General features: G+C 45.4%; 57 protein-coding genes and 1 tRNA gene (1 of these 58 running past the window's edge). 35 read left to right on the forward strand and 23 right to left on the reverse strand.

What is annotated here, in order from left to right; all coding sequences use genetic code 11:
* Both BST85_RS00005 and BST85_RS00010 read right to left on the reverse strand, forming a co-directional pair.
* Positions 1–649: aminotransferase class V-fold PLP-dependent enzyme (locus tag BST85_RS00005; protein ID WP_146090604.1), on the reverse strand; the 649-nt coding region annotated here is incomplete at its 3' end.
* Positions 650–717: 68 nt separating this feature from the next.
* Positions 718–1,167: a hypothetical protein gene (locus BST85_RS00010; RefSeq protein WP_104811376.1), complete on the reverse strand. Its 450-nt coding sequence runs from the start codon at positions 1,165–1,167 to the stop codon at positions 718–720.
* A 180-nt stretch (positions 1,168–1,347) separates the two neighbouring features.
* Here BST85_RS00010 and BST85_RS00015 point away from each other — a divergent pair, with 180 nt between their 5' ends.
* The 3 genes from BST85_RS00015 to BST85_RS00025 all read left to right on the forward strand — a co-directional run bounded on the left by BST85_RS00015 (position 1,348) and on the right by BST85_RS00025 (position 7,094).
* A complete protein-coding gene (locus tag BST85_RS00015; RefSeq protein WP_104811377.1) occupies positions 1,348–2,886 on the forward strand; it encodes an FG-GAP repeat domain-containing protein in 1,539 nt (512 codons plus the stop codon).
* A gap of 323 nt (positions 2,887–3,209) precedes the next feature.
* The gene (locus BST85_RS00020; RefSeq protein ID WP_104811378.1) at positions 3,210–5,060 is read left to right on the forward strand and encodes an alkaline phosphatase PhoX; all 1,851 of its coding nucleotides are present in this window, start codon (positions 3,210–3,212) and stop codon (positions 5,058–5,060) included.
* A gap of 75 nt (positions 5,061–5,135) precedes the next feature.
* Positions 5,136–7,094, forward strand: a complete 1,959-nt coding sequence (locus tag BST85_RS00025) for a cytochrome-c peroxidase (RefSeq protein WP_104811379.1) — start codon at positions 5,136–5,138, stop codon at positions 7,092–7,094.
* Here the strand turns inward: BST85_RS00025 and BST85_RS00030 are convergent.
* From BST85_RS00030 to BST85_RS00045, 4 genes are read right to left on the reverse strand one after another with little or no spacing between them, the layout of a single operon-like run.
* On the reverse strand, positions 7,091–8,515 hold the full coding sequence (locus tag BST85_RS00030; RefSeq protein ID WP_104811380.1) for a TolC family protein: 1,425 nt from the start codon (positions 8,513–8,515) through the stop codon (positions 7,091–7,093). The genes BST85_RS00025 and BST85_RS00030 overlap by 4 nt on opposite strands.
* On the reverse strand, positions 8,512–9,867 hold the full coding sequence (locus BST85_RS00035) for an HlyD family secretion protein (protein WP_104811381.1): 1,356 nt from the start codon (positions 9,865–9,867) through the stop codon (positions 8,512–8,514). Before BST85_RS00035 ends, BST85_RS00030 begins: the two co-directional genes overlap by 4 nt.
* A 6-nt stretch (positions 9,868–9,873) precedes the next feature.
* Positions 9,874–11,541 carry a peptidase domain-containing ABC transporter gene (locus BST85_RS00040; RefSeq protein WP_104811382.1) on the reverse strand — a complete coding sequence of 556 codons (1,668 nt, stop codon included), beginning with the start codon at positions 11,539–11,541 and terminating at the stop codon, positions 9,874–9,876.
* Between the two features lie 2 nt (positions 11,542–11,543).
* Positions 11,544–12,218 (reverse strand): TetR/AcrR family transcriptional regulator, encoded by a 675-nt coding sequence (locus BST85_RS00045; RefSeq protein ID WP_104811383.1) that lies wholly within the window; start codon positions 12,216–12,218, stop codon positions 11,544–11,546.
* A gap of 127 nt (positions 12,219–12,345) precedes the next feature.
* Between BST85_RS00045 and BST85_RS00050 the strand changes: the two genes are divergently transcribed.
* Positions 12,346–12,900 (forward strand): nitroreductase family protein, encoded by a 555-nt coding sequence (locus tag BST85_RS00050; RefSeq protein ID WP_104811384.1) that lies wholly within the window; start codon positions 12,346–12,348, stop codon positions 12,898–12,900.
* Here the strand turns inward: BST85_RS00050 and BST85_RS00055 are convergent.
* The gene (locus tag BST85_RS00055; protein WP_342750367.1) at positions 12,897–13,403 is read right to left on the reverse strand and encodes a DUF456 domain-containing protein; all 507 of its coding nucleotides are present in this window, start codon (positions 13,401–13,403) and stop codon (positions 12,897–12,899) included. The genes BST85_RS00050 and BST85_RS00055 overlap by 4 nt on opposite strands.
* Before the next feature lie 102 nt (positions 13,404–13,505).
* On the opposite strand from BST85_RS00055, the gene BST85_RS00060 reads away from it, so the two are divergent.
* From BST85_RS00060 to BST85_RS00070, 3 genes are all read left to right on the forward strand, one after another.
* The gene (locus tag BST85_RS00060; RefSeq protein WP_104811385.1) at positions 13,506–13,871 is read left to right on the forward strand and encodes a BlaI/MecI/CopY family transcriptional regulator; all 366 of its coding nucleotides are present in this window, start codon (positions 13,506–13,508) and stop codon (positions 13,869–13,871) included.
* Entirely contained in the window at positions 13,868–15,289 is a 1,422-nt protein-coding gene (locus tag BST85_RS00065) for a M56 family metallopeptidase (RefSeq protein WP_104811386.1), read from the forward strand. Before BST85_RS00060 ends, BST85_RS00065 begins: the two co-directional genes overlap by 4 nt.
* Before the next feature lie 102 nt (positions 15,290–15,391).
* Positions 15,392–15,877: a hypothetical protein gene (locus tag BST85_RS00070; protein ID WP_104811387.1), complete on the forward strand. Its 486-nt coding sequence runs from the start codon at positions 15,392–15,394 to the stop codon at positions 15,875–15,877.
* Here BST85_RS00070 and BST85_RS00075 read toward each other — a convergent pair.
* From BST85_RS00075 to BST85_RS00085, 3 genes are read right to left on the reverse strand one after another with little or no spacing between them, the layout of a single operon-like run.
* Positions 15,872–16,747: a hypothetical protein gene (locus BST85_RS00075; protein ID WP_104811388.1), complete on the reverse strand. Its 876-nt coding sequence runs from the start codon at positions 16,745–16,747 to the stop codon at positions 15,872–15,874. The two genes, BST85_RS00070 and BST85_RS00075, sit on opposite strands and share 6 nt — an antisense overlap.
* 43 nt (positions 16,748–16,790) lie before the next feature.
* On the reverse strand, positions 16,791–17,927 hold the full coding sequence (locus BST85_RS00080; protein ID WP_104811389.1) for a glycosyltransferase: 1,137 nt from the start codon (positions 17,925–17,927) through the stop codon (positions 16,791–16,793).
* Positions 17,924–18,829, reverse strand: coding sequence for a hypothetical protein (locus BST85_RS00085; RefSeq protein ID WP_104811390.1), 906 nt, complete (start codon positions 18,827–18,829; stop codon positions 17,924–17,926). Before BST85_RS00085 ends, BST85_RS00080 begins: the two co-directional genes overlap by 4 nt.
* 45 nt (positions 18,830–18,874) lie before the next feature.
* Here BST85_RS00085 and ruvC point away from each other — a divergent pair, with 45 nt between their 5' ends.
* From ruvC to BST85_RS00115, 6 genes are read left to right on the forward strand one after another with little or no spacing between them, the layout of a single operon-like run.
* A complete protein-coding gene (gene ruvC / locus BST85_RS00090; protein ID WP_104811391.1) occupies positions 18,875–19,426 on the forward strand; it encodes a crossover junction endodeoxyribonuclease RuvC in 552 nt (183 codons plus the stop codon).
* On the forward strand, positions 19,423–20,169 hold the full coding sequence (locus tag BST85_RS00095; protein WP_104811392.1) for a DUF3667 domain-containing protein: 747 nt from the start codon (positions 19,423–19,425) through the stop codon (positions 20,167–20,169). Before ruvC ends, BST85_RS00095 begins: the two co-directional genes overlap by 4 nt.
* Positions 20,169–21,302, forward strand: coding sequence for a radical SAM family heme chaperone HemW (gene hemW, locus BST85_RS00100; protein WP_104811393.1), 1,134 nt, complete (start codon positions 20,169–20,171; stop codon positions 21,300–21,302). The genes BST85_RS00095 and hemW overlap by 1 nt, the downstream gene beginning before the upstream one ends.
* A 9-nt stretch (positions 21,303–21,311) precedes the next feature.
* Entirely contained in the window at positions 21,312–22,058 is a 747-nt protein-coding gene (locus BST85_RS00105) for a cyclase family protein (protein WP_104811394.1), read from the forward strand.
* A complete protein-coding gene (locus BST85_RS00110) occupies positions 22,058–22,999 on the forward strand; it encodes a transglutaminase domain-containing protein (RefSeq protein ID WP_104811395.1) in 942 nt (313 codons plus the stop codon). Before BST85_RS00105 ends, BST85_RS00110 begins: the two co-directional genes overlap by 1 nt.
* A complete protein-coding gene (locus BST85_RS00115; protein WP_104811396.1) occupies positions 22,996–23,355 on the forward strand; it encodes an MmcQ/YjbR family DNA-binding protein in 360 nt (119 codons plus the stop codon). The genes BST85_RS00110 and BST85_RS00115 overlap by 4 nt, the downstream gene beginning before the upstream one ends.
* Here BST85_RS00115 and BST85_RS00120 read toward each other — a convergent pair.
* Complete coding sequence (locus BST85_RS00120; RefSeq protein ID WP_104811397.1) at positions 23,337–24,200, reverse strand: AraC family transcriptional regulator; 864 nt, start codon at positions 24,198–24,200, stop codon at positions 23,337–23,339. The two genes, BST85_RS00115 and BST85_RS00120, sit on opposite strands and share 19 nt — an antisense overlap.
* Before the next feature lie 128 nt (positions 24,201–24,328).
* Here BST85_RS00120 and BST85_RS00125 point away from each other — a divergent pair, with 128 nt between their 5' ends.
* Genes BST85_RS00125 through BST85_RS00150 form a run of 6 tightly spaced genes read left to right on the forward strand, consistent with a single transcriptional unit; the run spans position 24,329 to position 31,066 of the window.
* On the forward strand, positions 24,329–25,240 hold the full coding sequence (locus BST85_RS00125) for a dihydrodipicolinate synthase family protein (RefSeq protein ID WP_104811398.1): 912 nt from the start codon (positions 24,329–24,331) through the stop codon (positions 25,238–25,240).
* 3 nt (positions 25,241–25,243) lie between these two features.
* Positions 25,244–25,510 carry a DUF1272 domain-containing protein gene (locus BST85_RS00130; RefSeq protein ID WP_104811399.1) on the forward strand — a complete coding sequence of 89 codons (267 nt, stop codon included), beginning with the start codon at positions 25,244–25,246 and terminating at the stop codon, positions 25,508–25,510.
* Positions 25,507–27,093, forward strand: a complete 1,587-nt coding sequence (locus tag BST85_RS00135; RefSeq protein ID WP_104811400.1) for an aldehyde dehydrogenase (NADP(+)) — start codon at positions 25,507–25,509, stop codon at positions 27,091–27,093. Before BST85_RS00130 ends, BST85_RS00135 begins: the two co-directional genes overlap by 4 nt.
* Positions 27,094–27,098: 5 nt before the next feature.
* A complete protein-coding gene (locus tag BST85_RS00140) occupies positions 27,099–28,814 on the forward strand; it encodes a DUF885 domain-containing protein (RefSeq protein ID WP_104811401.1) in 1,716 nt (571 codons plus the stop codon).
* The gene (locus BST85_RS00145; RefSeq protein ID WP_104811402.1) at positions 28,807–29,817 is read left to right on the forward strand and encodes a 4-hydroxyproline epimerase; all 1,011 of its coding nucleotides are present in this window, start codon (positions 28,807–28,809) and stop codon (positions 29,815–29,817) included. The genes BST85_RS00140 and BST85_RS00145 overlap by 8 nt, the downstream gene beginning before the upstream one ends.
* A gap of 1 nt (position 29,818) precedes the next feature.
* Complete coding sequence (locus tag BST85_RS00150; protein ID WP_104811403.1) at positions 29,819–31,066, forward strand: NAD(P)/FAD-dependent oxidoreductase; 1,248 nt, start codon at positions 29,819–29,821, stop codon at positions 31,064–31,066.
* Here BST85_RS00150 and BST85_RS00155 read toward each other — a convergent pair.
* From BST85_RS00155 to lhpI, 5 genes are read right to left on the reverse strand one after another with little or no spacing between them, the layout of a single operon-like run.
* Entirely contained in the window at positions 31,063–31,509 is a 447-nt protein-coding gene (locus tag BST85_RS00155; protein WP_342750368.1) for a GNAT family N-acetyltransferase, read from the reverse strand. The two genes, BST85_RS00150 and BST85_RS00155, sit on opposite strands and share 4 nt — an antisense overlap.
* A 15-nt stretch (positions 31,510–31,524) precedes the next feature.
* Positions 31,525–31,953 carry a YybH family protein gene (locus BST85_RS00160; protein ID WP_104811405.1) on the reverse strand — a complete coding sequence of 143 codons (429 nt, stop codon included), beginning with the start codon at positions 31,951–31,953 and terminating at the stop codon, positions 31,525–31,527.
* A gap of 1 nt (position 31,954) precedes the next feature.
* On the reverse strand, positions 31,955–34,981 hold the full coding sequence (locus tag BST85_RS00165; protein ID WP_104811406.1) for an aminotransferase class III-fold pyridoxal phosphate-dependent enzyme: 3,027 nt from the start codon (positions 34,979–34,981) through the stop codon (positions 31,955–31,957).
* Positions 34,981–36,042 carry a proline racemase family protein gene (locus BST85_RS00170; protein ID WP_104811407.1) on the reverse strand — a complete coding sequence of 354 codons (1,062 nt, stop codon included), beginning with the start codon at positions 36,040–36,042 and terminating at the stop codon, positions 34,981–34,983. Before BST85_RS00170 ends, BST85_RS00165 begins: the two co-directional genes overlap by 1 nt.
* Positions 36,029–36,991 carry a bifunctional Delta(1)-pyrroline-2-carboxylate/Delta(1)-piperideine-2-carboxylate reductase gene (gene lhpI / locus BST85_RS00175; protein ID WP_104813837.1) on the reverse strand — a complete coding sequence of 321 codons (963 nt, stop codon included), beginning with the start codon at positions 36,989–36,991 and terminating at the stop codon, positions 36,029–36,031. Before lhpI ends, BST85_RS00170 begins: the two co-directional genes overlap by 14 nt.
* Positions 36,992–37,146: 155 nt before the next feature.
* Between lhpI and BST85_RS00180 the strand changes: the two genes are divergently transcribed.
* From BST85_RS00180 to BST85_RS00210, 7 genes are all read left to right on the forward strand, one after another.
* Entirely contained in the window at positions 37,147–37,551 is a 405-nt protein-coding gene (locus BST85_RS00180; RefSeq protein ID WP_104811408.1) for a response regulator, read from the forward strand.
* Complete coding sequence (locus BST85_RS00185; RefSeq protein WP_104811409.1) at positions 37,552–38,091, forward strand: heme NO-binding domain-containing protein; 540 nt, start codon at positions 37,552–37,554, stop codon at positions 38,089–38,091. It begins immediately after the preceding gene.
* The gene (locus tag BST85_RS00190; RefSeq protein ID WP_104811410.1) at positions 38,088–40,196 is read left to right on the forward strand and encodes a PAS domain-containing sensor histidine kinase; all 2,109 of its coding nucleotides are present in this window, start codon (positions 38,088–38,090) and stop codon (positions 40,194–40,196) included. Before BST85_RS00185 ends, BST85_RS00190 begins: the two co-directional genes overlap by 4 nt.
* Entirely contained in the window at positions 40,193–40,510 is a 318-nt protein-coding gene (locus tag BST85_RS00195; RefSeq protein ID WP_146090605.1) for an Hpt domain-containing protein, read from the forward strand. Before BST85_RS00190 ends, BST85_RS00195 begins: the two co-directional genes overlap by 4 nt.
* Before the next feature lie 12 nt (positions 40,511–40,522).
* Positions 40,523–41,233, forward strand: a complete 711-nt coding sequence (locus BST85_RS00200) for a LytR/AlgR family response regulator transcription factor (RefSeq protein WP_104811412.1) — start codon at positions 40,523–40,525, stop codon at positions 41,231–41,233.
* A 186-nt stretch (positions 41,234–41,419) separates the two neighbouring features.
* On the forward strand, positions 41,420–41,710 hold the full coding sequence (locus tag BST85_RS00205) for a hypothetical protein (RefSeq protein ID WP_104811413.1): 291 nt from the start codon (positions 41,420–41,422) through the stop codon (positions 41,708–41,710).
* 16 nt (positions 41,711–41,726) lie between these two features.
* A complete protein-coding gene (locus BST85_RS00210; protein ID WP_146090606.1) occupies positions 41,727–42,128 on the forward strand; it encodes a cupin domain-containing protein in 402 nt (133 codons plus the stop codon).
* A gap of 8 nt (positions 42,129–42,136) precedes the next feature.
* On the opposite strand, the gene BST85_RS00215 is transcribed toward BST85_RS00210, so the two are convergent.
* The 5 genes from BST85_RS00215 to BST85_RS00235 form a co-directional block, all read right to left on the reverse strand.
* Positions 42,137–43,237, reverse strand: a complete 1,101-nt coding sequence (locus BST85_RS00215) for a DUF4407 domain-containing protein (protein ID WP_104811415.1) — start codon at positions 43,235–43,237, stop codon at positions 42,137–42,139.
* Positions 43,238–43,404: 167 nt separating this feature from the next.
* On the reverse strand, positions 43,405–45,108 hold the full coding sequence (locus BST85_RS00220) for a M56 family metallopeptidase (protein ID WP_104811416.1): 1,704 nt from the start codon (positions 45,106–45,108) through the stop codon (positions 43,405–43,407).
* Between the two features lies 1 nt (position 45,109).
* Positions 45,110–45,475, reverse strand: a complete 366-nt coding sequence (locus tag BST85_RS00225; protein ID WP_104811417.1) for a BlaI/MecI/CopY family transcriptional regulator — start codon at positions 45,473–45,475, stop codon at positions 45,110–45,112.
* Between the two features lie 375 nt (positions 45,476–45,850).
* Entirely contained in the window at positions 45,851–47,245 is a 1,395-nt protein-coding gene (locus BST85_RS00230) for a dipeptidase (RefSeq protein WP_104811418.1), read from the reverse strand.
* Between the two features lie 97 nt (positions 47,246–47,342).
* Positions 47,343–48,281 carry a UDP-glucuronic acid decarboxylase family protein gene (locus BST85_RS00235; RefSeq protein ID WP_104811419.1) on the reverse strand — a complete coding sequence of 313 codons (939 nt, stop codon included), beginning with the start codon at positions 48,279–48,281 and terminating at the stop codon, positions 47,343–47,345.
* Between the two features lie 148 nt (positions 48,282–48,429).
* On the opposite strand from BST85_RS00235, the gene BST85_RS00240 reads away from it, so the two are divergent.
* The 9 genes from BST85_RS00240 to BST85_RS00285 all read left to right on the forward strand — a co-directional run bounded on the left by BST85_RS00240 (position 48,430) and on the right by BST85_RS00285 (position 56,029).
* Positions 48,430–48,511, forward strand: a tRNA-Leu gene (locus BST85_RS00240).
* Positions 48,512–49,283: 772 nt separating this feature from the next.
* On the forward strand, positions 49,284–49,745 hold the full coding sequence (gene msrB / locus BST85_RS00250) for a peptide-methionine (R)-S-oxide reductase MsrB (RefSeq protein WP_104811421.1): 462 nt from the start codon (positions 49,284–49,286) through the stop codon (positions 49,743–49,745).
* Positions 49,636–50,127, forward strand: a complete 492-nt coding sequence (locus BST85_RS00255) for a hypothetical protein (protein ID WP_181040045.1) — start codon at positions 49,636–49,638, stop codon at positions 50,125–50,127. Before msrB ends, BST85_RS00255 begins: the two co-directional genes overlap by 110 nt.
* A gap of 426 nt (positions 50,128–50,553) precedes the next feature.
* A complete protein-coding gene (locus tag BST85_RS00260; protein WP_104811423.1) occupies positions 50,554–50,895 on the forward strand; it encodes a hypothetical protein in 342 nt (113 codons plus the stop codon).
* Positions 50,896–50,922: 27 nt separating this feature from the next.
* Positions 50,923–52,002 carry a diphosphomevalonate decarboxylase gene (locus BST85_RS00265; RefSeq protein ID WP_104811424.1) on the forward strand — a complete coding sequence of 360 codons (1,080 nt, stop codon included), beginning with the start codon at positions 50,923–50,925 and terminating at the stop codon, positions 52,000–52,002.
* Between the two features lie 27 nt (positions 52,003–52,029).
* Complete coding sequence (locus BST85_RS00270) at positions 52,030–52,968, forward strand: mevalonate kinase family protein (protein WP_104811425.1); 939 nt, start codon at positions 52,030–52,032, stop codon at positions 52,966–52,968.
* A 20-nt stretch (positions 52,969–52,988) separates the two neighbouring features.
* Positions 52,989–53,912, forward strand: a complete 924-nt coding sequence (locus BST85_RS00275) for a geranylgeranylglycerol-phosphate geranylgeranyltransferase (RefSeq protein ID WP_104811426.1) — start codon at positions 52,989–52,991, stop codon at positions 53,910–53,912.
* Positions 53,913–53,961: 49 nt separating this feature from the next.
* Complete coding sequence (locus BST85_RS00280; protein ID WP_104811427.1) at positions 53,962–54,918, forward strand: carbon-nitrogen hydrolase family protein; 957 nt, start codon at positions 53,962–53,964, stop codon at positions 54,916–54,918.
* A gap of 346 nt (positions 54,919–55,264) precedes the next feature.
* A complete protein-coding gene (locus tag BST85_RS00285; RefSeq protein ID WP_104811428.1) occupies positions 55,265–56,029 on the forward strand; it encodes a pseudouridine synthase in 765 nt (254 codons plus the stop codon).
* A gap of 7 nt (positions 56,030–56,036) precedes the next feature.
* Here BST85_RS00285 and BST85_RS00290 read toward each other — a convergent pair whose 3' ends face one another.
* Positions 56,037–57,182 carry a hypothetical protein gene (locus tag BST85_RS00290; protein WP_146090608.1) on the reverse strand — a complete coding sequence of 382 codons (1,146 nt, stop codon included), beginning with the start codon at positions 57,180–57,182 and terminating at the stop codon, positions 56,037–56,039.
* Positions 57,183–57,348: 166 nt separating this feature from the next.
* A protein-coding gene (mptB, locus tag BST85_RS00295; RefSeq protein ID WP_342750369.1) for a polyprenol phosphomannose-dependent alpha 1,6 mannosyltransferase MptB crosses the window boundary here: on the reverse strand, positions 57,349–57,671 show its final stretch. The gene runs 1,006 nt beyond the window's last position; only the last 323 of its 1,329 coding nucleotides appear in the window; its start codon lies beyond the right edge, outside the window; its stop codon occupies positions 57,349–57,351.

Below are 57,671 nucleotides of genomic sequence, written 5' to 3' on the forward strand. Positions count from 1 at the left end.
AGATCTTTTTCACAGGCAGAATGTGCCCGGTTATATTGATCATATGGCAGATCATCAGCAGACGGGTTTTCTCGGTGATCGCTTTTTCGTAAAGTCCCACGATGTCTTCATCAGATTTCGGATGGTTAGGAACCGAGACTGTATTGAGTTTTACCGAGTAGCGCTTGGAGACTTGGGCGAACATATCTTTCATAGCCCCGTAATCCTGTAAGGCGAATACAGCCTCATCACCTTCCCTCCAAGGGAAACCTTTGATGATCATATCCAGGGATTCGGTGGTATTGCGGGTAATGACCAGGTTCTTGGAATTACAACCTGTGACCTCAGCCAGTTTGCTGGCCATCCTGGCCTTGTTCTCCCACTGAACAGTCCGCATATAATAGGAGCCTTCATAATTGACCATTTCAATGTGCTCCTGCAATTTCTTTAAGGTAGGTTGAGGGATGATGTTGTAATATCCACTTTCCAGATTGATGTAATCCGGTTTCAATTTGTAATCGGAACGGATCTTGGCCCAGAAGTCCTCATCGGCGTAAAGCAACTTGTCATTAGCTGGTATCTCTGCTGTCCAGTTGGGGAGATCCAGGGAAAGCAAAGGCAGGCCCGTTCCTGCCAGGGCCAGGGATCTTAAGAATTCACGCTTCTTCATGGTCGGATTGTTTGTTTTAAATATAACAAAAGCAACCCGAAGGTTGCTTTCTATTTATGAATTCCGACTTAGTCGATCTTTTTATAATTTTCCGAGAAATAACGATTTCCGTCATTGTCCATGGCGATCTGCCGGAATCGGCCTTCTTCGAATTCCAGTTCAAACCGAAAGACCGTAATGGTGTCAATAGCCTGCATCATGGGATTGGACCCGTACTCTATCCTTTCTTCCAACCAATCATCTGCTATGGAATAGGAACCGTACCCAAACCATTCCAAGGTATCTTTGGGGTTGTACCGGGTCCACATGACCTTGCTGTGGCTGTAGACTTTAACCTGCCTATAGCCGTGCATATTGGCAGCGGTGTCCACCACCTCGTTGTTCTCATAGAAATATTGGTCTTCTAATTCCCAGACACCCTGTAAACGGGGATCATGAGTGGGTGTTTCATGGGTTGCCGCAGCCAGTAGAATTGCCGATACCACAACAACAAACAGAATGATGCTTAGCTTTTTCATGGTCAGGTGGTGTTTAGAATTGTACCAGTTAAGTTAGTGAAAATAAACGTAGGTTCCTCGTTATTAGGGAGTAGGACGCGTATTATCTTACAGTAGGAGTGTATAGTAACGTTTTAATAACTCCTAAATCTTGCCCTCAGAGATAGAAAGGTTTTGATTCGTAAGTTAAATTTTGACTGAATGAGACCAGCATATACCATGATGATCGCAATAACTCTTGTCTTTACCGCTTGTAAGGATGAGGGCCGATCAAGATCAGAGGATAAGCAAATCGTTTCCGAGAAGGTGACCGGTGAATCACTCTCACGGATATACTGCGCCTCCTGCCATCAATACCCTCCACCATCGACACTGGACAAGGAGACCTGGGAAGAATTCATGCTTCCCAGAATGGGCTATATGTTTGGGATCTATAACTCGCAGGAGGAGAGAGAGGCCCTTTTCGAGAAGAACGAAGGTGGAGAAATTGTGCGAAGAAGCAACTTGTTTCCTGCCCAACGAACCATCGACAGCCTCGATTGGGAAATGATAGTCGATTACTATCTGAAGAATGCACCTCTGGAACTTGCGGAACCTGACAAACTGCCGATCGCCATGGACCTTGATCGATTCGAGCTGATCGTTCCAAGCCAGAAGGTACGGGTGCCCAGTTCCACTATGGCCAATTTTGCACCCGATGGTTCAATTTATCTCGGGGATGCCATGACCGGGAGCTTCTCGGTGTTTAGTTCCGATCTTCAATTACGTTCTACCGGTAACGTACAGGAAGGTGCAGTAAGCCTCTTCGACGATGGCGAAAGATTTTGGTTAACGGTTATGGGTAGCTTTTCGCCCACAGATGCTCCAAGAGGTCTTATCGCGACGCTGCCTAAGACGACAGGGGAGAATGCATCTGTCCCGATCACAGAGCTCCAGCGTCCCGTCCACAGTAGTTTCGGGGACATGGATGGTGATGGTGACCAAGATGTTGTAGTAGCTGAGTTTGGCAAATGGACCGGTGCCCTTTCCTTACATCTCATGGAAGACGGGGAATACCGAAAGGTCGTTCTCCACAACACACCAGGTGCAATAAAGAGTTACATAAAGGATATGAATGGGGATGGCAAACTAGATATAGTCGCACTTTTTGCGCAAGGATCGGAGGGAATAGACATCTTTTACAACGATGGCCGGGCAAATTTTCGAAGGGAGCGTGTATTGGAATTCAGTCCCTCCATGGGAAGCAGCTTTATGAACCTGATCGACTACAACAAGGACGGTTACCCTGATATAGTCTTCACAGCGGGGGACAATGCAGATTACAAACCATTGATGAAACCCTGGCATGGGGTCTATATTTTCATCAATGATGGCCAGAACAATTTTCGGCAGGAGGTTTTCCTGCATCTCAACGGGGCTTACAATGCAGTTGTAGAGGATTTTGACCTGGACGGGGACACGGATATTGCGGCCATCTCCTTCTTTCCGGATTGGGTGAACACTCCGGAGGAGGGTTTTGTGTACTTCGAGAACGAGAAAGGTGAATTCAGTGCCTCCACCTTTGAACAGGTGAATGCAGGACGATGGGTGGTCATGGACGCTGCAGACTATGACCAAGATGGAGACTTAGATCTTGTACTTGGCTCCTTGGCATTTGAGGTAGTGCCTAAACTGGGTTATGTTGAAAAATGGGTAGAAAAAGGCATTCCTTTCATCGTTTTAAAGAACAGATCCCGTTAAATGCTGTTTAGAAGGCTTCTAAATAAATTGATCGATGATCTGTCGTTACAGCTTTTGAATTCTTTGGCACACCCCTTTTTAGAAATGCCGATTCAGCAGTGGCAGGCATTTATGGAATATGACTGTCGGATTTACCCTTCGTAGACTACAATACGCTGTATTACAGAATTGTAAATTAACGTTGAACGTATATCGATATCAGTTAACGTTGTCCTAAACTTCCTAACATTCAGCTTACTTTTTTTTTAAAGTCAAAATAGTTTTCGCTAACAAGGCGCGATTAGTTTTACGATGGTTTATAATCAAACACTAAAACTAAACGCATGAAAATTAAAGTACTATCATTAATGTTATTTGCCTTTACCCTGACATTGGTTGGGCAAAACGAATTTCCATCCCGAGTGGTTGAAATCGACTGGGAGGCCACCGAAGTAGTGGTTCCCCCTTCTCCATTTCAATATCAAGTCCTATTTATAGGAGGGGAGGATCTTGTTCAAACGGGAGAAAATGAAGCTGTTCCTGCCAAACAGTGGCACGATTTCATTGGATTTACTCCTCTTACCGCAGAGGATTGTGTGGACGATCCTAACGCCCTCGGATGGGTATCCATTAACCACGAACGCATCACTGCCGACGACAAGATTGGTGACGGTGGGGGAATGACTGCCTTCCTTTTGGGCCGCGATCCTGGTAACGACGAACTATACGTTATTCCCCAGACTTTGTCTGATGGTCGTTCTGGAGATTTCTTCAATGTTGATTTCAGCAATGTTGGAGAAACCGGGATGAACTGTGGGGGGATCAACTCCATAGTGGATGGTCGTATCTGGACCGCCGAAGAGTGGTTCCGAAACAGCAATGATGACATTTACGACGATGGCAACGGAGTACGGGACACCACAGACTACGTCATCAAATATACTGAGTTCGATGCCGCCAATTTCCAAACCATTCCTAAGTACCAGAACTTCAACTGGATGGTAGAGATCGATCCTCGTGAGGCTAAAGCCGTTCGCAAGCAGTACAACTGGGGACGTCAGCCTTTTGAAGGAGGAACTATTGCTGCAGACAATCAAACGGCTTACCTAGGCGCAGATGCGACACCAGGTTTCTTTACAAAATTCGTAGCTGATGAGCCAGGCGATTTCACCAAAGGTGATACCTATGTATACAAACACGACAATCCGGGAGAGCCATGGGTTCTGATCAACAATGCTGATTTTGACAAAATGTTGAACTTTAAGGACGAAGCTGTTTCTTCTGGTGCGACCATGTTTAACCGTTTGGAATGGGTAACCATCGACAAGAATACAGGTAAGATCTATATGACAGAAACCGGTCGTGATAATCCTGCCTCTCGATGGGTAGACGAAGAGGCCGAAGGAGCCGTGTACGCTCCTCACCACATCCAGCGTGCAGCAGACCAAGGAGCTACAGGTCCTGGAGATGATGCCTACTGGGATTACTATGGACGTGTATTGGAATTTGATCCAGCTACCGGAGAGGTTTCTATATTCCTGGAAGCGGGTCCTTATTTTGCGGAAAGTCCGGATTTGGCTGATTATCCTGCGAAGCATCTGTCAAACCCTGACGGGCTGAACATGCTTTACGTAAACGTGGCTGGACAAGACAAGACCTACATGCTTGTTCAGGAAGACCTCAACGGAACATCTTTTGGACGAACTCCATCAGAGTATCCTGACGACAGGATGTGCGAGTTGTACTTACTGGATATGGAAGTTGAGAACCCAACTGTAGACGATCTGATCCGTCTGACCCAGACGCCACGTGGAGCTGAGATCACCGGAGCTTGTGCCACACTAGATGGCAAATCAATCCTTGTTAACTCTCAGCACCCTGATGGTGCCAATCCATTCCCATACAACAACTCCCTGACCTTTGCCATAACCGGGTTTGATGATTCGGGTGCAATCGAAACGCTATCCGCTCCGGATTTTGGAGATGTGAGTGACGATAGTTTTATAGCTTATCCTAATCCTACAGAGCGAATAGTCTACTTTAACAAAGTGGTCGATGTTGCTTTGTATGACATAACCGGAAAACGGATTGCTGTTTATCGCGATGTGAAGTCGATCGATATAGGTGGACTGCAAACGGGGATGTACTTGCTGAAGACTGCTGACGGCGATAGCAAGAAACTACTAGTGAAGTAATTTTCTCATATATGTTTTAAGTAAGAACTGGACGTTCCTTGTGAACGTCCGGTTTTTTAGCAAAAATTTCGGAACATGCGAACGGACTCCTTATTATTGGTTGGTAGTTTATTTATTTCATCATTGCTTATTCTTGTGAGCCGACCGGTCATTAAACAGCAACCAGCCACCTACACCCAAAAAGCAATCGGACAGATCAATCAGCAATTCAAATTGGATCTAAAACGATTTGAACGTGAATTGGTAAGATTTGAGAATGCGGTTAAGGACTTCAGCACAGAAGAAATCCTTGAAAAGGACCTGCGAAATTCCTACCAATCGCTGCGAACTAGCTTCAAAAAAGTAGAGTTCGTCTTGGAATATCTGGATAAGGAGGCCTATGATAAGGTGCTTAATGGAGCTCCACTTCCCAAATTAGAACCGAAAGTAGCCGACTTCAACATACTCCAACCAAAAGGACTACAGGTGATCGACGAGCTGATGGCGGAAGAGGATTTATCTGCAGTATTAGATGACCTGGTTTCTCAGTCAAAAAAATTATCCACTGGGGCAACTAGCGTAATAGCCTTCTCTAAGGATAGGAGACTCACTGATCGTCAGTTCTTTGAGGCTTGCCGTCAGGCTATAATCCGTATGGTCACCTTAGGGATTACCGGATTTGACACTCCAGGAACAACCATGGGCATTTCGGATACATATACAGTATTAAACTCATTGCAACAGTCCTTTCAATATTACGAATATGAACTGGAGAACGTGAAACAGCAACAAATGTTCAAAAAAGTCAATAATCTTTTTGATCAGGCTGGACGTCAGACCAGGAAAAAAGGATTTGAAAACTTTGATCGGTTAAAATTCATCAAAGAATATGCTCAACCTTTATATGCCAGCTTGCTCGAAGTTCATCTCGCCTTGGACTATGAAACCATTGAAGAGGTCTCCCGCTTTCCATTAGCCGTTAATTATACAGAGGACAATATCTTTTCTGAAAATTTCCTCAATCCATTTTACTATGTGAGCCTGGAAGACAGCGATCAGGTTGACGACCTGGAGGAGTTGGGGAAGTTGTTATTCTTTGACCCTATACTTTCAAGTGACAATCGGATGTCTTGTGCGAGTTGCCACTTACCGGAAAAAGCCTTTACAGACGGGATGAGAACTAGTATTTCCAATACAGGTCATCCTTTAAAGCGCAACTCCATGACACTTAATTATGCCGTTTATGCTTCTGGCTATTTCCATGATATGCGCGTAAAACGCTTGGAGGACCAATTTGAACACGTCGTTTTTTCCGAGGACGAATTTGACAGCAATTATGCCAGCATAATTGATAAATTAAATAAAAGTCCGAAATACGCAGACCGCTTCCAAGCCATTTTCCAAGACCCAAGGTCAAAGATTAGGAATCACCATATTGATTATGCGTTGACGGCCTATGTTATGAGCCTCAATTCGTTTGACAGTCCGGTGGACCAGTATTTTCAGGGAAAAAGAGAAGATTTGCCGGCTGAAATTAAACGAGGATTTAACCTTTTCACAGGGAAAGCTGCATGTGCAACCTGCCACTTCGCTCCCTTGTTTTCCGGGACAGTTCCTCCACTTTATGTAGAATCTGAAAGTGAAGTTTTGGGTGTTCCAAATGACAAAAACACCCCTCTTGTTTTAGACGACGATAGGGGACGAATCTCCAATGGTAATATGCGGGAAGTTGCAGAGTTCTTCGTGAGTTCTTTTAAAACTCCAACGGTTAGAAATATTGACAAGACAGGGCCATATATGCACAACGGTGTGTTTGCGAGTTTAGAGGAGGTTATGGACTTCTACAATGAAGGTGGAGGGGCTGGTCGTGGCATATCACTGGAGCATCAGACGCTCGCTCCCGACCCACTTGGTCTAACGAAGCAGGAGATATCGGATATCATTGCATTCATGAAGGCTCTTTCGGACACTACCGTTTACGACAACCACGTTCAATTGCCACAGGATTTTAGTCAGCAGCGTCTCAATGGACGACGTGTCGTTGGCTTCGATTAGATATTCTGACCAGGTAAAGCCATGGTATTGAAAAGCTTGGCCTTAGTCATGAACAGTTTATTCTCCAGATCGATCTCCTTCAACTGGGCGTCGATCAGTTTGGTCTCCCGGGCGTTGATCAGGAAGAGGGAACTGTCTCCTACGCCAAATTTGCGCTCTTCTGCCCTGAGCATCCTCTCGTAATTGACAACAATATCCGAGATCAACCCTCGCTGAACCACATAAGAGTCTAAAGCGGTGTAAACCTGGGCGATCTTGTTTCTCAACCGGAACTGCTCACTAATCAGGTCCAGGCTGGCGTCCTGTAGCTTGATCTTAGCCAGTTTCAGATCTCCTCTTTCTTTCCTCAGGAACAGGGGGAAGGCAAATTCGATCCTGCCTTTGTAGTTAGCCGCCTGGAAGGAATTTCCAACGTCTGGGGTTTCGGTCAGGAAATTGTACTCCAGGTTAATGACAGGCAACAATCGGCTGGCCTTAAATTTTTGGTCCACCTCCAGTTGCTCTACCTTAAAGCGCATGGATCGAAGTTTAGGATGCTCATCCAGGGGAATATCACTGAGCGGCCTTTCTTCTATACTAAGGGTCAGATCGATCTCCCCATTGAGTTCTAAAACTGGTTTGACGGTCTCTTGCAGAATCACTGGAACCTGGTCTTCCAGCCACAGATAGTTGGACAGGTTTAGTTCTGCTTTGCGCAAATTGATCCCTGCTTGCTCCAGGCTCAAAGTCCTGTTCTGAACCGGGATATATGCCTCTACGGTATCTATGGCTGCTTGGGCCCCTAATTCAACGGCACGGCTCACAGCTCTGTGTCGAAGTTCCGCGTTTTGGAGAAACTCCTCATAGGTCAGGGCTTCCTTATAAGCTTTGACCCAATCAAAATAGGCTAGGGATGCATCAAAAAGCAGTTGGTTGATCAACAGTTGCTGATCTGCAGCAGTTTGCTCCTGGAACAGTTTGGCTCTCCTTAGGGTCGCCATGCGATCATTTATAAACAGGTCCCGACCCACAGAGACGGAAATTCCGGCATTAAATAATCCATCATCCGGCACCGTTCTCTCCGGGTTCAGGAATTCACCGTCATTCTGTTCGAAGCCAGCCTTTAACTCTATCCCATACCAGGTAGGGATCTTAAAGGTTGCATTCAAAAGATCGTAATATTCACTACCCTTGAACTCTTTGGCATCGTAATCGACCTCCAACTTAGGATCGAACCCACCTCGTGCCTTCATCAGATTAGCCTGGGCGGCATCGATGGTGAGGTTGGCCTGCTTGGCTATGGGGTGATATTTCTTGACATAGCCCAGGTACTCCCTAAAACCGAGAACAATGGAATCCTCCTCGGCAGCTGCACTAGCTTGAAGCTGGCCAATGCACAGTTGAGGAGTGTATAGGATCAATATGAGAATTAATAGCCTCATTTTTTTACACTTTTATCGGCTAGAGCTGTCGTTGGCTGATAGTAGTTAGGAGGGAAGCCATTGAGTTGACGCCAGGCCTCAAACCAGATCGGTACATCGTCCAGTAGCGCAATGGTCTTGGCACCAGATCCTACTCGTAGCTCCTTTGGCCAAGGGTGATCGTCCGGATCTGGCGCGATAAGCACTCTGTATTTGCCGTTATCACTGATAAAGGTCTCTATAGCCACTACTTTACCACCATAGGTTCCATAGCTCACATTAGGCCATCCGGAAAATACTATGGCAGGCCAACCGTCAAATTGGATCCTGATCTTTTCCTCCAGGTGCACTAACGGAATATCAATGGGATCAACAAAGGTCTCGATAGCCAGCTCGGCATTGGCAGGCATGATCCCAACTAGTTGCTCCCCCTCTTTAATGGTCTCTCCAATCCCGGCCTTAAGTGCCTTGTTGATAAAACCATTTTGAGGTGCCCGGATATAATAGAGATCCGTCCTCATGGAATAGTTGGCATACTGATTTTCCAATTTGGTCACTTCCACCTCCGCATTAAACTGACTAGATTGAGCGGTGAACTTATCGCTCTCCGCTTTAGAGATCTTATCGATATAAGAGGCGTTGGTGCGGTCGATCTCTACCTGGGCATTGATCACCTCATTTTGGGTGGCCAGGTATTTGTTCTCCTGGGAGATCAACTTGGCCTGGGTCTCCTGAAGTTTCAGCTTCTTCTGCTCCACATCCACCACAGATTTCAACCCTTCTTCCTGCAACACCTGCGTCCGCTCATATTGCTTTTCTGCAATACTCAGGTTGGTCTTGGCTGCTTCCAGATCAATGCTGTCACTCTCCACCTTCAGCTCCGCCTGTAGCAGTTTGTTTCTTGCTTGCTGCAGTTTGAGTGTTCGCTCCCGCTTTAGGGCGTCGATCTGATTATCCAGGGACTTGACCTTCTCTTCATAAGAGGTCACCGCCATTTCCTTGGCATCAATCTGTAAACCGGTTCGCTCGACCAATCGAGGGTCGAAATACTCGTTCTTCACCTCAGATATATGCAAGATGGTGTCACCTTTCTGCACATAATCACCTTCTTGAACATACCACATCTCGATCCGTCCTGGTATGGGAGACTGAATGGTCTGTGGTCGCTGATTTGGCTTCAGTGTGGTTAGGAAACCACTTCCTGTAATATTCTGGGTCCAGGGGAGGAACAGGACCACGATCATGATCCCCGCAAACACTCTCAGAAAGCGATTAAAATAGCGAAAGTGCTGCTTGCTGAAAATATGCTGTCCTGCCTTGTACTTGGTCAGATCTACCCGACTGTAAACAGGGTTTTTAGAAATATTCAACATAGCAACTTATTTTTTTCGAATTAGTTTACCGTTTTCCAACATCAGGACCTGGGAACAACCCTTGGTCCAACCCGGAATTCTACTGGCCACCACTAAGCCCCATGGACGGTTTGGATGTGTGAGGAAATCCATAATGCGCTTAGCCTCTTCCGGATCAAATTGATCCAAAGGCTCTCTGAGTATCAATAGTTTAGGTTTGGTAACAATACCGCGGGCCAAGAGTAACTTCTTAGAAATCGTATAAGGAATTTGCTTGCCCTCAGGATAGATCATGGATTTTAACCCTTGCGGCTGGGCCTTAACAAATTCGATTAGGCCAGTCTCCTTAACCGCCCAGCGAACATCCTCCATACTTACGGCCTCATTGCCAAAGGTGATGTTCTCCAAGATGGTCCCTTCAAATGGAGACTCTTCGGTAAAGGACTGCCCTACATAGGATCGATAGTAGTTTCGGTGAATACCCTTCAGGCTGACATCGTTCACATAGATATCGCCGGCTGTGGGCTCGATGATCCCAGCCATCAATCGTAGCAGGGTAGACTTACCCGAACCATTTCCTCCCTGAATCAGGATTCGACAATGCGGACTCACCGTCATCCCAACATCCGATAGTATGATCTTTTGCTCCTCAGGTATAGCATATTCTACATCCTTTAGTTCGATGGTGAAATCCTGATCTTTTTGGAAGGGGTACTCTCCCTCTTGTGGCTCCAGTTCCTTATCCACCACCTGGCCGATCTTCTCCAGTGAGGTAAGCACGTCATAGATCGACTCCAACCCAAGAATCAGTTTTTCTACAGAGCTGATGACCAATAGGATAATGATCTCGGCTGCAACGAACTGTCCGATGTTCATTTCCTGTTGTAGGACCAGTATCCCTCCAATGGCCAGGAGTCCTGCAGTAACCAATACTTTAAATCCGATCATTTGAATGAACTGAATCACCAGCACTTTAAAGTGACTTTCTCGGGCATCCAGGTATTCAGCGACCAGGTTATCGTTCTTGTTCATGGCCAGGTTGGTCTTACCGGAAAGCTTGAAGCTAACAATAGACCGAGCCACTTCCTGTATCCAGTGAGCTACCTTGTATTTGTTCTTAGATTCTACCAAGCTGGTATCCATTCCTCGAACAGCGGTATACTTAAAGACCACATAAATGAGGAATAACAAGAGTATTCCATAGATAATGAAGAAGGGGTGATAAAAGGACAGCAGTAAGAGTCCGAAGATGATCTGCAGCAAGGCCGCGGGAAAATCCACCAGCAGTTTGGACAGTCCCTTTTGGACAGTTAACGTATCAAAGAACCGATTGGCCAACTCTGGGGGATAGTAGTTTCTCAATTCACTCATTTTGATCTTGGGGAATCGATACGCAAACTCAAAAGAAGACCGGGTGAAGATCTTTTGTTGAATATCTTCAATGATCCGGAATTGCATCAGTTGTAACGTCCCGCCGAAGGCCACCCCCAGTGTAACGAGAATCACAAGAACGATCCAAGAGGTGCTCACCTGAGCTCCTTGAATCAGGTTGATGATGGCCTGGATACCCAAGGGTAAGGAGAGGTTGACCAAACCGGCGAAAATCGCGTAGTAGAATACTTGAAGTACGTCTTTACGATCTAAAGCCAGCAAGTTAACCAGTCGTTGCCAGGCCGTTAGTAAGTTTTTTGCCATGATTACTTTCTTAAGGTGTTTAGAGCTAAGTGGGTAAAGAAATCGACGGCGGTTGTTAGTTTGTCGCAATTAGTAATGGAAGTAAAATGATCCTTCAGGAATTGCTGATAAAGCCCTCCTTCAATGATGGTACTCGCCAGACTAGCGGCGAAGGGATATTCGGGATTTACCCCTTGTATCATTTCTTCCAATCGGTGAACCAGGCGCTTATAAATGGAAAAATAACCTTCCTTGTTCTCTTCATCTACCTCTTTGGTGAGATAAGATTTGGAGAACTCGTTGATAATCACTCGGTTAAGCACGATCTCGTTGATATGGGTAAAAGCCTGATCCTGGGTTGTAGTTCTACAGAGAATGCCAATGGCTTTCACCAGTTTCTCCTGAGGATCAGTAATGCTGTTGGTTGCGAAGACCAATTGATACTCTATCCATCCCCAATACCTGGAAGTCAAATACAAAAGTAATTTGTGTTTGTTCTCAAAGTACCGATAGATTGAACTTTCATTAGATTCGATCCTGAGACCCAACTTTTTAAAGGTGAAGGCATCAAAACCGATCTCATCAAACAGCAGTATGCTGTGCTCAAGTATCCGACGTCCCAACTCGGAACTTTCAGGGTCCTTGAGATACAGTTTCTCGTGTATCGCGAAGCGTAAACTTGACAGTAATCGATCCATGACTAATATTTTGCCATGCAATAATAATAGTATTACTATTAATTAAGAGAGTAATTAACTTATTGTTAATAGAATTACTTGAATTTCAAGAGTTACAATTCGTAGTTTTGAACCAAAATCTGTTCCTATGCTTGATCTTATTCGCAATCGAAGAGCCATTTACCCGGCCCAGTATAATGATGAAATTATCACCAGGGAGGAATTAAAAGTCATTTTGGAGGCTGCCAATTGGGCACCTACGCATCGTCGGACCGAACCCTGGCGCTTTCACATCTTTCACTCAGAAGATAGCCGACGTCGATTAGCGGATTTTTTAGTCTCCACCTACGATCGGATCACGGATCAGCCCAAAGAGATCAAAAGAAAGAAGATAGGGGAGAAACCATTACAGGCCGGTGCAATCTTGGCCATTTGTTTCCAAAGGGATGCGGAAGAACGAGTTCCGGAATGGGAAGAGATCGCCGCTACAGCCATGAGTGTTCAGAATATCTGGTTACAGGCCCATAGTATGGGTATTGGTGGATACTGGAGTAGCCCGGCGCTAAAAGATCATATAGGAGATCATATCGTTCTTTCTTCTGGCGAAAACTGCTTAGGGTTCTTTTATTTGGGTCATTATGACGGCGAACTGCCAGAAGGTGCACGGCACTCTGGAATAGAGGGAAAGCTGAACTGGTACTAGAAGAAAAGTGACCAATTGTCCACAACCTGGTAAATAAAGAGTCCCAGGTAAATAAACGTAGCCACCAACTTCATGAAGGTCGATCCGAGGAAACCGATAAAGGAACCGAAGGCGGCTTTGAAAGCCCGTGTTCCACCGGTCTTGTTAAAGGCCATTTCCCCAACAAGTGCTCCCAGGAATGGGCCTACAAGTACACCAAATGGGATGGGTGCAAAAATCCCGACTATTAGCCCGACAAAGGTGCCGATTGCCCCGGCACGGCTTCCTCCAAATTTCCGAGTACCGATAGAGGGTATTATATAATCCAATATATAGATAGCAATTGCTACAACTCCTGTCACTGTAATGAACAGCCAGTCCATGGGCAGGGAGGGAGACAAAAAAAGTATGATCAAACCCAACCAGCTCAAGGGGGTTCCGGGGATCACAGGTAAGACGCTACCAATTATTCCAGCTATCATTAAAATGAAACCCAGGGTTAGGCAGAGGATGTCGATCATCATGCCTCATTAGACCATTTTACTCGAAATTTGTTACATTTTAACTAAATGTTTAGTTTAAACTAAGATTTTAGTTATATATTGCTCTCAGAAAATGAGAATTTGATGAAATCATTAACCAAGGCAGAAGAGGAGATCATGCAGATCCTCTGGGAGATACAAGAAGGGAATGTGGCTACCATGATAGAACATTATCCCGAACCCAGACCGGCATACAACACAGTGAGTACCATAGTCCGTATCCTGGAGAGTAAAGGTTTTGTTGGATATCGAAAGGAAGGTCGCGGGCATATATATCACCCACTGATCGGGAAACAAGAATACAGCAACCAAAGCATTAGTAAACTGGTGGATGGCTACTTTCAGGGCTCCTTTAATAGCATGGTGTCCTTCTTTGTAAAGAAGAACGATATCAGCACAAAAGAACTGGAGGCCATTCTTAAGGAGATCAACAAAACAGAAGAGTCATGATACATTATATACTACAGATTGTCATCTTCCAGGTGTTGTTCCTGGTTTGCTATGATCTTTTCCTAAGAAAGGAGACCTTCTTCAAATGGAATCGGGTTTATCTTCTTGCAACCTTGGGTCTTAGTTTTCTACTTCCATTTATCCAAGTGGCTGCCATACGAGAGAGCATTCCCGCTACCTATGTCGTCCAACTGCCAGCTGTTATTATCGAATCCGGAGCTTCAGAGGCCGCGGTTGCTAACTCATTCAACTGGACCAATGGCTTGGTCTACCTCTGGGTAGCCGGTTTGTTCGTTGCTTTGGCCGTGCTGGTGGCCAAAATATTCAGAATTCTGAAACTGAGAAGAAAGGGTGAATTGGTCAGTGGTAGGGAATTCAACCTGATCCGGCTTACCGGAACGGATAAGGCATTCACTTTTTTCAAGAACATATTTATAGGAGATCAGCTAAGTCCCTCTCAGTCTGAAGCCATATTGATGCACGAACGCGTGCACGTATCGCAGGGTCACAGTTGGGACCTGATGGTGATGGAATTGATGCGGGTTGTGCTTTGGTTTGACCCGCTGATCTATCTGTACCAGAAGCGGATGGTCGAATTACAGGAGTTCACAGCCGATCACCTGGTGGCCAGTCAGAACGACAAGAAACAATATTACCAACAACTGCTAAGTGCCGTTTTTGGAACGGAGAAAATATCATTCATCAATACATTTTTCAATCATTCATTAATCAAAAAACGAATAGTTATGTTACAACGCTCTCAATCAAAAAAGGTATTCATGCTCAAGTATTTATTGCTTATTCCACTCTTGGCTGCCATAGTGGTTTACACCTCTTGTACCCAGGAGACCGAGGTTCAGGAAGATCCTCCGGTATCAGATATGGTTTCTCAATTGATCACAGCCATAGAGGAGAAGGGAGACCTAAGCCCGGAAGACCGTAAAAGGCTTTTCGGAGTGCTGAACGAAGGAGGAGAAGCAGTCCACTTCACCGACGAAAATGGCAATGTGGTAGAAGGGAAACTTCGAACCAAGATGCACAATGAGTTCAAGTATAAAGATTCCAGGGGTATGATGGATATCGACCAGGTGCCTATCTTCCCGGGTTGTGAAAATATGAGCAATGACGAATCCAGAAAGTGTTTCATGGTAAAAATGACCGAACTGATCATCGCCAACTTTGATGTGGAGGCCATCAAAGCAGCCGGAATCGATTCTGATCAAAGAATGGCAGTTAGCTTTACTATAACAACCACAGGTGATGTCGAGGTCAATGCTGTAAAGGCAGGACATCCCGAGTTGGAGAATCAGATCAGGAATGCCATGGCCAAGGTGCCTAATATGACACCCGGAGAACACCAAGGAAAGGTCGTCGCCGTACAATTGGGCTTACCCATATTATATAAACTAGTAGACTAGCACCACTGAGAAACCGGGACAATTCAGTCCCGGTTTTTTTATGCCCTTTTCTGAAGCTTCGATTTAGACCGAAATTTGTACTTTGGACACAAGCTCCGGTATATGCGGTATTTTATCTTGCTTTTAGTCAGCTTTCTGCTTTTGTCCTGTGATTATTTTGAGGTTAAAAAGGTCTCTTCCAAAGAGATCTATCAGGAAGAAGTTGATGCCATCAATTGGAAAGAGGTAGATCAATTTCCCTTATTCGCTTCCTGCCCGGCCGACGAAGATGACCGTGAAAAGGAATTGGAGTGCTTTCAGTCCGTGATTGGCAATCATTTACAGCAGCAGGTCAAGCTTCTGGATCGCAGTGTTTCTGCTGAGGTTCAGGATACGGTCTTGATCAGTCTCCGTATATCCGAACAAGGACAGATCGGTTTAAGAGGAATCCAGATGAATGAGGAGACCGAGCGCCAGATACCTGCGCTCCGAAGAACATTGGAGGAAGGGATTTCATCGCTGCCTACCCCTCAACCAGCCCTGAAAAGAGGGATCCCTGTTGTGACAGAGTTCTCCTTACCTCTGGCAATACGGACTACAGCCTTATAACCTAAATTTATATCCCAGGGAGAAATCGATTGGAAATTCGCCGTTATTATCTATGGCAATGGCGACGATGTCGCTATAGGCAACAGTGATCAAACCGTTACCTGCAGGAATGTCTGCACCCAACCCAAAGGCCAGGGGACTTCTAAAACTTCCTCCTGAGCCTGCAATCGTACTTAGATCGTCATTCACATCGGCTGCATCCAATGTCCTGTCAATATAGGTGTATTCGGCGATCTTAAGGTTGATAAAAAGATCCAGGCTTTCGGTTTGAACATATTTGAATCGGTAGTTCATCGAAACCTGTGTAGAGGAGAAATCGTAGTTGGAATTGGAGAACAGCTGCCGCAATTGGAAGACCAGGGAATGCCTTCTTAACTTGTTTTTTTCCAGGATCTCAAAATCGATACCGGCCATGATCAATGCGGTATTATCCGGATTAACGAAGTAAATGTTGTTGTTCACGCCAAAGAATCCGCCCAAACGGGTCTCCATCTCAGAACCTACCGCTTCTGCAACGAAGGTGGAATCCATCTGGGAGTTGTAGGTGTTGAAGAAATTGGTCAGACTACTGAGGGTAAGCTTTACGTTATTGACGGATACCGCTCCATCCGCCGTTTGATCGGCAAGCACAGTCTTGTATTCCTCCTGGTAGTCCTTGTCTATTTTGGTATTGACCAAGGGGACAATAGTATTTCCCTTCTTGGAGAAGTAACGGTATTCTCCATCTATAACATTCCACAATAAGGTAAGCTGGCCTTCTACTTGAGTTTTTAGGTTAAGTGTCTGTCCTTCAATGGTGTATTGTTGTTGCCCGTAGACGCTCAAAGACAGCAACATGGCCAGTGCTAAAAATAGATGAGCAGGTCGCATAACAATTGGATTTGGTTAGTTTAAATGTAAACAAATAATTCGACTAGGGTTGTTTGTCAAAGCTGCGACCCCGCCACTGATACTGTCCTGACAGCGAAGAAATGGCAACAATAAGCAGGATAACTGGATAGATCAGGATCATCATAGGTAACATCCAAAGGTGAAGATCGCGCCTGGCAATCGGATAGGAGATCAAAAGAATTGAGCCGTCTATCAGGGTTTTGAAAAAATAATAAGCGAACCAGGCCTTCCAACTGAAAACACCTATAACGGCCCAAGCGAATCCGAAGATCAGCATCAGGTTGATTCCAAGCAGTAACAGACCAATTGATCTTGATGTTCGAGGGCCATTCCCCAGTTGCTTGGACGCCCACCGAACCCGCTGCTGTATTACAGCGCCCCAACTAGTTTCGGCAAAAGTCCTGACCATATGGGACGGATGGTCGATCATCTGACATCTGGAAGCGTTCACATGAAAGAACTTCTCCACCAGGAACTGATCATCTCCGCTAGCTAATTGGTCGTTCCCCTTAAATCCAGAAACATCTCTAAAGGCTTGTTTCTTGTAGGCCAGATTGGCGCCGTTGCTCAATATGGGTCGCTTCCAACCAAATCCGGCCCTGGCAAATTGCTGAAGGCCAAGTAATTCGAAAAGTTGAACTTGTTCCTGTAATTTGTAATTGGCCTTTAGGCTAACGGGCCCAGATAGGCAAATTGGGTCGTGTACTCGGATATGCTTATCCAGGTTACTTAACCAGGCTTCTGCTAAGATGCAATCGGCATCCGTACAAGCTATCCAGTCCATCACAGATTCTTCAATAGCCAGGGTAATTGCGTCCTTTTTTGGGGAACCTGAGCTGCGCTGGTTATCGATGATCCGAAATTGCAGATCAGGATCCAGATTGCGGAGTTCAGAACGGATCAGGTCGGCTCCATTATCATCGGAATCATCATCCACAAAGATCACCTCCATCAATTGCCTGGGATAATCCAGCTTGGCCAGGGATTTGAGCAGTGGGCCAATTCGCTTTGCCTCATTTCTAAAAACAATGACTATGCTAAAACTGATCTGGGGTGGGCCTTCCGTCACTGCTAATGGAATCCTGGACCGGATTCCAATGAGTAACCAAACCAAAACCATAAGATAGGCTATTCCACTGATGGTAAGCAGCCAGATCATCGGTGGGAGGGTCTGTAGCTCAGGCTAAACCAAGCTCCGATCAATGCTGGCAGGATCATATTGAAAAGCCACATTAGGCTAATGGCCGACAGAACCGGCCAGGCAGCTATACCTGCCAAGGAGAATAACCAAACGGCTACACCGCCTTTTATCGCTACATCCAGGATCAAGAACGAAGGAACTGCAGAAGAGAGCAGATAGGTAAGCCAGATCAGGGACAAGGTTTGGGTCCATCCCAATTCAATGCTTTGGATTTGCATTAGGACTGTGAACATAAGACTAAAACACACATAACGCATCAGGGACAATCCTAGGACCGACAGGCTTGATCTGAGGGCAATTTTCCGCTTTATAGATATTCGGGCTCCTTTCTTCCAAACTAGCCAGATCAAAGCTGCTGCTAGTAAAATTATGCCTGTGGCTAACCAAAAATTAGCCGTTGCCAGGAAAGGATGGATCAGGTTCCAGGATAATAAAAGTCCTAACAGACCAAAAAAAAGTGTAGCCAGGAATTGGGTGCCATGGGCTATTCCATTGCTCAACAGAACTGATCGGCGTTGGGAGGGAGAAAAATAGGCAGCCTTTACACCAAAATCACCGATCCTTGCGGGAGTTGCCAATGAGAGGGCTAATCCGGCGAGGGTCTGTTTATATGCTTCTACCAATTTCATAGGTCTAACGGGGCTTACAGCAAGCTTCCATTTTATTGCTTCCAGCGTCCAATTGAGTGTTGCCATGATCAACAGCAAAGAGAATATCGGCATAGACAGCAAAAGGAATCCGTGCCCCAAGGTCATGTCCTGATCCATTCTGCCGATTATATAGAACAAGCTGAGTCCAAGTAGGCACAGTTTGATGGCGATCAAGCCATATTGCTTAGATTTGTAGGGCAGGGCATTCACAGAGAACTAATTTACGCCAATTTTTTATTGACCCTCCTTTATTCCATGAGCCAGGAAAAGATCATATTAGGAATTGACCCAGGAACCACCATCATGGGCTTTGGGTTAATTCGGGTGCGGGGCAAGCAGATGCAACTGATGCAACTCAATGAATTGCAGCTTAAAAAATACGATGATCACTACCTGAAGCTCAAACATATTTTTGAGCGTACCCTGGAGCTGATCGATCACTACAAACCGGACGAGATTGCGATTGAGGCTCCTTTCTTTGGGAAGAATGTGCAATCCATGCTTAAGTTAGGACGGGCCCAAGGAGTAGCCATGGCAGCTGGTCTGAGCAGGGAAGTGCCCATTACCGAATACTCCCCCAAAAAGATCAAAATGGCTATCACTGGTAATGGGAATGCCACTAAGGAGCAAGTGGCCAAGATGCTTCAGCAGTTGTTAGACCTCAAGGAACTGCCCAAGAACCTGGATAGTACGGATGGTCTGGCGGCAGCGGTTTGTCATTTCTTTAATGCCGGGAAGGCGACCTCGACCACCAACTACGGGGGATGGGCCGCTTTTGTGCAACAGAATCAGGATAGGGTAGAATGAGTAAATCTCCATCCATAATTTGTAAGAACTGTGGAGAAGAGGTCGAAGGGCGATATTGCCGCAGTTGTGGTCAACGAAGTTCAGTTGGAAGGGTAACCTTTAGGGAGACCTTCCAGGATCTCGCAGACGCCTTGTTTACAGTTAGCGCTCCCTTATGGGTGACCATCAAAAAGCTGGTTGTCAATCCTGGGGGTATGCTGAGGGATTATCTTGCGGGCAGGAGGAAGACCTATTACAAGCCCGTCAGTTTCTTTGTGCTGATGACCCTTATCTTTCTATTTGTTGGTTTCCTAATTGATTATGATCCCTTTGTCAATCAGACCATACAGGTTCAGGAGTCAGACGAGTCCATGCTCCTGAATGAGGCTCGGGATTTTTATCTGACCCATATCAATAATTTCTTGTTTGCCTTTGTGCTTACCCTGGCCTTGGGTCTGAAGTTGTTCTTTTGGAAAAAGTATAGCCTGGCAGAGTACGTGGCCGTGTCTTTTTATATGATCGGAATCTACACCCTGATCGTGACCCTGAATATGTTCTATATCCAGTATGTCGATGTGAATTTTCAATATCTGGGTCTGTTGATCATGTGGATCTATTTTATGTATGCCATGGTCTCCTTTTTCCCGGTAAAACGTTTTTGGGTAGCTGTGAAGTCATTGATCATATTTCCTTTGGCCATGATGGGCTATTTTATCATCGGGTTTTCCATCTCTTTGCTGATCGTTAGCCTTCGTACCTCCTGATGTCTGGTATCTATTTGCACATACCGTTCTGTAAGCAAGCCTGTCATTATTGTGATTTTCATTTTTCAACCTCGCTAAAGAAGAAGTCCGAACTCATAGAAGCCATGAGGCGGGAAATTGTACTTCGTAAAAAAGAGCTGAACGGCCCTCTTGAAACAATATACTTTGGGGGTGGAACACCCAGTTTGTTGGATGAAGACGAATTAAATACCATATTAAGTCAGATTCGGGATCAATTTGAGACGATCGATGATCCCGAGATCACCCTGGAAGCTAACCCGGACGATATAACCGAAGACAAGTTGATAGCCTGGAGAAGGGCTGGAGTGAATCGGCTCAGTATCGGGATTCAGTCCTTTTTTGAGGAAGATCTGAAATGGATGAATCGGGCTCACAATGCAGAAGAAGCCTTTCATTGTATTGAACTTGCAAAACCCTACTTCGATAATATCAGTGTGGATCTGATCTACGGAGTACCTGGAATGGGTATGGACCGATGGAAAGAGAATCTTCAGCGTTTCCTGGGTCTGGACGTACCACATATTTCCTGTTATGCATTGACGGTGGAACAGGGCACGGCATTGGACTACTTCATCCGCAAAGGAAAGGTGAGGCCGCCTGAGGATGAGTTAGCCGATGCCCATTACCAATTAATGCTGGATGAACTACAAGAAGAAGGATATGAGAATTACGAATTCTCCAATTTTGGAAAACCGGGATATTTTTCCCGCAACAACCTTGGGTATTGGATGGGGAAACCCTACTTGGGTATTGGTCCTTCAGCTCATAGTTATGACGGAAGCAGCCGAAGTTGGAATGTTGCCAATAATGTAAATTACATACAATCTCTGCAGAAAGGGGAATTACCTCTGGAGCGTGAGCTCTTGACCAAGGTAGATCGGTTCAATGAGATGGTAATGACGCGTTTGAGAACACAATTTGGCTTAAATCTGGAAGAGGTGGCCCATGAGTTTGGAGTACAGATAAAAGACCATTTAATGGAAATGGCTGGTCCGCTGCTTCAAGAAGGCATGATGGAAACCAAGGGTGATATCTTGCAAGTGACCAGAAAAGGAAAATTCCTGACAGATGGAATATCCTCCCGTTTATTCTTGTTAAATTTAGGGGACTAAATAGCCTCCATGCGGATCACCTTAGAACATAATGGCAGGGAAATCCTGGTCGATCTGGATAAACCATTGGACATCTCGATCTCATTGAGAGGGTCAGAGAAGAACCCGATCGCCTGGTATGTGGGTCCTCCATCCATAGAGCCTGTTCGAATTGGGGAGTGGACGGCCCAGGTAAGTGAAGGGGCCTCCATCAATTTCAATGAGATTCGGTTCAACCCCCATGCACATGGAACACATACGGAATGTGTTGGGCATATTACCCCGGAGTTCAACTCGGTAGACAGGGCTCTGAACAAATTCTTTTTTATGGCAGAATTGATCACGGTGGCGCCGGAGAGTCAGGGAGAGGATTTGGTGATCTCTGCTAAACAACTTAAAAAGGTGCTGGAGGGTAAAAATCCAGAGGCGCTTATCATACGGACCTTACCCAATACTTCGACCAAAAAGAAAAAGCACTACAGCCATACCAATTGGCCCTACTTGCTTGAAGAGGCTGCCGCCTTGATCCGGCAGATGGGAATTGAACATTTGCTGATCGATCAACCTTCGGTAGACCGCGAAGAGGACGGAGGAGAACTACTGGCCCATAGAGCGTTTTGGGACTATCCTGAAAACACCAGACACTCAGCCACCATTACCGAGATGGTCTATGTCAGGAACAGCATCCAGGACGGAAGTTATTTGCTCAACTTGCAGATTGCTCCATTTGACAATAATGCGAGCCCGAGTAAACCGATTCTTTACTCTTTTCAGTGATGATCAGATCAGCCCTTTTCCTGATATATTTTTTCATGATCTCATCGGCCTGCTGGTCGCAGGATTATGCCCACGTAGACAATACGCTATTGCTTTATCCGGAGCGCTTTGAAAAACCCGAAGATCTGGCCCGTTTGATAGAGCGGGACTTCTATTTGGACCAGGATAAACTCAGGGCAGTCTTTGGATGGATAATAAATAATGTTCAATACGATCCTACTCAGTACGAACGCTACGACTACAATTTCAGGTCCTATAAGGAACGCAATCGCAAGGATGAAAAAAAGCGCGAGGCCATAATCCTAAGGACCATCCAGGACCGGGAGGCTGTTTGTGAGGGATATGCTATGTTATTTGAACGGCTTTGTGAGCTCTTGGGAATCAACAGCTACCTGGTAAGAGGACAGGCCAAGGCCACCGTCAATGATATCGGTGGAGATTACCGGCAAAACCACATTTGGAACGTCGCTTATATCCAGGGGGATCCTTATTTGTTCGATACCACTTGGGGAGCTGGAAGATTTACCGATAAGTTTGAACCGGACCCGGATTTCTTCTACTTCAAAACCCCGCCAGAACTCTTGCTTCGATCACATTATCCTGAGATGTATGAGGATAGTTTGTTCCCGTTTCCCGTCAGTGCAGAGCGCTTTAGTTATTTTCCGCTGTTCCTGGATCACAGCTTAAAGGTTCAAGATCTCATTTCTCCGGAGGAGGGAATACTTAGTGCTAAAGAAATGAGGGGGCTGGTCAACTTTCAGTTAACGGCCACTCAGGTGAAACGCGTTGGATATTCCTTTGGGGGTCAATTAGCTGAGGTGATGTATAACAAAGTAGGGGAGATCCTGTATTTTCAGGTTCCACTACCGGAGGACACTCCAAAGCAATTGATGATCTATTTTGACGAGCAACCTGTATTGGCCTATCGCATTGAACGATGAATATAGAAGAGTTCAGAACCTACTGCCTGGCTAAGAAAGGTGTGACCGAGTCCTTTCCTTTTGACGAGCAGACCCTGGTCTTTAAGGTCATGGGGAAGATGTTTGCCCTTACTGGTCTGGAATACAATCCGGCCAGGGCCAACTTAAAGTGTGACCCGGAACGGTCAATTGTGCTCAGGGAAGAGTACGATGGCCTGATCTACCCAGGATATCACATGAGCAAAGCACATTGGAACACCCTCGAACTGGAGCGAAACCTGCCCGAATCATTGATCCGGGAGTTGATCGATCACTCCTATGACCTGGTGGTATCCAAACTCACCAGGAAAGTCAAGTCTCAATTGGACGAGCTCTGATCCTTTTGTTGCTTTTTGTATTCCCTTGGGGTCAGTCCGGTCCCCATTTTAAAACGCCTGTTGAAATTAGCCATATTGGTAAAGCCTGAGTTCTCTGCGATCTGGGCCACGGACTCTTCTGGTTGGTCGATCAACTTTCGGCATGCGTGCTCAATCCTTACCTCGTTCAGAAATCCGAAGTAGGTCTTGCCCGTTCTTTTCTTAAAGTATTTACAGAAGCTGGAAGGAGTCATGGCCATCTCATTAGCCAGTTCCTCGAGACGAATTCGCTGACTGAATTGGTTCATGGTATAATCGATCACGGCTGTCATTCGCCGACTGTCGGTCAAGTCATATGGAACGGTATGGTCTGAGCTGGTCAACCATTCTCCATCTGTCCGAGATAAGCTTGGAATAAGATCCATAAAGGCCATAAATCGATTTATTCCCCTGGACTTGAGCAAGGTGTTCATACTGCTTTTCCACTTGGCTGAATATCCATGCCAAAGGTATCCTCGCTCCAGATGCTGATATAAGGACTTTAAACGAGTAAGTTCCGGAGTGCGATCGATGGTCTCCGTTAACCAGGGAGATTCGAAAAAAACCGATATACGGTGATGGAGTCCTTCTTGCTGTTTCTGACTGTTGAATACGTGCGGTATTCCTCCCGGGATCAAAATAAGATCTCCGGCCTGATAGGGATGGACACTGTCCTTACAAAAGACGGTGCCCTGTCCCTTTATAATATAGCTAAGCTGTACTTCAGGGTGCTGATGCAAGCGTTCATAGAATACTTCTTGCTGGTCTTCCTGTACAATGATCGCCGCTTTCCCGGACTTAGGAATGGTAAAGGGTAAAACCTTCATTCTCTAAATTTTTGCATTATATCCAAATTTTTTGGACTTAAAATGGAAATATAGTATCAAAAGTAGACAATCTCTCATTAATTGGCTATCCACTGCAGGGTTAAATTTGTAATGGTAAAAATTCAATTATGAGCGTACAATGGAAAGGGGTGATGCCAGCGGTCACCACCAAATTCACAAAAGAAGACCAACTGGACCTGGATCTTTTTGCACACAATCTAGATGCTCAACTGAATGCCGGTGTCCACGGCATTGTGTTGGGTGGAACACTTGGAGAGGCCAGCACCTTATCGGTAGAAGAGAAAAGGGAACTGACCCGCTTTACCAGTAAGCACGTAAACGGCCAGGTTCCTGTAATGATCAATATTGCCGAGCAGTCTACAAAAGGTGCGGTACTTGCTGCAGAGCAAGCCCAACAAGATGGAGCGGATGGTCTGATGATGTTACCGCCAATGCGTTACAAGGCCGGAGACAGGGAAACTGTAGAGTATTTTAAAGCAGTAGCCAACAGCACGGATCTTCCCATTATGGTTTACAATAATCCGGTAGACTATAAGATCGAGGTTACCCTGCCTATGTTCGAGCAGCTACTGAGTTGCGAGAATATAAAGGCCGTGAAGGAGTCGACTCGGGATATTTCTAATGTGACCCGGATAAAGAACGCCTTTGGGGATCGGCTTAAGATCATGACTGGAGTAGACACTTTAGCCTTGGAGAGTCTTTTGATGGGTGCAGATGGTTGGATCGCCGGTTTGGTGTGCGCCTTCCCGGCGGAGACAGTAGCTATATACGAATTGCAGCGGAAAGGAAGAATAGCTGAGGCCATCGAAATTTATCGCTGGTTCCTACCCTTGCTGGAGTTGGATATTAACCCTAAATTAGTTCAGAACATCAAATTGGCCGAGGTTGCCACAGGATTGGGATCGGAGCAGGTAAGGGCTCCAAGACTGCCATTGGTAGGTGCAGAGCGCGCACATGTCCTGGAGGTAATAAAAACTGGGTTGGCAAACAGGCCGGAATTACCAGATTATAAGTCTTAGTTCATGCTGGAAATACGGCCAAGTTGCGAACACTGTAATACTGCCCTCCCCCCGGAGTCCGATCAAGCTATGATCTGTACCTTCGAGTGCACCTTCTGTGTAGATTGTGTAGAAGGTGTTTTGGGAGGAATTTGTCCGAATTGCGGAGGAGGATTTCAACCTCGTCCCATCAGACCGGCCAGGCTATTGGATAAGTATCCCACATCCACTAAGATCATTCACAAACCGGTGGATGTGCCGGCCCATCATAAACGACATAACATAACATGATCAGCGGAAAAAACTATATAGGTGAACAGCTAATTGCTCAAGGAGAAAAGACCTATCATTCCTTCGACCCCAAATTAAATTTGCCCAATCAGACCAGTTTTACGGAAGCTACTCCAGAGGAGATCAACAGGGCCGTAAATCTAGCTACAGAGGCCTTTCAAGATTTTCGAACTTTTTCAGGAGAGCGAAAGGCGGCCTTTCTGGAGGCTATAGCCGATGGCATTTTGGAATTGGGCGACGAACTCATAGATACCTATTGTTCAGAAACGGGATTACCTTCAGGAAGAGCTCAAGGAGAACGCGGCCGAACCGTCTTTCAATTACGCTCTTTCGCGGAGCTCTTACGAGAAGGTTCCTGGGTGGAAGCTACTATTGACACAGCAATTCCGGATCGGGCACCAATTCCGAAAGCTGATCTGCGCAAGATGAACATTCCTTTGGGACCGGTGGTGGTGTTTGGTGCCAGTAACTTTCCATTGGCTTATTCAACGGCAGGAGGGGATACAGCGGCGGCTCTGGCTGCCGGATGCCCAGTGATCGTGAAATCCCACCCCATGCACGCAGGCACAGGTGAATTGGTGGCTTCGGCCATCGTTAAAGCTGCCAAACAAACAGGGATGCCTAACGGGGTATTCTCCAATTTGAACAGTAGTGGGATAGAGGTTGGTGTTCAGCTGGTTAAGCACCCTGAGGTCAAGGCTGTCGGGTTTACCGGTAGTATTAATGGAGGCCGTGCGTTGTTCGACCTGGCTGCTGCCCGGGAAGAACCCATACCGGTCTTTGCCGAGATGGGTAGTGTAAATCCTGTTGTCCTTTTACCAGATGCCTTGGATAGGAGGGCTTCGGAGTTGGCTAAGACCTATGCCGGATCCATCACCTTAGGGACTGGGCAGTTCTGTACCAATCCCGGATTGATCCTGGGATTGGCGGGTCAAGGATTAGACAATTTCATCAGTCATCTGTCAGAAGAGATACTCAAGATCGATCCAAGCTGTATGCTGCACCCAAACATCATTGGTGCTTATGAAAACAATAAGACTTCAGCTCAAGGTCAGGAAGGGGTGGAGATAGTAGCACAATTTGAGCAGGAAGTAGCTGTTAATCACGCAAGGCAAACTGTAACTACAGTCTCCGGTTCCATTTTCAAAGACAACCCTCGACTTCACCAGGAAGTCTTTGGTCCTTATTCGTTGGTTGTTCAATGTGAAAATGAGGCACAGCTTATTGAGATCATCCGGCAGTTAGAAGGACAACTGACAGGAACGGTCATAGCCGAGGACGGAGAGGCGCGTAAATATCCCGGAATGATAGATGCTCTTCAAAATAGGGTAGGCCGCATTATTTATAATGGCGTTCCAACCGGCGTCGAGGTTTGTCCTTCCATGTTGCACGGTGGCCCATATCCAGCTTCTACCGATAGTCGGTTTACAGCAGTGGGAGTTCATTCCATCAAGCGATGGGTGCGGCCATTTAGTTACCAAAGCTGGCCTGACGAGCTTTTACCGGACGAGTTGAAGAATGCTAACCCTTTAGGGATATCCAGGCAGGTCAATAATCGTTGGACGGACCGACCCATAAATTAATTCAGATGAGAAATAAGATCGTAATATTCGCATTCACTATCCTGTCGCTAAGTCTCAATGCTCAGAGTAGTGAGCAATTGGCCGAAGCCATTGATGCCTATGAGGATTACAGTAGTTATGATGGTAGGAAGTATCCACTAGGCTTGGTTACCCCTGAGCGCTATGAGAAGGATGCCACCTTTTTCAAGGATCTGTTGGCTGAGGTTGAAAAGATCGATGGAAGCGATCTCAATGAGACCGAACAAATTTCCTTGGAGTTGCTTGCATTCGTGCTAAGAGACCGGATCGCCTATGTCAATTTTGAAGGTTATCTGAATCCACTTTTATCCGATTCTGGTTTTCACCTGAACCTGAATTATCGGGTGCGTCCCATCAATAATTATGCGCAAGCCATTAATTATTTGCGAGTGCTTAATGCCATTCCGGATTTCGTGGATCAGTATTTTGCCAATCTTCGGGCGGGATTGGAAAAAGGTGTCTCCCAACCAAAGATCATCTTCAAAGGGTATGAGAGTACCTACGATGATCATATAGTTGCTAATTATGAGGATAGCTTCTTTTACTCTCCTTTTAAAAATTTACCCGAGCAGATGACCCAGAAACAGAAAGACTCTGTTATGACTGAAGGACGGAAGGCGGTAGAGCAAGTTGTTATTCCTCAATTCAAACGGATCAAGGAATTCTTTGAAACGGAGTACCTGCCTAAAACCAGGGATGCCATTGGAGTTTCGGACCGTCCGGGTGGAGCTGAATACTACCAGGACCGGATCAACTTTTACACCACCAGTACCCAATATACTGCGCAGGATATTCACGAGATCGGGCTGGCTGAGGTCGCACGGATCAGGGCACAGATGGAAGAGATCATAAAGGAGGTGGAATTTGAAGGCAGTTTTGATGAGTTCCTGGAATTTCTGCGAACCGACGAACAATTCTATGCCAAGACACCGAGGGAATTATTGATGATTGCCAGAGACATGGCAAAGCGGGCCGACGAGCAACTGCCGAGATTCTTTAAGACCTTGCCCCGTATGCCTTATGGAGTAGCTCCCGTACCCGATGCCATTGCGCCGAAATACACGGGAGGGCGTTATGTGGGTACTTCCGCAGGCAGTACCCGGCCCGGTTATTATTGGGTAAATACCTATAATCTTCCTAGCAGGACACTTTATACGCTTCCGGCCTTAACGGTACATGAAGCTGTTCCCGGTCATCATTTGCAGGGTGCCCTGAACAACGAGTTAGGGGATAGTATACCGCAGTTCCGCAGAAATCTCTATCTCTCCGCTTACGGAGAGGGTTGGGGACTATATACGGAATTCCTGGCAGAGGAGATGGGAATGTACACTACGCCTTATGAGAAGTTTGGCCAGCTGACCTATGAAATGTGGCGGGCCTGCCGTTTGGTGGTGGATACAGGTATTCACGCCTTGGGTTGGTCCAGGGATGAGGTAGTCGATTTTATGGCTTCCAATACCGCACTATCCCTGCATGAGGTGAACACGGAAACCGATCGCTATATCTCCTGGCCTGGTCAGGCCCTGTCTTACAAGATAGGAGAGCTAAAGATCAGGGAACTTCGTAAAAAAGCAGAATCTGAACTGGGAGAAGATTTCGATATACGTGAGTTCCACGAGGTGATACTGGAGCAGGGAACCGTAACCCTGGCTATTTTGGAAAAACGCATGAACAATTACATTGCTGCAAAGAAGGATGAGTGAAACCCGCTTCAAATGTATTGATGCCCACACGTGTGGAAATCCGGTCCGGGTAGTTTTGACAGGAAAACCTGAATTACGGGGCAGCTCAATGAGCGAGCGACGGCAGCATTTCCTGGAGGAATACGATTGGATCAGAACCGGTTTGATGTTCGAGCCTCGTGGACACGATATGATGAGCGGAAGCTTGCTTTATCCTCCCGCAGACCCCACCAATGATGTTGGAGTATTATTTATAGAAACCTCCGGGTGCTTGCCGATGTGTGGCCACGGAACCATAGGAACGGTAACCATTGCCATCGAGAAAGGGTTGGTCACGCCCAAAGAGCCGGGAGAGCTGCGTTTGGAAACTCCAGCGGGATTGGTTGTAGTACAATATCAAGAAGAAGCAGGTAAGGTCCGGTCTGTCACTTTGACCAATGTGAAGAGTTATCTGGCTGGTGAGGGGCTGACCGTAGATTGTCCAGGTTTAGGTGAGCTCAAGATCGACGTTTCATATGGAGGGAATTTTTACGCCATAGTTGATCCTCAGGAAAACTTTTCGGGGGTTCAAGATTTTACCGCTGGAGAGTTGATCCAATTTTCACAAGTGGTCAGGAAACGACTGAACGAAAAATATCCCGATTGTTTTATCCACCCGGAAGACCCTACCATCCGTGATATAACGCATATGCTCTGGACCGGTAATCCGATTGATCCAAATTCGGATGGAAGAAATGCCGTTTTCTATGGCGATAAGGCGATTGATCGTTCTCCATGTGGAACAGGGACATCTGCCAGGATGGCCCAATTACACGCCAAAGGCCAGTTAAAGGTTGGGCAGGACTATGTGCACGAAAGTTTTATCGGTTCTACCTTTACGGGGAGAATTGTACAAGAGACCAATTTAGCAAACCACAAGGCGATTATTCCGTCTATCAAGGGTTGGGCCAGGATCTATGGGGAAAATACCATCTCCATTGATCCTCAGGATGACCCTTATGCTTACGGATTTCAAGTGATCTGATATGGGTAAGAAGGTGCTAGTCATAGGAGGAGGTATAGTCGGTTTGAGTACCGCCTACTTTTTGAAGAAAGCCGGGCATGATGTCACTGTTGTGGATAAATCCACCATGGATTACGGTGCCTCCTATGTCAATGCAGGATATTTAACCCCGAGTCATATCGTACCCCTGGCAGCACCTGGTGTTATGAAACAAGGGCTTAAGTGGATGTTCAATTCTGCCAGTCCACTCTATATTAAACCTCGACTTAACCCTAGTTTCTTGAGGTGGGCCTGGGCATTTAACAAAAGTTGCAGCCAGGCCAATGTTGACCGATCCATCAAGGCCATACGGGATATCAACCTGATCAGTAGGGAGCTCTTCACAGAGATAAGGAACGAGAATGATTGGCAGTTCCAGTTGGAACGTAAAGGATTACTGATGTATTGCCAGACAGAGTCCATGTTAGAGCATGAGATCGAGTTGGCCGAACTTGCCCAACAGCACGGCTTAGAAGCCAGGGAGGTCAGCATGGAAGAGGTCAGGCAGATGGAGCCGGACTGCGAGTTGGATATCATAGGTGCCGTTCATTATGCCTGTGACGGTCATACTACTCCGACAGAACTCATGCAGGACCTGAAATCCAGTTTGCCCGTTATGGGGGTAACCATACGAAAGCAAGAAGAGGTCACAACAATCGAGCGTAAAAATGGGCAGATTATCCGTGTGGTGACCGATAAATCAGAATATCAGCCAGATGAGGTAATCCTGGCTGCGGGTTCCTGGAGTAGTTCCCTGGCCAATCAATTAGGACTGGACCTCCTGCTGGAAGGTGGAAAAGGATACCGCATCAATGCCCATGGGGATAACAAGATTCAGATGCCGGCCATCTTGTGCGAGGCCAAGGCAGCGGTCACCCCAATGAACGGCTATACCCGATTTGCCGGAACCATGGAAATAGCCGGGATCAATCACCATGTCAGAAAGGAACGGGTCAATGCCATTGCCCAGGCGGCAAAGAGATACTATCCGGGTGTTCAGATCGAAGCAGAGGAAATTGCCGATGCTCAGTGTGGTTTAAGGCCAGTTTCACCCGACGGAATGGCCTATATCGGACGCACTGCAAAATGCAGTAATCTGGTACTCGCTACAGGACATGCCATGATGGGGTGGAGCATGGGACCGGCAACCGGCTTGTTGATCAGCGAGTTGATCTCAGGTCAACCAACTTCAATGGATCTGAGTCCGTTTGACCCTGATCGTAAGTTCTAATGCGGTAAACGCATATTGATGAGGTGCTTTACAAAGCCCGCCTTTTCGTATGCCCTGATTGCCGGATCGTTCACATCGTAAACATCCAACCTGATCTCCTGCAGGTCGCGTTCCCGGCACCATTGGATCAATACATCCAGTATCAGTTTATTATATCCCTTGCCGCGGTGTTGGGGCGGCACAAACATAAAGCCCAGATAGCCCAGTCGATGGTGTTTTAAATAATGACGGTCCCCTTTTATCTTGGCGTAACCTGAGGCCACCAGTTCACCATCCAGTTCGGCCACAAAAAGGTCGGCGTCCTCATCGCGAATAAAATCGCGGACGTCGTAATAGTGAATATGCCCGTCTTTGATCGTAGGGTCCATAGGACGCTCTGCCTGGATCAATCCCTGTTCGAATTGCAGCAGTACGGGCACATCGTCCATCGTAGCTTTTCGCACCAGTGGTTGCATGGTCTAGCAGCTCATATCGGCCACGATCTTCCATTGGCCATCGATCTTCTTAAAAATGATCATGAATATTCCCCGGGCATCTCCCATGGGCCTTTCCAGATGAAACCTTCCCATCACATAATAGCTTCCCTCTTCGATAGGCGTTATGGATTCTAAAGTGAAATTCAATGTACCCGCTACCTCTTTGTTAGAATAACCTCTTTTGTAATTGGCTAAAGTCTGATCCCAGCCATAGGTTATACCATTGGAACCGAAGAATTTAAGCGAATCGTTCTTCCAATAGCCTTCCATAAAGCCTTCCAGGTCGTAATTGGACCAGGCTTCTTGTTGTTTGGCCATTACAGCACGGATAGATTTTTCATCCTCTGAACGTGTTTGAGCAATAATTCCGTCGCTCAGAAGGACGGCCAAAAAAATTAGGATTATTCTCATATCATATCTTTTTCATGAAGTCTTCACTTATTATTTGTGAGAGCCTGCCAAGGAACTCATCCGCGTTCACCTTATCAAATACCATGGGTGGCTTGATCTTGATCACATTCTCATCGGGTCCGTCACTACTGGTCAAGATACCAAATTCTTTCATCCGGTTGACCAGGTAGTTTGTTTGAGGAGTCAATGGACGCTTTTCTAAGTCGCATAGTTCTACTCCAAGGAATAATCCTTCTCCTCTAATATCTGCCAGAATAGGATGTTCTTGTTGTAGCTTTCTCAAGCCGGCTTTTAAATAGTCGCCCATCTTCTGAGCATGGCTTTGCAATTCATCTTTTAGGATGACGTCCAGGACCGCCTTGCCTGTCCGGCTACTTACCGGATTACCTCCGAAAGTATTGAAGAATTCCATTCCATTGGCAAATCGCTCGGCCACTTTACGAGTGCAGGCTACTATGCCCAGAGGATGTCCGTTACCAGCTGGTTTTCCCATGGTTACTATGTCCGGTTCAAGTCCAAAGAGTTCAAAAGCCCAGAAACGCGACCCTGTCCGTCCAAAACCCGTTTGTACTTCATCCGCAATACACAGTCCGCCGGCTTCTTGGATCATGGAGTAAATCTGGTTAAAATAATTCTCGGGAGGGACGATCTGACCTCCACAACTCAAAATACTTTCGTGAATGAAACTTGCAGGGCCAGTACCATTACGTTCAATGGACTTTAACCGTTCCAAGGCATAACGGCTGTACTTTTCCCCACAGTCTTTATCAGTATGTATTCCCCGGAATGGATCGGGTAGTGGAAGGAGGTGGGTGTGAGCAGGTTTACCTCCCCCTCCCTTGCGGTCAAACTTATACGAGCTCACATCAATTACGGCATTGGTGTTGCCGTGATAACCCATTTCCAAGGCAAGTATTTCTTTCGATCCACTCCAGGTATTGGCCATTCTAAGCGCTAATTCGTTGGCCTCGCTTCCAGAATTCACCAGGTAGATGACTTCTATGTGATCAGGGAGTTTCTTTCGGAGTCTATCGGCATAATCCAATACGGCAGGATGTAAATAGCGGGTGTTTGTATTCAACACACTTAGCTGCTTCTTCGCCGCCTGAACCACCGCGGGATGTTCGTGTCCCACATGAGCCACATTATTCACAGTATCCAGATATTTACGCGCCCATGGATCCATAAGATAAGGCCCGTCACCGCGAACAATATGCAGGGGTTCTCTGTAGGAAAGACTCAAGCTTTTTCCAAGGGACCGGGACCTTCTATGGATCAGGTCTTCGGTCTCAGCGTCATATTGAGTTGTCAATTCTTCCTTAGAGAATAGCAAGTTGGGATCGGGGCACAGGCTCTTCCAAACCGCTAACTCACTTTTGTAACCCACTCCCGGAAAGTCCAGGGTGTAGTCCAACATGCTCAACATGATCTGAAAGTGCAAATGAGGGGCCCAAACACCATTCTCTGAAGGTTCTCCCAAAACGCCTAATTGTTGACCCTTTTCAACTGTGTCCCCCACCGCAAACTGATTTGGACTATCGGCGCTCAAATGGCCGTATAGGGTAAAGAATTCTATACCATTCTCTTTGTGCTTTAGGATGATAAGACCTCCGTATTCTTTAAATCCGGCATCGTTGGTGGCTGTGAAAACTGTACCGTGGAAAAGTGCGTGAACAGGAGTTCCAGCAGGCAACCAAAAGTCGACTCCTAAGTGAACTGTCCTGCTTTCAGACCCCGAGTTTCCATCTCGGTCGTAAGCCGTAGAAGTGTAAAGTGGACGAGGTTCCAGGTAACCTCCAGCGATAAATTTATCCGCGAATTCAGCCTGCAACCGATCGATTCGAAACTGGAAAAGATCCAGGTCGTTGAATTCCTCTCTGCTTCCGGCCCAAGTGGAAGATGGCTTGAGGTCCAAAAGGACCACTTCCTTTTTATCTTGTTGATCCGGGAATAACTCCCTGATATCTATCTCCAGCCCATTGGCCCATTGATAAAATGCGTCTTGGCTGGGATGTGCATGTTTGCCACAGGCATTTCTGAAACTGTAGTGAGCCAACTCTTCGGAAAGCTGGAACCATTGTTCCAAAAGATTCCAGGCTGGTTCTTCAGAAATGACCAAATACTCATCTTCCGGGTCCTCTTGTTTGCGAATATGCGAGACGGTGACACTTGTAACTAGCCGCATACCTACCAAGGCATAGAGATGTATTAATTCATCTTCCTGCAGTGGAGATTGGTCTTGATAGGCCAAAATCACCTCACAGGCCGCACCTAGGGGTTCTGACGTTCCCATTACCGCATAGGTGATCAGTATGGCAAGTTCATTAATAGACTGGGAATAGCAGGCATCCCCAAAATCGATAAAACCCTTTACTTGCGGTTCAATGGCTTCCTCGGACACCACAATGTTGTAGTCGTTCAGGTCATTGTGGATCAGTTGCTTTCTGAGATTTCCGTAAGCGGGTTGTAAATCTTCAAAACGCCCTTGGAAATACCGTATCCATTCTAGTCGTTCACCCTGGAAGTCGTTTGTATGGTCGGTTGTCCAATTGCTTTGAGCCAGGTCCCATCGAAAATTGGATCTTCCCTCTTGCTGAGGTAGTTCCCGCATGGCCCGATTCAGTTTTCCCGCCGCACTGCCCAACTGGGCGCGCAAGTTTTGGGTATGAGGATTTACATTGGCCCAAAGACGACCGGTTATCCAGCTGAATAAACGAACCGAGATCGTTTTTTGACCTACTTGGGTGCTGATCTCCAAAGCTCCATTTAGAGCCGGTTTCAGTCCGGGAATACTCAGGTCAGAGATTTTGCCCACCAAGCCAACCAGTATTTTTTCCTGTTCCTGGCGTGTTCGATTAGCCCTTTGATCGGTCGATAATTTAAGGAGGAAGTTGCCCTCAGGAGAGTGTATTTGATAATTCAGGTCCTGATCTCCATATAAATAAGTAGCCGTTGCATCGAGTCCATAGTGTAGCTTGAGCAATTCTTCAGCTTGTTGGACAGAAATGGATGGGATAGTTGTCTTCATTAGCGCAATAAAAATCCATCCTTAAAAGGATCTCTTGGGTCAATTATAAAAGTGTGGATTCCTGTCATATGAGCCGTTCCGGAAACTTCTGGTATTACCGCAGTGAATGGTCCATAGGTTTGTACATTTACCACACTTCCAGTAAAAAGAGAACCAGTAATACTTTCTATGGTAAGCACATCTCCAGCCTCAATTTCGTTCCTGGCGTGATGGATGGCCATCCTGCCCGAAACTCCGGAGCCCGTTGGTGATCGGTCCACTTCGCCGTCCGCGAAGATGCAAACATTTCGACTATCCGCGATCTCAGAAATCGGAGGGCCGATGAAAATGGTACCGTAGAGAAATGAGAGATCCGCTTCAAACGGATGATGAAATCCGATTCCATGTTCTATTACGGCCTGCTTAATTCTTCTTCCATGATCGATCAACTTATCGGTGGAATGAGCGTGCAGATCTAGTTCTAATTTATTCTTGTCCAGATCTACATAGGCATAAAAGGCTCCACCGTATGCCAGATCGTAGACCACTCTTCCAATTCCTGGGACATCGACCTCCTGATCCAATGCAATCACAAAGCTCGGTACCCCATGAAAATTCACGTCCACAACTTTTCCTTTTTCGACCTGTATATGCGATTCAATTCGACCACATGGCGCATCAATTCTCAGTGTGTTCATCCCTTCTTCAATGTCCATCCAACCTTGCTCCGCAACCAGAGTAGATAGAGCGATGACGGCATGTCCACACATGGTCGAATAACCCTCGTTGTGCATAAAAATAACACCAAAATCTGCCTTGGGGTCATTGGGTGGTACGATCAGGCAACCATACATATCGGCATGACCTCGTGGTTCAAACATCAAAGCCTGTCTCAAGTAGTCAAGATGTTTCTTACAGTAGCGTCTGTATTCCAGGATGTTGTTGCCCTCCAGGGGTGGATACCCAGAGATGATCACCCTGAGCGGTTCTCCTCCGGTATGCATGTCAACGGTCTGAATCTGGAGCCAATCTTTCGGGATGCGGGCTTGGGCTTGTTCAGTTATACGATTATAAATTCGCATGGTAGAGATCGAGGTAATGTTTGGCGGCCACCAGATCTTCTACTGCATGGCCTACAGATTTGAATAAGCTAATTTCCTGGTCGTTCTTTCTGCCGGTAATTTCACTACGGCAAAGCTGGAAGAGATCGCCAACGATTTCCTCTTTTTTCAAGATCCCGGTTTTCAGGGGTATGACGATGTCACCACTTTCCACTAGGCCAGTGGCCATCTCGTCCAGGAAGATCCGGCTTCTGCGAATCACGTCATCATCGGCTTCTCGGGCATGGGGTTTAAAACTACCTACAAGATCCAGGTGTTGCCCGGGCTTGAGATATTTTCCTAGTATCAAAGGTTGGGTTGCGGAGGTGGCACAACAGATTATATCCGCCCATGCTAATCCTTCCTCCAAGGACAAATGATCCACTTTTCGGAATGCTTCTTTTTTTATGCTTTCCTGAACGGATTGAATCTTCTCCGTGGTACGACCCCAGATCATAACCTCTTCGATTGGTCTTACTGCAGCATGAGCCAGGATCATTTCTCTGGACAAGATCCCGGTTCCGATCATGAGAAGTTTAGAACTCTCTGGTCTGCTTAAATAAGTTGAAGCCAGGGCAGAGGTAGCAGCAGTCCGCTTGGCCGTGAGGGCTGCTCCATCTAATACGGCGAGAAAATCACCCTTGTTGGCATCCATAAGCAGGTAGGCCCCCTGTATGCTGGGTCTGCCTGAGTTGTAGTAACCAGGATTTATATTTACAACTTTAATCCCTCCAACCTCACCTGGGTTCCAGGCCGGCATGAGTAGCATGGTGGTCTCGTTGTCCAAATGCCAATTGTCAAACTGGTGGTGATGCCGGCTGGGACAGACGATCTCTTTATTGGAAAAGCCAGACCGCAGTACCTCGGTCAGTGCCTGATACCGGGTTTTCTCTTCTATGAATGAGCCCGAGATAAATGGTAGACTGCGCACTTTATAAAGGTAAGCAGAAGCAGAAACCGGGGCAACCAAAATTGCGAAATCATTCGTCGACACTTATCCGTCATTCGTCGACACTTATTATATATTTAACTTGCCAAAACCGCTTACCGCTAAAAAATAGTTCATTTTTACAAAAATTGCATGACATGCGCGTACTGTTGATTGAAGACGATCTTATCGAGAAGATGAAATTTGAAAAGACGATGAAGGGACACGATTCTGGTCATGCCATGGTGAGTGTTAAAAATGGGGAAGAGGCGATCGAATTTTTAGCACAGAATAAGGAATTGCCAGATTTGATCTTTCTGGATCTGAATATGCCAAAAATGAATGGTTTGGAGTTTTTACAGATTCTAAGAGAACACAAAAGCTGGTGCTATTTACCCACCGTCATACTGACCACCTCGATGAATACCAAGGATTTGAAAAAGGCATATGAGCTTGGTGTCTCGGGCTACATAATCAAGCCTTTAAAGTTCGAAGAATACGTGGACCGAATCGAAAAAGCATTATCTTATTGGAGTATCAACGAGTTGATCAAATCAAATTAAATGAAAGGAATAATTTTCACTGAATTCCTCGAATTGGTCGAGGAGAAATTTGGGCTGGAAATGGTGGATACCATTATCAAATCCTCAGAATTGAAGTCCAATGGAGTTTACACAGGGGTAGGCACCTACTCCTTTGGTGAGATGGTTCAGTTATTGGGTAACCTGAGCAAGGAAACAGCTATCGCGCCTGATGATCTGCTTTACGTATTTGCAGAACACTTATTTGCTACCCTGGCCACGAATTATCCTGGATTGATGAACACCTACAGCGATCCTATGGATTTGTTGAGTTCCATCGAATCCCATATCCATGTCGAAGTTCGCAAGATATATTCGGATGCCGAGCTTCCGACCTTCACCGTGATATCCAGATCTGACTCAGAACTGGTCATGGATTATCAGTCTAGCAGAGCCTTGTATAGCCTGGGCCACGGACTTATGCAACAAACCTTCAATCACTTTGACCAATCTGCCGATATTTCCTATCAAAAACTAAAGGATGATGGGACAAAGGTTCGATTTACCATTCGAAAGAAATGAGCAATGACCGTTCAGACATACTCCAGAGAGCACTCAAGCGAGAGCGACTTGCTCGTAAGGAATCGGAACGTATCCTGGAAATCAAATCTTCTGAGCTATATGAGCTAACCCAGGATCTGCAACGGGCCAATAAGCAGTTGAAAGCTTCAGTAACTGAGAAGAATTCGCAGTTACAGGGTATTTTCACCAATATATTGGACGCCTATGTGGTTATGGATCTAGCGGGGAATATCCTCAGGATGAATGAGTCCGCAGAGCAACTACTGGATTATTCGTTGAAAGACGGCAGGAAGAATCTCCTTGATTTTGTGGCGGCGGATGATATTCGACATACCCAGGAGTCGTACAATTCACTTAGAGAAAATGGGATGATCGAAAATTTCGAGGTTCGACTTAGCATAGGTGAAGGATTAGAGAAATGGGTACAGATCAATGCTAGTTTAATTTATGATTTTAACAAGAGACCGGTCGCTGCACAGGGTATCGCACGAGATATTACCGAATCAATGGCCGATAAACAACTCATTGAGAACCAAAAAAGGGAATTGGACATCATTGTGGACAACTCCTCATTGGGAATCATATTGGCCGAAGATCAGAGAATAATAAAAGCCAATCAGGCTTTTTGTGATCTTTTAGGTTACGAAGAGACCGAGCTTGTGAATATGAGAATCTCGGACCTAACCTTGCCACAGGACATGATAGACTCTAAAAAGTTGTTGGATGGGCTTGAATCAGGTGATATTAGTGAGTTTTCACAGGAGAAGAGATATAAAAGAAAAGACCATTCGGTTGTTTGGGCCCGTACGAAAGTGAGTATGTTAAGCGACATAGAGAACAAGGTCAAGTATCAGGTGGCCATAGTGGAGGACATAACAGCAGAAAGGGAGAAGAGCTTGATGATCAATGTGATCAATGAAGTGGCGAAAGCCATTTTAGGAGAGATTGACCTCTACCGGATTGCCTGGGAGATCGTTCACCGTATTGCAGAGTATCTCAACGCAGATGATTGTGTCATCTATATTGTTGACCACCGTAATGGCCAATTAGAACAAATTGCCGCATTTGGAGCCAAAGCCCCATCCGGGGAAGAAGTTATCGATCAGATCATCATCCCCCTGGGACAAGGGATCGTAGGATCCGTAGCCTCCTCCGGGCAATCCGAGATCATCAAGAATACGGATCAGGACCCTCGGTATATTGTGGATGACGCTTTCCGATTGTCAGAGATCACGGTCCCAATTTTATCCAATGGAAAGGTGATTGCAGTCATTGATTCTGAACACAAGGATGCAGATTATTTTACCACAGAACACTTAAAAGCATTGCATAATGTGGCCAATTTGGTGTCCATGCAAATTCAGAATGCCCTCAACTTACAAGAACGACTAAAGGCTGAAAGAAGGAGTAAAGAGCTTCTGGAACAATTAGAGGCGAGTAATGCCGAATTGGAAGAATACGCCCATATCGTTTCCCACGACTTGAAGTCACCTTTGCGCAACATTTATGCCCTGGTAGATTGGATCAAACAGGACAATAAGGTAGCTTGGGACGAAAAAACGCTTCGAAACTTTGATCTGATTGGCAAGACCCTGGAGAAAATGGAGGGGCTGATTACGGGAATTTTATCCTACAGTAGTATCAACAATGAATCCTTTCAGTCTAAAGAGATTCATGTTGATCAGGTCATAACGGATGCATTACAATTACTTCATGTTCCCAGTCACATAGAAATCATTGTCGATGACAATTTTCCAAAGATAAAGGGAGATCAAACGCGTTTGATCCAGTTGTATCAGAACCTGATCGGGAATGCCATTCGGTATACCGATAAAGAGCAAGGACAAATCCGTGTATTTTGGAAAGAAGTCGATGGCCAAAACGTCTTTGGCGTGGCAGATAATGGGGTAGGTATCGATTCTATATACCATGAAAAGATCTTTAAAATATTCGAGTCTTTGAGTGACATTAAGGAATCGACCGGAGTTGGGCTTTCCATTGTAAAAAAGATCATCGATCTCCATCAAGGCAGAATCTGGTTGGAAAGCGGAGTTGGAACAGGGACCACATTCTATTTCACCTTAAACAAAAAACCAAAAGAATGATGTCCCCAAATCTTTCTTATATCGATAAAATAGCAGCCGGCGATCATAATTTCCGGAAGAAACTCATTTCGATCATTAAACAAGAGCTTCCACAAGAGATCGAACTGTATGAAGATCATATTCAAAATGGAACCTTCGAACAACGAGCTGGGATCGTGCACAAGATCAAACATAAGGTTAGTTTGCTCGGAATGGATAATGGGTATGCGCTCACGGCGAAGTATGAAGAGAACCTCAGAAATGGCAGCTTGGATGGAAAAGAAAATTTTGATCAAATTCTGAAACGAATTATTACCTTTATTGAAGAATTGTAATATTTCTTTACTATGCGATGTATCATCGTAGATGACGAAGCGGCCGCCAGGGCGATCGTTGCTTACTTATGTGAACAAATTCCAGACCTTGAAATCGTAGGCGAATTTTCCAACGCCATTCAGGCCATTAAATTTTTGAATAAAAATGAAGTTGATCTTGCATTCCTAGATATTCATATGCCGGATTTTACGGGATTCGATTTCATTGAATCACTGCCCGATCCACCTCAAATCATCTTGACCACATCAGATCGTAATTTTGCCATCGAAGCCTTTAGTTACGACTGTATAATTGATTACCTGGTTAAACCCCTGGAGAAAGAACGATTTGAAAAGGCGGTTAGGAAGGCTACACCCAAATCGGAAAGTTCTGCATCGTCAGCCTCCGGATCAGATTCCCAATCCGACAGTGGAAAAGAATTATATGTCAATATTGATCGTCGTCTGATCAAAATCGAATTTGAAAAGATTCGGATCATCGAGGCAAAAGGAGATTATATTCTCATTAAGACAGATGATAAGAACTTCACGGTTCACTCCACGCTAAAGAAGATCGAAGAGAAACTGCCGGACTATCTATTCTTGAAGATACATCGATCGTATGTGATCAACATCACCAAGATCATCGATATTGAGGATAATAGTGTTCTTATTGACCGGGATGTCATACCGATCAGTCGGGCGAATCGTCCTGAATTGATGAAGCGGTTAAACCTGCTTTAATTTTATTTCCTGATCCTAATCGACAGAGTTTGTACCAATGGCCTAAAGCAAATGGCCATCCACCGTGTTTGGACCATATTTTCCCACCTTCTTTTGCAGTTTTGCTATGTAATCAAGATTTAACCGGGCTAGACGTCCACCTTGTGTCAAACATCCTCGGGATGAACCTAAAATCAAAACTGAATTATGGCACTTTGTATCGAACAAAAAGAATCGATCTTCGAATTTACTGGATCTTTTCACGCATCGCAGACTCAGCAGGTCAGAACGTATTTCAAGCACAAATTAAACGGAGATGGGAAATTTGAAATTTGTCTTCAAAAACTGGAGGATATCGATCTGGCTGGCGTGATCATGTTACGATGTATTAAAGATAGTGCCCTTGAATTGGGTTGTCAGATTTCTGTCCGTCTGGGGAATAATCAACGAATTCTTGGGCCCTTCCGACAGTTAAATGAACCAATGTTGGTTGCCTAACTAATAATTGAACGAGATGAATAATTCGATGTACTTTATAGACTCCATGGCAGATTGGACCCAAGAGATTTCAGACGAGTCTAAAATCAATGTTCAAAAGCTCGATACCTCACTAAAGGCAGCCGTGATAAACAAAACCCGGGCTTTGGAGGCCGAGGACGTAGTGTGTTTGTCGTCCGTGTTTCCAAAGGCCGTTCAATTGCAGGTAGATTCACATTTGCAGCGGGAGATGGCATGTCGTAAGAGTCTCAAGCTTTACGTGTGTATAGAGGGAAGGGCCTTGGTGTCCCTAAATGGTCAGAATGAAGAAGTTCGGGCAGGACAGGCCTTACTGGTTCCCAATTCGGAAAGACCACTGCACTTCTATGCACCTAAAGCTAGACTACTTGAAATTAAGATCCCTGGGGGAACTACCTAGATTTCTGCTTAAAGCAGGCCTTTTTGTTTCTTGTAGAAAGCGTCGGCTTGCATTTGCATTAATTCGCGAGCCCGCTTGCGTTTGTAATCGTACAGTTCTTGCTCTTCTGCAATATCTGCATATACACGATTATTCACTTCTCGGTCTGTGGTCACCAGTACTTCTCTTTGAGCTTGTTGCTGATCCACCCAAGACTTAACTGCACTTTCTTGTTCTGCCAGTTTGAGATCGTAAGCACCTTTAGGAGACAGTAGTTTGGCGACAATAGGAGCCGATTCTACAGCCAGGAACAGTAAAAAGATAAAGAAGGAGGGAAGCCAGGGTAGCTTCTCCAGTGCGTTGACTCTGGCCATCAGTCCGCCGAATCCATCGATCACCGGTTGGCTCTCGGCCACCTTACTGCTGTATTCCTGGCTTAAAGAAGCAATCTGACCTTCTATGGTCTCAATTCTCTCGTTGTTGTCTGTTCTTAGTGCTTGCAAAGCAGCGAGTTCGTCATCGTGTTTTTCTCGCTTTTCTTTATAAACAGGTCCCTTGCCAACGATCAGAGTTCCTTCTCTGCCTTCCGCTTCCGCGATATAGGTGCCGTATAGCTCGTTGACTTCGGTTTCCTTGTCTACCACCTCCTGTTTTAGCGCGTCGATCTCTCCGCTTAGGCTATCCAGGGTTGGAGTATATTGAAGGGCCAGTTGCTCTTTGTTATCCAGGGTCATCTGATTCTTCTCCTCTAATAAGACCTGATTAATCTCCTTTTCGAAGATCTTCAATTCCAATGGTTTGGAAATGACAATAGCTATGATGACGGCCAGCATCAGTCGGGGAGCGGCCTGGATTATTTCGTCGAAGAAATTCTCTCGTTTCTTCAGGGTCGAGACGATATATCGGTCCAGGTTGAAGATCATCATTCCCCAGATCAGTCCGAAGAAAATGGCGGTATAGTAATTGTCAAAGACAGTGTATAGGGCAAAGGAAGAGGCAATAGCGGCCATAACCGCCGTAAAAAAGACCGTTGCACCAATACCGGCATATTTGGTCTTTTCTCCTGCCGAGCATTCTTCCAGCAGATCCGTGTCAGCGCCCGAACACAAAATAAAGAAACGTTGTAGCATGGGCTAATTTTTTGATTGATATTTTATTAGAACGTGAATTTGGGTCTTTTGTTACACATAAATGGCCTAAATAGCGGGACTAAAAAAAGAACACCCTGAGACACTTCAATGCGCTCAGGGTATTCTCCGTTTTTGATTGATGATGTGGGAATGTCGGACTTAACCGATTACTTTATCTTGTTTTTCTTCTTTTTAGTGGTGACGTAGATCCTGCCGTTGTCGTCCTCGTCTTTTACTACATCCATGGATTTGATCTCAGAAGGATTCAGTTTGGAAAATCTCTTTTTAGATACCTTTTTGCCATCAATATAATAGGTTGGATTCTTATCGGTGATGAACCGCATTTCTCCTGACCCTCCAACTTTGATGACATCCTCGTCACCTATTTCGACGATCTTGACTTCTTTACCGGACTTGGTTGTCTTTACCTTATAAACGGACTTATCAGCATCTTCCTTGATCTCGATGATCTCGATAACCTCTGCATCAGAAGGTACTTCCTTTAGGACTTTTCCTTCCTTGTTCTTGATGATCACCTTGCCATTATCGTTTTCTATCTCTTCGATCACAATGATCTCAGAACCTGGAGAATCTACCTCGATCTCCTCGATGACAGTTACTCCGTCCTTGACTATTTTCACCTTCGGTGCTGGTGGAGGCGGAGGAGGCGGAGGAGGGGTCTTTGCATTTATTGCATCCGGTGGAGGTGGCGGAGGCGGAACCAATCCAAAGTCATTGGGTCTAGCCTTATAGAGCTTGGTCTTTTTGAATTCCCGATTGACCTTTTCAACAAATCCTTTGTCTGGATTGGAGATAGAAATATCAAATTTGGCGTCCATATAGTCTTGTTCACTCCAGGATGAGGTCACTCGGTCTACGGTAGCCGCAAAATTATCCAGTTTCGTTGATTGCCCATTGACCTCTATGGTATTTTTCTTTATTCGAATCTCGATCTCTTTGGAAATGACCTGGTCCACCAGTTCGATCTCCGTCTCCATGGATTCGTTATAAACGGGCACCTCGTGTACCGTTCTCGAACTGAAGCTGTACAACATGACAGCGAGTAATGGAAGGACCAGGGATACTCCCAGTCGTGACTTCCATTTTGAATGTGATTTTTTCATAATGGTTAAACGTTTTTTGATGGATGAATAGTCCATGGCGTTCGCCATGGGGTGTGCATTTTGCAGGGTGGAGAAATCCAATAAGGTGTGTTGGTATTCCCCAATATTTTTGCCCTGATCGATCACTGCCTGATCGGCCAAGAATTCGTGATTTAGTTTAATCGACTTCTTCAGCAGGTAGAATAGCGGGTTGAACCAGAAAACAACCTGCAGCAGCTCGATCAGGATGATATCCAGGGAATGAGCTTGTTTGGCATGGGTGTGTTCGTGGATCAAGACAGATTCCGGGATCTCTTGTTTTTCTATCGCTGATTTTTGAAAGAAGATGAATCGTAAAAAGGTATGAGGAGTAATCCTTTCCCGCATCAAAACATGGGTGATGGACCCTTCTTTCCTCTTTGGATTAGCATCGATCTTCTGGAAAATATCCATTAGGTTGATCATAAAGCGACTGAACATCACTAAAACACCGAAGACATAAATACCCCAAAGCCAAAGCGACCAATTAATGGTGTTGGAAATTTCCTGTACCCCATTGTCTTGGTAGACGATAACTTGTCCCAGCTCTTCCTTAGAGATATAATTAGTTACCTCAAAGGTTACCAACGGAAAGGTCAGGGAAGCAACCATTGCGATCAGAAGATAGAATCTCTTGAAGCGATGTACAGGCTGGTTTTCCAGTACTCCCTTGTAGATGGCGAAAAAGATCGCCAGGCAGAGTGTCGATTTCAGCAAGTAGATCTCCATGTTATTTCTTTTTGATTTCCTGATCGATGATCTTGCGCAATTCTTCCAATTCCGTTTTACTTAGATCGGTTTGTTGTGTAAAGAACGAAGCGAACTGACTAGCGGAATCATTAAAAAAGTTCTTGATCATTCCGTTCATCTGCCGAGAAAAATAGTCCTGCTTCTTGACAAGCGGAAAATACTCTCGAGAACGTCCTTTTTGGTCGTAGTTAACAAACTGTTTGTCCTGCATGCGCTTTAGGAGGGTTGCCACTGTTGTCATAGCCGGCTTAGGTTCTGGGTAGGCTTCGACCAAGTCCTTCATGAAGGCTCTCTTCTTTTTCCAAAGGATCTGCATTAATTGCTCTTCGGCATTGGATAATTGCATAGGATGATTTTTACTCTACAAATGTAGAATAATATTTTATTTCTACAAACGTAGAATTAATTTTAACAAAGAATTAATGAGTGAGGAGTGAAGGGTGAAGATTGAAGGGGGCAGACTGGAAGTAGAATCTTTATACCAGCGGGTATTTTGGTGTGCGGAGGAATCAACCGTGTATGACTTCTCAGGATTGATTCTTCCTGAATCTCGACTAAACCAGATAAGAATATCGAGTATAAGCGAGAATTTCTCTTGGCGCAAATTTGCAAGAGAATTACATTGTCCCGGGAGGGGAACGGTGCCCCAAGGTAAAAAAGGAGATTCGCTATTAGAGATCCGTTATTCGATGTGTTTAAATTTCGACTCGCGTCTCACGACTCACGACTCACGACTCAACTCCACGAAGTGATGATAAAATTGCGGTATGGTCTCTATTCCTTTTAGGTAATTCCAAATACCATAATGTTCATTAGGCGAATGGATGGCATCGCTGTCCAGGCCAAATCCCATTAAGATCGTTTTACTGCCCAACTCTTTTTCGAACAAGGCCACAATAGGAATACTTCCCCCACTGCGCTGAGGGATAGGAGTTTTACCAAATGTACTTTCATAGGCTTTGGAAGCGGCCTGGTAACCGATAGTGTCAATCGGTGTTACATAGGCTTGTCCCCCATGATGAGGTGTAACCTTCACTTCTACTCCTGCAGGGGCGATGCTTTCAAAGTGATTTTGGAACAACTCCGTAATCTCGGTCCATTCCTGGTTAGGAACTAATCGCATACTGATCTTAGCATAAGCCTTGCTGGCTATTACGGTCTTGGCTCCTTCGCCAGTATAACCTCCCCAAATTCCATTTACATCCAAAGTAGGACGGATGGAGTTTCGTTCGTTGGTGGTATAGCCCGCCTCTCCGTAGACGGATTCAATATTCAGAGCGTTTTGATAAGCCTCCAGGCTAAAAGGGGCCTCGGCCATGGCGTCTCTTTCGGATTGGCTCAATTCTTCGACCTTATCATAAAATCCTGGAATGGTGATGTGGTTGTTCTCGTCGTGTAAGGAGGCGATCATCTTCGTCAGTATGTTGATCGGGTTTGCAACGGCACCACCGTAAAGTCCGGAATGCAGGTCTCTATTCGGTCCGGTCACCTCTACTTCCACATAGCTCAAGCCACGGAGTCCTGTTGTAATAGATGGTACATCATTGGCGATCATACCCGTATCGGATATAAGGATGATGTCATTAGCGAGTTTTTGCTGGTTTCGCTCTACAAACCAACCAAGGGATTCACTTCCTACTTCTTCTTCACCTTCTATCATGAACTTCACATTGCATGGCAGCTGATCGGTTTGGGTCATGTATTCCATGGCTTTGACATGCATGTACATTTGCCCTTTATCGTCACATGAACCTCTCGCAAATATTGCGCCGTCCGGGTGCAGTTCCGTTGCCTTGATCACCGGCTCAAACGGCGGACTGTCCCAAAGATCCAACGGGTCTGGAGGTTGTACATCATAGTGCCCGTATACCAATACCGTTGGCAGATTCGGATCGATCATCTTTTCTCCATAAACAATGGGATAGCCAGGTGTCTCACAGATCTCAACAACGTCACATCCCGCATTTTCAAGACTATTTTTGATAGCCTGAGCAGTTTTAATGACATCATCTTTATAGGCTGAGTCGGCACTAATAGAAGGTATCTTCAACAGATCGATCAGCTCTTGGATAAAGCGATCTTTGTGTTCTTGGATATAGGATTTGGCACTCTTCATAAACCAAAATTTAGTCGGGATGCTAAGGTACGAAAAGCACCCTTCAAAAGTCTCAATGAAGCGGGCTAAAAGTAAAAGATATGAAAGTTAAATCGGCCTATAGAGTAGACTCAAAATAGGCAATGGTCTTCTTCAATCCCTCTTCCAAGGCTAGAGTGGGTTCCCAGTCTAGTTTTTCCTTGGCCAGACTGATGTCTGGTCTTCTCATAAGGGGATCATCCGAAGGTAGTGGTAAGTAGACGATCTTGGACTTAGAGCCAATCAGTTCTATTACATGCTGTGCTAGCTCCAGAATAGTAAACTCACCAGGGTTGCCAATATTGACGGGTCCTGTAAAGCCATCTTCGGTATCCATCAATTTGACCATTCCGGAGAGCAGGTCATCCACATATTGAAAGCTTCGCGTCTGGGAGCCATCGCCATAAATAGTGATATCCTTATTCTGCAAGGCTTGTACAATGAAATTAGAAACTACCCGGCCATCTTGCGGGTGCATTCGAGGACCATAGGTGTTAAAGATCCGAACGATCTTCACATTAACCCCATTTTGTTTGTGATAATCCATGAACAAGGTTTCTGCGGCCCTTTTACCCTCATCATAGCAGGATCGCTCTCCTATTGGATTTACATTTCCCCAATAGCTCTCAGGCTGTGGATGTATTTCTGGGTTTCCATAGACTTCGCTGGTAGATGCCTGCAGAATCTTGGCCTTAACCCGCTTGGCAAGCCCGAGCATATTGATAGACCCCATGACGGAGGTCTTGATGGTCTTGATAGGATTGTATTGATAATGAATTGGAGATGCCGGACAAGCCAGGTTGTAGATCTCGTCGCATTCAATAAAGAAGGGAGCAGTGATGTCGTGGCGGATCAATTCGAAATAAGGATTATCCAATAAGTGGATGATATTCCTCTTTTGCCCTGTAAAAAAATTATCCAGGCAATAAACCTCGTGGCCTTGATCCAATAAGAGATCACATAAGTGGGACCCTACGAACCCTGCACCACCGGTCACTAAAATACGCTTATGTTCCATATGGACTGCAAGATAGGACAAGTGGTCATATGTTGGAAGTAATACGCTTAATAATTCAAATAGGAGGCATTTGCTCGATTGAAATCCTTTTTATACCCAGAAACTCTTTTTTAATTATGAAATTGGATTATCTTTGCCGTCCCTAAACGCGGGTGTGGTGAAATTGGTAGACACGCTAGATTTAGGATCTAGTGCCGCAAGGCGTGGGGGTTCGAGTCCCTTCACCCGCACTGCAAAGCCCTCAGCAAAAGCTGAGGGCTTTTTCGTTTGGTTCAGGCACTCGAACCGCCCGCGCGACAGGCTGACCCCTCGCTGCAAATGTCCACTGAACATCTGCTTTACGCTCGGTCCCCCTTCACCCGCACTGCAAAGCCCTTGAAGAAATTGGAGGGTTTTTATTTTCATGGCTTTATGGTTTGCCTCCGCGGCAGGCTCGCTCCTCAGTGGCAAAGTCCACCGGACTTTGCTTTTTTCGTTCGGCCGCATTTGGTTCAGGCACTCGAACCGCCCGCGCGACAGGCTGGCCCCCTCGGGTAAAATGTCCACTGGACATTTGCTTTACGCTCGGTCCCCCTTCACGCGCACTTAAACCCGATGATTTTCTTCGGCTATTTTCATTCTTAAAACTTCTCTTTTTGCCTGTGGTTACAACATAGGTGCAACATTGAGCCTTTCGAGCCATATTATTTCGAATTGAGAGCAATTAATTTTGTGAAGATCACCAAAAAAGTGAATCCAATCTCGTCAACACCTCGTAGAGAAAATTCAATTTAAATCGTATAAATGAAACTTAACTTTAAAACGAGAAAGCAAACAAAAGAAAAAGCATAAGTTTCAAAGAATGAAGTACATGACGGGGCCCTAATTTCTCGTTTAATTTTGGCTGATAAAAATACAATGACAGTTGGTCTTGAAATTGACGCGTAATTTTTAGGAAAAAAATGCAATACTCCATCATGAAATTAAATGTAGATTAAAAAATCAAAAAAGATGGAATAAGATATGTTGACTTGGAAGGATGTCATAGAATTTACAATTAAAGGAAATCCCAAACCAGACCGCAGAGTTGAAAAAACTGAAACGGAATGGAAGGCCATTTTAACACCGGAACAATTCAGGGTTACAAGAAAAGCTGGAACAGAAGCACCGCATTCAGGAGCCCTCTGCAGTAGATACGATTCTGGTAAATACAATTGTGTGTGTTGTAATACGCCATTGTTTGATTCTACCATTAAATTCAACTCTGGGACAAGCTGGCCAAGTTTTTCACAACCAATCAAAAAGAATGCGGTCAAGTACAGAAGAGATAATTCTTTTGGAATGATCCGGGTAGAAGTGCAGTGTAATACCTGTGATGCCCATCAAGGGCATGTGTTTCCTGATGGCCCAGAACCAAGTGGATTACGATATTGCATTAATTCTGAGTCTATGTTTCTTCAAACGGAAGACATGCAGACAAACTGATGGGAAGCGAAAGAGTACAAACCCTAACCCTTGGGGTGGAGATTTCAGGGTTCATCCAATAAATGTACAAGGTAATGAGGTGTACCTGGCGATTCGAGGACAATGGCAGGCCTTTGAGGACCAGCAAGTGGTTGATATGTTGGGCCGAACCATACAGACCCAGCGCGATTTCTGGAAAGACCACAGCCAGGAATACTTTACGGTAACCCTTATCCCTACCCAATTGGACCGCGGGAGTTCCATGGGGGGTACGGGACTGACCAATTCATTTGCGGCTAATGCCAGCAACAATAAATATCTGGATTTTTCAGGCTTGTCCTGGTTGTTCAACCACGAACTGATGCACAACTGGATTGGTCATACGATAAAGAATGCCAATTAAGAGGAGCAGTATTGGTTCAGTGAAGGTTTTACCGAATACAACAACTTTAAGAACATCAGTAGTAACCAGATAGGTGGTTTTACAGAAGCGGACTATTTCAACGAGCTGAACAAATCCATTAAATCCCTCTGGACGTCTCCCGTTAAAGATGCGCCTAATTCTGAGGTCAATTACGAGAACTTCTGGTCCGATCGTTCGTACGAGAAATTACCTTATTACCGGGGAGCCATCTTTGCCTTTTACCTGGATCACCAGATTACCAAGGATTCTGATGGCGAAAAGAGCTTGGATGATATGCTTTTAAAGATACTGGAGGAAACGCGGCTGACGGGGCAAAAGATCGATCACGATTATTTCCTGGAGGTGGCCAATCTGTAACTTAAGGAGGACCTGACCCCTTTCTTTGATCGTCACATTGTGAAGGGCGTGCCCTACGATTTGCCTGCTATCTTCGAGCAATTTGACCTGGAATACAGTGCGGACCAAAGCAAGGTCTTCGAATCTGGATTTACCCGCGATCAGGACAATGTTGTTCAATATGTCGTTCCGGGTAGTCAAGCCTATTTGGCAGGTCTAAGAGCAGGAGATCAATTGAGATCAATGAATATGTATTCTGATCCGAACACTGAGGCCAGTATGAGCTACCAGCGAGACGGTCAGACCACAGAGATCAGTTTTTATCCATACCGGGAAGAGCCTATCCCTCAGCTTCTAACATCGGATGGTAATATTGCAATGATATCCCCGGATGGGAATAAGGGGCTTTAGTTATCTTTGTAGGGCATAAAAAGCTACATGGATACCAATCAGTTTGTCCCTTCCCATACTTTTCCATCCAACGGTTCCGGTCAGGTTTGCTGGGAAGCACCTAGTAATATCGCCCTGGTTAAATATTGGGGCAAACGTGAACCTCAAATACCCTTAAATCCTTCAGTCAGTTTTACTCTGGATACCTGCAGGACGAAGACCTCATTATCGTATTCTCCGCGTAACAATGCTTCAGCTTGGTTTGAAGTTTACCTGGATGGCGAGCGCAAGCCGGGTTTCGAACCTAAGATCACTAAATTCTTTGAACGAATTTCAGCTTACTGCCCATTTCTGTGGGACTATCATTGGAGAATAGAAACTTCAAATAGTTTTCCACATAGTTCTGGAATAGCCTCTTCGGCCAGTGGAATGGCGGCTTTAGCCATGGCTCTGGTGGAGGTAGAGCAGCAGCTTTCCGGTGTCAAATTCGATGAGATTCAGATGAAGACTAAGGCTTCCTTCCTGGCTCGCTTAGGATCAGGATCGGCTTGTAGAAGCATTGATGGCGGCTTGGTCGTTTGGGGTGTACACGATGAGGTTGATGGTAGTAATGACCTTTTTGGTGTTCGGTTGAATGATTCCTTTGCACCGATCTTTAAAACCTATCACGATACGATCATGTTGGTACATCAAGGTCAGAAAGTGGTCAGCAGTACGGTTGGACATGGTCTCATGCATGGACATCCCTATGCTGAGCAACGGTTTGAGCGGGCCCGGGCCAATTTATCCAGTTTGCTAGCAGTATTGCGCTCAGGGGACTTGGACGAGTTCATTCGTATCGTAGAAGCCGAGGCACTTGATCTACATGCAATGATGTTAACTTCCGACCCTAACTTCATCCTCATGAAACCCGGTACTTTGCAGATATTGGAGGCGGTGAGGGAATATCGGAAGAGCAGTGGAAATCACCTGTGCTTTACATTGGATGCAGGGGCGAATGCCCACCTCTTATATCCTGATAATGAGGCGATAGAAGTTTTAGAATTTATTAAGAACAAACTGGCTCACTATTGTGAAAATGGGGCGTATATTTGCGATCAGGTTGGCAGTGGTGTCAAAAAATGTTAAATTTAGCACACTGATTATTACCGCGCTATGAAAGGTCCCTTATTCTATTCCAAGATATTATTGTTTGGTGAGTACGGAATTATTAAAGATTCCAAAGGGCTTTCCATTCCCTATAATTTCTACAATGGAGCTCTGAAGATCGACGATCATCACACTCCCTCCACTCACAATTCCAATCAGAATTTGCGGCGTTTTGCCGAGCATCTGAAAGTTATAGAATCGGAAAAACCTGAAATGGTTCAGTTTGATCATGAAAAATTGGCTGCGGACCTGGATGCCGGTTTGTATTTTGATTCCAGTATCCCGCAAGGATATGGAGTTGGTAGTAGTGGTGCACTTGTTGCCGCCATTTACGATAAGTACGCCTTGAACAAGATCACCGTCCTGGAGAACCTTACCAGGGACAAATTGCTCGTGTTGAAAGGGATATTCTCGGAAATGGAGTCGTTTTTCCATGGAAAATCATCTGGGCTGGATCCGCTGAACAGTTATTTGAGCATCCCGATCCTGATTAACTCCAAAGACCATATTGAACCTACCGGGATCCCATCTCAACCCGAGAACGGTAAAGGTGCGGTTTTTTTATTGGATAGCGGTATGACCGGGGAGACTGCTCCTATGGTGCAAATCTTTATGGACAAGATGAAACAAGAAGGATTTCGGCATATGCTCAAGGATCAGTTCGTGAAACATACGGATGCCTGCGTGGACGACTTCCTGAAGGGAGACATCAAGTCTCTCTTCAGAAATATCAAAGACCTCTCTACAGTCGTACTGGACAACTTCAAACCCATGATCCCGTCAGAATTCCACAAGCTGTGGAAGAAAGGACTCGATACCAATACCTACTATCTGAAACTTTGTGGTTCCGGTGGAGGAGGTTATATGCTCGGGTTTACAGAAGATTACGAAAAAGCCAAGGCCGCCCTGAGTGGTCATAAACTAGAGGTAGTCTACAGCTTCTAGTTCCGGCAAACACCTTTGCCATGCTCAATAGAAGACAGAAATTACTGCTGCTGAAATTCTTCAGCCTGTTCTCTGTGGTTCGGGGTTACAACATCCTGATCATTGCACTCGCTCAATACCTTACTTCCATTTATATTTTGGCTCCGGACAAGCCGGTACGAGATGTTATTCTGGATGTCAATCTATTAATGCTGGTCCTGGCCTCTGCAGCTGCGATAGCTGGTGGATATATCATCAATAGCTTCTACGATAGTGAAAAGGATCTGATCAACAGGCCGCACAAGACACTTCTGGACCGGTTAGTCAGTCAGAATACCAAGCTATCTGCCTATTTTGTGTTGAACTTCCTCTCGGTGATCTTTGCCAGTTATGTCTCCTTTAGAGCGGTGATGTTCTTCTCCCTGTACATCTTCGCCATTTGGTTTTATTCCCATAAGCTCAAGAAATACCTCTTCGTTGGAAATTTGACAGCTTCAATACTATCTGTTGTTCCATTTTTTGCCGTATTCATTTACTACCGGAATTTTGATCTGGTCATTTTTGTGCATGCTACCTATCTCTTCTTACTGATTGCCATGATGCAGGTGGTTAAGGACCTGGAGAATTTGAAAGGCGATCTAACCCAGAATTACCAAACGATCCCAGTGGTCTATGGTGAGAAGGCGGCCAAACAACTATTAAGCCTGCTTTGTTTGCTTACACTGATCCAATCTGTATTACTCATTTTGCGCTTTGAGATTGGGTATATGTGGATATACTTTGCGGCGTCCATTCTCGCCCTAATTACCTTCGTGATCGTTCTTTGGGTAGCCAATCGGAAGATTCATTACCTGGTCCTTCACGCCATGCTCAAGTTCATCATCGTGATCGGGGTATTCAGTATTGTCCTGATCGATGTGGATCTGTTGCTGAATCGTTTTGTAAATTACGTGGCCCTGATTTAGGGATAGGTCGGTGCTGACCTTCCGACCAAATACTTCAAATTAGAATTGTATGAGTAAGAATACGCTCAATGTGGCCCTGGCCCAAATTTCTCCGGTCTGGTTAAATAAGGAGGCTACCCTGGCGAAAGTAGCCGTTCAGATGGAAGAAGCAGCGAAAGAAAGAGCAGAACTTATCGTTTTTGGCGAGGGGGTTGTACCTGGTTATCCGTTTTGGTTGGCACTCACTGGAGGTGCAGAATGGAACAAAGATGTCGTCAAGGAGTTGCATGCTCACTATGTGCGCAATGCCGTATGTATTGAAGAAGGTGACCTGGATGGTATCTGTGAGTTGGCAGCTAAGCGTAAAATGGCTGTCTATTTGGGTATAATTGAACGTCCTTTGGATAGGGGAGGGCATAGTGTATATGCCTCGCTGGTCTATATTGACGCCAATGGAAAGATCCAATCAGTTCACCGAAAATTACAGCCCACTTACGATGAGAGACTTACCTGGTCTCCCGGAGACGGGCACGGTCTGCGCACACATCGACTTAAGGATTTTACTGTAGGAGGGCTTAACTGTTGGGAAAACTGGATGCCATTACCCAGGGCATCTCTCTATGCACAGGGCGAGAATCTGCATGTGGCAGTTTGGCCGGGCAGTGATCACAATACAAAGGATATTACCCGTTTTATTGCCAGAGAGTCCAGGAGTTATGTACTGTCGGTCTCGGCAACCATGACCAAAGACGATTTTCCAGAATCTACCCCTCATCTTGACGAAATTCTAAGAAACGCACCTGATGTCCTTGCTAATGGAGGAAGTTGTATAGCAGGACCTGATGGGGAATGGTTGGTGGAACCTGTCATGATCGATGAAGGAAATATTTATCAAACCCTGGATTTTGATCGAATCTATGAAGAGAGACAAAATTTTGATCCGGTGGGCCACTATTCCAGACCCGATGTGACTAAATTGATCGTGAATAGGGAGAGACAAAGTACCCTGAATTTGGAGGGTGATTAAGGAAATTTAAGCATCTTCTCTGGTTTATTCTCTTAAGCTATAAGGCTGGCCGGTGATTCATGAATTGAAGTAGAACCATTTATGAATGCTTAGCATCTCAATTCAGTTTAGTGGTCTGCTGTTATTCAATTAGATAACTTGTCCCGGGAAGGGAACAGTGCCCCAAGGTATATTGGTCAAGAGTGAGGGGTGAAGAGTGAAGCGCGGTTAATCTCCAAGCATTGATCCTGATTTCAATTTTTTACGGAGGACTACTGACTACCGACTATTACCTTATCCCTTCATCGTCAATCTAAAAGGATCGATATTAATAGGGGGGTCTAACTATTTGACCTACCTTTGCCCCATGCAAAGAAAACGTCATCACCAAGGGAAGAAAAAAGGAGGTAATAAACCTCCTCAGCAGAAGCAGGATGGGATCCGTTTAAACAAATACATCGCCAATAGTGGGGTCTGTTCACGGCGTGAGGCAGACATGTATATTTCTATCGGACAAGTCGCTGTTAATGGTAAGGTGATCAACGAAATGGGATACCGGGTCAAACCTGGAGATGAGGTGCGTTTTGATGGTCGGAGGATCAACCCGGAACCCAAGGCGTTTGTCCTTTTAAATAAACCCAAAGGAGTAGCTACTACTACCAGTGAAAGTAAGGGGCTTACGGTAATGGATATCATTGCCAGTGCTACACAGAGTCAGGTAAAGCCATTTGGAAGGTTGGGCAGGAATGCCACTGGTCTTCTATTATTTACCAATGACGAAGATTTCCGGCAGAAATTCTCCAAGAAAGGAATTAGCCGCCTCTTTCATATAGAACTGGACAAGAACCTCAAGGCAGAGCACCTGGAAAAGATTCGTGCCGGCTTGTTGGTAGACGGAAAGGAAATCCATACAGAGGAAGTTTCCTATGTGGAGAATGCCCCAAAAAAAGAGATCGGACTAAAGATCAAGCATACCGGGAATAGCGTTATCCGCACGATTTTTGATCACCTGGGATACAATGTGGTACGGGTGGATTGTGTGCAGCTTGGTCCCCTGACCAAGAAAGACTTACCCAGAGGACGATATCGCCACCTAAGCCCAAAAGAGCTCGAATTATTCGAAATGCTCTAAAGCATTTTTATTCGCATTCTTCTACCAGTAAAGAGATCTCCTGAACGATGAAGTCGTCTGTCTCGGGATCGGTATCCTCAATACGTACCCATAGCGACATCGGATTTCCTAAATTGACAATAGCGACATCTGGGTCTATTGCATTTTCGTTGATGGCTGCATCGGAATCGGTAAAGTGGAATGTGTAAACATATTCTACGGGCTCGGCATCTGGATCTTCCTGGAATGGTTCTGCCATGATCTGGATGCAAGACAGATAATCATTTAACAGAAATTCGGCCTCTTCATTACTACCGGCAGTTTCACACTCGGTAAAAATGAATTCTGTACAATAGTTCTCTTCTTCGCACTCCTTTTGGAGCAGGTATACCAAACCGTCATCTCTCCTGATCTGAATATTCGTAGCGTTGATGAAGTCTACTTCCCAATCGAAGTTCCAATTGGTCAATACCGGATTTGGATCTTCTTCCTCTTCCTCGTCATCTTCACCCGGGATCTCGAGGAAAACATTCAAATGCAACTTACCTTCTATGAAGTAGAAGATCCAACTGTTTTCATAAAGGATTCCCCTGTGGAAATAACTGCCAATTCCTATTTCTGGAATTTCAAAAACAGACTGATCGTAAAAATCAGGCAGACTATCCTCCAATAGTGTGACCACCCAAACACATTCCTTGGCTATCCCATTGCATTCGGTAACAATCTGCTCGTGGATAATACCAATGCATTCCTCAATAGATGCCTGAAGATCCTCCTTGTTGTTTACCTCAAAAGTGGTCCCATCCTCTAATTCTGCTACAATTGGAAAGCTGAGGTTGATGTAATGTTCTTCCTTGACCTGGGTCAGGAAATCATTGAATTCATTATCGTTGCTAACTACAACGCTCCGGGTCTCCAAGCCATCCTCATCATATTCTTTGGCTGTAAACGGATAGACAAAGATGATACAGACCACTTCATCCGCAATGCCAAGCTCGTCGGTCAAGCTCTCCAGGTAACCAAATAACTCGGATTCCTCAGCTATCAGATTAGCTGTATCAACTGGATCAACCTGTTCTTCCTCCTGGGCCAGATCCAGGTTATCATCCCGGTCGTCATCGAAACAAGATGTAAACAATAAAAAACAAAGCAAAAGTGAAATTGGTAACTTCATGGGTAATGATTAGTGTGTTAGGGGGATATAACGTAAATCAAAAGACCCAAGTATTTCAGATAGTAAGGCTCGATAAAAGATTACCTTCTTTTCGGGTTTATAATCCCTATCAGGACTCATTCTGAGAAGCTGAATAGAGTACCGGCTGATTCCGATCGATATCAGATCAGGTTTCCGAAATGGTTGGGTTAGGTAGTTTGCCATTGAGTTCCATGAGTACAAAAACAATGCCTAAAATATATTCCAGGGCTACCAATTCCAGATTTTCCTGAAAACCATTTGCCGTGTAGGCGGAATAACTCAACATGACCAGCAAGGACCAGATCACGGGGAAACGGAAGGGAGTAAAGACCCCAAGGATCAAAGGAGTGGCTATGTACCAAGGATGAACCGTAGTGGAAAGCAGGAAGTAAAAACTGATGCACCACAACATGGAAGTGATCAGCTGCCGCATGTTCTTTTGATCGCGGATCAAGGATATGATCAGCA

Origin of the sequence: Aureitalea marina, assembly GCF_002943755.1 — a bacterium.
GTDB lineage: Bacteria > Bacteroidota > Bacteroidia > Flavobacteriales > Flavobacteriaceae > Aureitalea > Aureitalea marina.

Excerpts from the sequence above, each read along its gene's own strand:
- BST85_RS00010 (WP_104811376.1), bottom strand. The coding sequence starts at position 1,167 with ATGAAAAAGCTAAGCATCATTCTGTTTGTTGTTGTGGTATCGGCAATT.
- BST85_RS00015 (WP_104811377.1), top strand. The coding sequence starts at position 1,348 with ATGAGACCAGCATATACCATGATGATCGCAATAACTCTTGTCTTTACC.
- BST85_RS00020 (WP_104811378.1), top strand. The coding sequence starts at position 3,210 with ATGAAAATTAAAGTACTATCATTAATGTTATTTGCCTTTACCCTGACA.
- BST85_RS00025 (WP_104811379.1), top strand. The coding sequence starts at position 5,136 with ATGCGAACGGACTCCTTATTATTGGTTGGTAGTTTATTTATTTCATCA.
- BST85_RS00030 (WP_104811380.1), bottom strand. The coding sequence starts at position 8,515 with ATGAGGCTATTAATTCTCATATTGATCCTATACACTCCTCAACTGTGC.
- BST85_RS00035 (WP_104811381.1), bottom strand. The coding sequence starts at position 9,867 with ATGTTGAATATTTCTAAAAACCCTGTTTACAGTCGGGTAGATCTGACC.
- BST85_RS00040 (WP_104811382.1), bottom strand. The coding sequence starts at position 11,541 with ATGGCAAAAAACTTACTAACGGCCTGGCAACGACTGGTTAACTTGCTG.
- BST85_RS00045 (WP_104811383.1), bottom strand. The coding sequence starts at position 12,218 with ATGGATCGATTACTGTCAAGTTTACGCTTCGCGATACACGAGAAACTG.
- BST85_RS00050 (WP_104811384.1), top strand. The coding sequence starts at position 12,346 with ATGCTTGATCTTATTCGCAATCGAAGAGCCATTTACCCGGCCCAGTAT.
- BST85_RS00055 (WP_342750367.1), bottom strand. The coding sequence starts at position 13,403 with ATGATGATCGACATCCTCTGCCTAACCCTGGGTTTCATTTTAATGATA.
- BST85_RS00060 (WP_104811385.1), top strand. The coding sequence starts at position 13,506 with ATGAAATCATTAACCAAGGCAGAAGAGGAGATCATGCAGATCCTCTGG.
- BST85_RS00065 (WP_104811386.1), top strand. The coding sequence starts at position 13,868 with ATGATACATTATATACTACAGATTGTCATCTTCCAGGTGTTGTTCCTG.
- BST85_RS00070 (WP_104811387.1), top strand. The coding sequence starts at position 15,392 with ATGCGGTATTTTATCTTGCTTTTAGTCAGCTTTCTGCTTTTGTCCTGT.
- BST85_RS00075 (WP_104811388.1), bottom strand. The coding sequence starts at position 16,747 with ATGCGACCTGCTCATCTATTTTTAGCACTGGCCATGTTGCTGTCTTTG.
- BST85_RS00080 (WP_104811389.1), bottom strand. The coding sequence starts at position 17,927 with ATGATCTGGCTGCTTACCATCAGTGGAATAGCCTATCTTATGGTTTTG.
- ruvC (WP_104811391.1), top strand. The coding sequence starts at position 18,875 with ATGAGCCAGGAAAAGATCATATTAGGAATTGACCCAGGAACCACCATC.
- BST85_RS00095 (WP_104811392.1), top strand. The coding sequence starts at position 19,423 with ATGAGTAAATCTCCATCCATAATTTGTAAGAACTGTGGAGAAGAGGTC.
- hemW (WP_104811393.1), top strand. The coding sequence starts at position 20,169 with ATGTCTGGTATCTATTTGCACATACCGTTCTGTAAGCAAGCCTGTCAT.
- BST85_RS00105 (WP_104811394.1), top strand. The coding sequence starts at position 21,312 with ATGCGGATCACCTTAGAACATAATGGCAGGGAAATCCTGGTCGATCTG.
- BST85_RS00110 (WP_104811395.1), top strand. The coding sequence starts at position 22,058 with ATGATCAGATCAGCCCTTTTCCTGATATATTTTTTCATGATCTCATCG.
- BST85_RS00115 (WP_104811396.1), top strand. The coding sequence starts at position 22,996 with ATGAATATAGAAGAGTTCAGAACCTACTGCCTGGCTAAGAAAGGTGTG.
- BST85_RS00120 (WP_104811397.1), bottom strand. The coding sequence starts at position 24,200 with ATGAAGGTTTTACCCTTTACCATTCCTAAGTCCGGGAAAGCGGCGATC.
- BST85_RS00125 (WP_104811398.1), top strand. The coding sequence starts at position 24,329 with ATGAGCGTACAATGGAAAGGGGTGATGCCAGCGGTCACCACCAAATTC.
- BST85_RS00130 (WP_104811399.1), top strand. The coding sequence starts at position 25,244 with ATGCTGGAAATACGGCCAAGTTGCGAACACTGTAATACTGCCCTCCCC.
- BST85_RS00135 (WP_104811400.1), top strand. The coding sequence starts at position 25,507 with ATGATCAGCGGAAAAAACTATATAGGTGAACAGCTAATTGCTCAAGGA.
- BST85_RS00140 (WP_104811401.1), top strand. The coding sequence starts at position 27,099 with ATGAGAAATAAGATCGTAATATTCGCATTCACTATCCTGTCGCTAAGT.
- BST85_RS00145 (WP_104811402.1), top strand. The coding sequence starts at position 28,807 with ATGAGTGAAACCCGCTTCAAATGTATTGATGCCCACACGTGTGGAAAT.
- BST85_RS00150 (WP_104811403.1), top strand. The coding sequence starts at position 29,819 with ATGGGTAAGAAGGTGCTAGTCATAGGAGGAGGTATAGTCGGTTTGAGT.
- BST85_RS00160 (WP_104811405.1), bottom strand. The coding sequence starts at position 31,953 with ATGAGAATAATCCTAATTTTTTTGGCCGTCCTTCTGAGCGACGGAATT.
- BST85_RS00165 (WP_104811406.1), bottom strand. The coding sequence starts at position 34,981 with ATGAAGACAACTATCCCATCCATTTCTGTCCAACAAGCTGAAGAATTG.
- BST85_RS00170 (WP_104811407.1), bottom strand. The coding sequence starts at position 36,042 with ATGCGAATTTATAATCGTATAACTGAACAAGCCCAAGCCCGCATCCCG.
- BST85_RS00180 (WP_104811408.1), top strand. The coding sequence starts at position 37,147 with ATGCGCGTACTGTTGATTGAAGACGATCTTATCGAGAAGATGAAATTT.
- BST85_RS00185 (WP_104811409.1), top strand. The coding sequence starts at position 37,552 with ATGAAAGGAATAATTTTCACTGAATTCCTCGAATTGGTCGAGGAGAAA.
- BST85_RS00190 (WP_104811410.1), top strand. The coding sequence starts at position 38,088 with ATGAGCAATGACCGTTCAGACATACTCCAGAGAGCACTCAAGCGAGAG.
- BST85_RS00195 (WP_146090605.1), top strand. The coding sequence starts at position 40,193 with ATGATGTCCCCAAATCTTTCTTATATCGATAAAATAGCAGCCGGCGAT.
- BST85_RS00200 (WP_104811412.1), top strand. The coding sequence starts at position 40,523 with ATGCGATGTATCATCGTAGATGACGAAGCGGCCGCCAGGGCGATCGTT.
- BST85_RS00205 (WP_104811413.1), top strand. The coding sequence starts at position 41,420 with ATGGCACTTTGTATCGAACAAAAAGAATCGATCTTCGAATTTACTGGA.
- BST85_RS00210 (WP_146090606.1), top strand. The coding sequence starts at position 41,727 with ATGAATAATTCGATGTACTTTATAGACTCCATGGCAGATTGGACCCAA.
- BST85_RS00215 (WP_104811415.1), bottom strand. The coding sequence starts at position 43,237 with ATGCTACAACGTTTCTTTATTTTGTGTTCGGGCGCTGACACGGATCTG.
- BST85_RS00220 (WP_104811416.1), bottom strand. The coding sequence starts at position 45,108 with ATGGAGATCTACTTGCTGAAATCGACACTCTGCCTGGCGATCTTTTTC.
- BST85_RS00225 (WP_104811417.1), bottom strand. The coding sequence starts at position 45,475 with ATGCAATTATCCAATGCCGAAGAGCAATTAATGCAGATCCTTTGGAAA.
- BST85_RS00230 (WP_104811418.1), bottom strand. The coding sequence starts at position 47,245 with ATGAAGAGTGCCAAATCCTATATCCAAGAACACAAAGATCGCTTTATC.
- BST85_RS00235 (WP_104811419.1), bottom strand. The coding sequence starts at position 48,281 with ATGGAACATAAGCGTATTTTAGTGACCGGTGGTGCAGGGTTCGTAGGG.
- msrB (WP_104811421.1), top strand. The coding sequence starts at position 49,284 with ATGTTGACTTGGAAGGATGTCATAGAATTTACAATTAAAGGAAATCCC.
- BST85_RS00255 (WP_181040045.1), top strand. The coding sequence starts at position 49,636 with ATGCCCATCAAGGGCATGTGTTTCCTGATGGCCCAGAACCAAGTGGAT.
- BST85_RS00265 (WP_104811424.1), top strand. The coding sequence starts at position 50,923 with ATGGATACCAATCAGTTTGTCCCTTCCCATACTTTTCCATCCAACGGT.
- BST85_RS00270 (WP_104811425.1), top strand. The coding sequence starts at position 52,030 with ATGAAAGGTCCCTTATTCTATTCCAAGATATTATTGTTTGGTGAGTAC.
- BST85_RS00275 (WP_104811426.1), top strand. The coding sequence starts at position 52,989 with ATGCTCAATAGAAGACAGAAATTACTGCTGCTGAAATTCTTCAGCCTG.
- BST85_RS00280 (WP_104811427.1), top strand. The coding sequence starts at position 53,962 with ATGAGTAAGAATACGCTCAATGTGGCCCTGGCCCAAATTTCTCCGGTC.
- BST85_RS00285 (WP_104811428.1), top strand. The coding sequence starts at position 55,265 with ATGCAAAGAAAACGTCATCACCAAGGGAAGAAAAAAGGAGGTAATAAA.
- BST85_RS00290 (WP_146090608.1), bottom strand. The coding sequence starts at position 57,182 with ATGAAGTTACCAATTTCACTTTTGCTTTGTTTTTTATTGTTTACATCT.